57 protein-coding genes (2 of these 57 cut by a window edge) are annotated in these 56,110 nt (G+C 60.6%); 24 read left to right on the plus strand and 33 right to left on the minus strand.

What is annotated here, in order from left to right; translation table 11 throughout:
- Positions 1-142 carry the 5' portion of a 5'-nucleotidase C-terminal domain-containing protein gene (locus AADA15_RS09330; RefSeq protein ID WP_341641286.1) on the minus strand. The gene continues 1,715 nt to the left of window position 1, outside the view, so the window shows 142 of its 1,857 coding nt (coding positions 1-142); the start codon lies at positions 140-142; the stop codon falls past the left edge of the window.
- Between the two features lie 334 nt (positions 143-476).
- On the opposite strand from AADA15_RS09330, the gene nudC reads away from it, so the two are divergent.
- Entirely contained in the window at positions 477-1,460 is a 984-nt protein-coding gene (gene nudC, locus AADA15_RS09335) for an NAD(+) diphosphatase (protein ID WP_341641287.1), read from the plus strand.
- A 75-nt stretch (positions 1,461-1,535) separates the two neighbouring features.
- Complete coding sequence (locus tag AADA15_RS09340; RefSeq protein ID WP_341641288.1) at positions 1,536-2,003, plus strand: SRPBCC family protein; 468 nt, start codon at positions 1,536-1,538, stop codon at positions 2,001-2,003.
- A gap of 175 nt (positions 2,004-2,178) precedes the next feature.
- On the opposite strand, the gene AADA15_RS09345 is transcribed toward AADA15_RS09340, so the two are convergent.
- Positions 2,179-2,718, minus strand: a complete 540-nt coding sequence (locus AADA15_RS09345; RefSeq protein WP_341641289.1) for a protein-tyrosine phosphatase family protein — start codon at positions 2,716-2,718, stop codon at positions 2,179-2,181.
- Between the two features lie 138 nt (positions 2,719-2,856).
- Between AADA15_RS09345 and AADA15_RS09350 the strand changes: the two genes are divergently transcribed.
- From AADA15_RS09350 to AADA15_RS09365, 4 genes are all read left to right on the plus strand, one after another.
- A complete protein-coding gene (locus AADA15_RS09350; RefSeq protein WP_341641290.1) occupies positions 2,857-4,713 on the plus strand; it encodes a DNA polymerase III subunit gamma/tau in 1,857 nt (618 codons plus the stop codon).
- Positions 4,714-5,115: 402 nt separating this feature from the next.
- Complete coding sequence (locus AADA15_RS09355) at positions 5,116-5,460, plus strand: YbaB/EbfC family nucleoid-associated protein (protein ID WP_192964403.1); 345 nt, start codon at positions 5,116-5,118, stop codon at positions 5,458-5,460.
- A 160-nt stretch (positions 5,461-5,620) separates the two neighbouring features.
- Positions 5,621-6,223 (plus strand): recombination mediator RecR, encoded by a 603-nt coding sequence (gene recR / locus AADA15_RS09360; protein WP_341641291.1) that lies wholly within the window; start codon positions 5,621-5,623, stop codon positions 6,221-6,223.
- A gap of 12 nt (positions 6,224-6,235) precedes the next feature.
- Positions 6,236-6,667 (plus strand): hypothetical protein, encoded by a 432-nt coding sequence (locus AADA15_RS09365; RefSeq protein WP_341641292.1) that lies wholly within the window; start codon positions 6,236-6,238, stop codon positions 6,665-6,667.
- On the opposite strand, the gene ltaE is transcribed toward AADA15_RS09365, so the two are convergent.
- Positions 6,658-7,710 carry a low-specificity L-threonine aldolase gene (gene ltaE / locus AADA15_RS09370; RefSeq protein ID WP_341641293.1) on the minus strand — a complete coding sequence of 351 codons (1,053 nt, stop codon included), beginning with the start codon at positions 7,708-7,710 and terminating at the stop codon, positions 6,658-6,660. The genes AADA15_RS09365 and ltaE overlap by 10 nt on opposite strands.
- Positions 7,711-7,894: 184 nt before the next feature.
- Here ltaE and AADA15_RS09375 point away from each other — a divergent pair, with 184 nt between their 5' ends.
- Positions 7,895-9,667, plus strand: coding sequence for a carboxyl transferase domain-containing protein (locus AADA15_RS09375; RefSeq protein WP_341641294.1), 1,773 nt, complete (start codon positions 7,895-7,897; stop codon positions 9,665-9,667).
- A 68-nt stretch (positions 9,668-9,735) separates the two neighbouring features.
- Here AADA15_RS09375 and AADA15_RS09380 read toward each other — a convergent pair whose 3' ends face one another.
- A complete protein-coding gene (locus tag AADA15_RS09380) occupies positions 9,736-10,509 on the minus strand; it encodes a DUF1013 domain-containing protein (protein WP_341641295.1) in 774 nt (257 codons plus the stop codon).
- A gap of 153 nt (positions 10,510-10,662) precedes the next feature.
- Between AADA15_RS09380 and AADA15_RS09385 the strand changes: the two genes are divergently transcribed.
- Positions 10,663-11,322 (plus strand): ribonuclease T2 family protein, encoded by a 660-nt coding sequence (locus AADA15_RS09385; RefSeq protein ID WP_341641296.1) that lies wholly within the window; start codon positions 10,663-10,665, stop codon positions 11,320-11,322.
- 387 nt (positions 11,323-11,709) lie between these two features.
- Here the strand turns inward: AADA15_RS09385 and AADA15_RS09390 are convergent, their stop codons facing one another.
- Both AADA15_RS09390 and AADA15_RS09395 read right to left on the minus strand, forming a co-directional pair.
- On the minus strand, positions 11,710-12,699 hold the full coding sequence (locus AADA15_RS09390; protein ID WP_341641377.1) for an NAD(P)H-quinone oxidoreductase: 990 nt from the start codon (positions 12,697-12,699) through the stop codon (positions 11,710-11,712).
- A 131-nt stretch (positions 12,700-12,830) separates the two neighbouring features.
- A complete protein-coding gene (locus AADA15_RS09395; RefSeq protein WP_341641297.1) occupies positions 12,831-13,541 on the minus strand; it encodes a COQ9 family protein in 711 nt (236 codons plus the stop codon).
- A gap of 155 nt (positions 13,542-13,696) precedes the next feature.
- Here AADA15_RS09395 and rpsU point away from each other — a divergent pair, with 155 nt between their 5' ends.
- The gene (gene rpsU, locus AADA15_RS09400; protein WP_005614280.1) at positions 13,697-13,903 is read left to right on the plus strand and encodes a 30S ribosomal protein S21; all 207 of its coding nucleotides are present in this window, start codon (positions 13,697-13,699) and stop codon (positions 13,901-13,903) included.
- Positions 13,904-14,300: 397 nt separating this feature from the next.
- Here rpsU and AADA15_RS09405 read toward each other — a convergent pair whose 3' ends face one another.
- A complete protein-coding gene (locus AADA15_RS09405; RefSeq protein ID WP_341641298.1) occupies positions 14,301-15,470 on the minus strand; it encodes a cytochrome P450 in 1,170 nt (389 codons plus the stop codon).
- Positions 15,471-15,555: 85 nt separating this feature from the next.
- On the opposite strand from AADA15_RS09405, the gene AADA15_RS09410 reads away from it, so the two are divergent.
- Positions 15,556-16,062, plus strand: coding sequence for a MarR family winged helix-turn-helix transcriptional regulator (locus tag AADA15_RS09410; protein ID WP_341641299.1), 507 nt, complete (start codon positions 15,556-15,558; stop codon positions 16,060-16,062).
- 130 nt (positions 16,063-16,192) lie between these two features.
- On the opposite strand, the gene ppk2 is transcribed toward AADA15_RS09410, so the two are convergent.
- The 3 genes from ppk2 to AADA15_RS09425 form a co-directional block, all read right to left on the minus strand.
- Complete coding sequence (gene ppk2, locus AADA15_RS09415; RefSeq protein WP_341641300.1) at positions 16,193-17,110, minus strand: polyphosphate kinase 2; 918 nt, start codon at positions 17,108-17,110, stop codon at positions 16,193-16,195.
- Positions 17,111-17,317: 207 nt separating this feature from the next.
- A complete protein-coding gene (locus tag AADA15_RS09420) occupies positions 17,318-18,928 on the minus strand; it encodes a GMC family oxidoreductase (protein WP_341641301.1) in 1,611 nt (536 codons plus the stop codon).
- Positions 18,929-19,176: 248 nt separating this feature from the next.
- On the minus strand, positions 19,177-19,635 hold the full coding sequence (locus AADA15_RS09425) for an Lrp/AsnC family transcriptional regulator (RefSeq protein WP_341641302.1): 459 nt from the start codon (positions 19,633-19,635) through the stop codon (positions 19,177-19,179).
- 134 nt (positions 19,636-19,769) lie between these two features.
- Here AADA15_RS09425 and ald point away from each other — a divergent pair, with 134 nt between their 5' ends.
- The 3 genes from ald to AADA15_RS09440 all read left to right on the plus strand — a co-directional run bounded on the left by ald (position 19,770) and on the right by AADA15_RS09440 (position 22,512).
- On the plus strand, positions 19,770-20,888 hold the full coding sequence (gene ald / locus AADA15_RS09430) for an alanine dehydrogenase (RefSeq protein WP_341641303.1): 1,119 nt from the start codon (positions 19,770-19,772) through the stop codon (positions 20,886-20,888).
- A gap of 247 nt (positions 20,889-21,135) precedes the next feature.
- The gene (gene mscL, locus AADA15_RS09435; protein WP_341641304.1) at positions 21,136-21,576 is read left to right on the plus strand and encodes a large conductance mechanosensitive channel protein MscL; all 441 of its coding nucleotides are present in this window, start codon (positions 21,136-21,138) and stop codon (positions 21,574-21,576) included.
- Between the two features lie 129 nt (positions 21,577-21,705).
- The gene (locus AADA15_RS09440) at positions 21,706-22,512 is read left to right on the plus strand and encodes a mechanosensitive ion channel family protein (protein ID WP_341641305.1); all 807 of its coding nucleotides are present in this window, start codon (positions 21,706-21,708) and stop codon (positions 22,510-22,512) included.
- 144 nt (positions 22,513-22,656) lie between these two features.
- Here AADA15_RS09440 and AADA15_RS09445 read toward each other — a convergent pair whose 3' ends face one another.
- From AADA15_RS09445 to AADA15_RS09455, 3 genes are all read right to left on the minus strand, one after another.
- Positions 22,657-23,184 (minus strand): GNAT family N-acetyltransferase, encoded by a 528-nt coding sequence (locus tag AADA15_RS09445; protein WP_341641306.1) that lies wholly within the window; start codon positions 23,182-23,184, stop codon positions 22,657-22,659.
- 8 nt (positions 23,185-23,192) lie between these two features.
- Positions 23,193-23,642, minus strand: a complete 450-nt coding sequence (locus AADA15_RS09450; RefSeq protein ID WP_341641307.1) for a YtoQ family protein — start codon at positions 23,640-23,642, stop codon at positions 23,193-23,195.
- A 67-nt stretch (positions 23,643-23,709) separates the two neighbouring features.
- Complete coding sequence (locus tag AADA15_RS09455; RefSeq protein WP_341641308.1) at positions 23,710-24,345, minus strand: class I SAM-dependent methyltransferase; 636 nt, start codon at positions 24,343-24,345, stop codon at positions 23,710-23,712.
- Between the two features lie 86 nt (positions 24,346-24,431).
- Between AADA15_RS09455 and AADA15_RS09460 the strand changes: the two genes are divergently transcribed.
- Positions 24,432-25,322: a LysR family transcriptional regulator gene (locus AADA15_RS09460; RefSeq protein WP_341641309.1), complete on the plus strand. Its 891-nt coding sequence runs from the start codon at positions 24,432-24,434 to the stop codon at positions 25,320-25,322.
- 55 nt (positions 25,323-25,377) lie between these two features.
- On the opposite strand, the gene pheT is transcribed toward AADA15_RS09460, so the two are convergent.
- The 3 genes from pheT to pheS are packed head-to-tail and all read right to left on the minus strand — an operon-like array spanning position 25,378 to position 29,323.
- Positions 25,378-27,774, minus strand: a complete 2,397-nt coding sequence (gene pheT / locus AADA15_RS09465) for a phenylalanine--tRNA ligase subunit beta (RefSeq protein WP_341641310.1) — start codon at positions 27,772-27,774, stop codon at positions 25,378-25,380.
- A complete protein-coding gene (locus tag AADA15_RS09470) occupies positions 27,771-28,253 on the minus strand; it encodes a hypothetical protein (protein WP_341641311.1) in 483 nt (160 codons plus the stop codon). Before AADA15_RS09470 ends, pheT begins: the two co-directional genes overlap by 4 nt.
- On the minus strand, positions 28,250-29,323 hold the full coding sequence (gene pheS / locus AADA15_RS09475; protein ID WP_341641312.1) for a phenylalanine--tRNA ligase subunit alpha: 1,074 nt from the start codon (positions 29,321-29,323) through the stop codon (positions 28,250-28,252). The genes AADA15_RS09470 and pheS overlap by 4 nt, the downstream gene beginning before the upstream one ends.
- Positions 29,324-29,616: 293 nt before the next feature.
- Between pheS and AADA15_RS09480 the strand changes: the two genes are divergently transcribed.
- Positions 29,617-30,618: a hypothetical protein gene (locus AADA15_RS09480; RefSeq protein WP_341641313.1), complete on the plus strand. Its 1,002-nt coding sequence runs from the start codon at positions 29,617-29,619 to the stop codon at positions 30,616-30,618.
- A 127-nt stretch (positions 30,619-30,745) separates the two neighbouring features.
- On the opposite strand, the gene rplT is transcribed toward AADA15_RS09480, so the two are convergent.
- From rplT to pyk, 4 genes are all read right to left on the minus strand, one after another.
- Positions 30,746-31,111, minus strand: coding sequence for a 50S ribosomal protein L20 (gene rplT, locus AADA15_RS09485; RefSeq protein WP_341641314.1), 366 nt, complete (start codon positions 31,109-31,111; stop codon positions 30,746-30,748).
- Positions 31,112-31,126: 15 nt separating this feature from the next.
- The gene (gene rpmI / locus AADA15_RS09490) at positions 31,127-31,327 is read right to left on the minus strand and encodes a 50S ribosomal protein L35 (protein WP_009178285.1); all 201 of its coding nucleotides are present in this window, start codon (positions 31,325-31,327) and stop codon (positions 31,127-31,129) included.
- 115 nt (positions 31,328-31,442) lie between these two features.
- Positions 31,443-31,664: a hypothetical protein gene (locus AADA15_RS09495; RefSeq protein WP_341641315.1), complete on the minus strand. Its 222-nt coding sequence runs from the start codon at positions 31,662-31,664 to the stop codon at positions 31,443-31,445.
- Between the two features lie 41 nt (positions 31,665-31,705).
- Positions 31,706-33,151, minus strand: a complete 1,446-nt coding sequence (gene pyk, locus AADA15_RS09500) for a pyruvate kinase (RefSeq protein WP_341641316.1) — start codon at positions 33,149-33,151, stop codon at positions 31,706-31,708.
- Positions 33,152-33,281: 130 nt separating this feature from the next.
- Between pyk and AADA15_RS09505 the strand changes: the two genes are divergently transcribed.
- The 4 genes from AADA15_RS09505 to AADA15_RS09520 all read left to right on the plus strand — a co-directional run bounded on the left by AADA15_RS09505 (position 33,282) and on the right by AADA15_RS09520 (position 35,742).
- Positions 33,282-34,019: an N-formylglutamate amidohydrolase gene (locus tag AADA15_RS09505; protein ID WP_341641317.1), complete on the plus strand. Its 738-nt coding sequence runs from the start codon at positions 33,282-33,284 to the stop codon at positions 34,017-34,019.
- Between the two features lie 125 nt (positions 34,020-34,144).
- Positions 34,145-34,384 carry a DUF6868 family protein gene (locus tag AADA15_RS09510; RefSeq protein ID WP_341641318.1) on the plus strand — a complete coding sequence of 80 codons (240 nt, stop codon included), beginning with the start codon at positions 34,145-34,147 and terminating at the stop codon, positions 34,382-34,384.
- Positions 34,385-34,480: 96 nt separating this feature from the next.
- On the plus strand, positions 34,481-34,795 hold the full coding sequence (locus AADA15_RS09515; protein ID WP_341641319.1) for a DUF1244 domain-containing protein: 315 nt from the start codon (positions 34,481-34,483) through the stop codon (positions 34,793-34,795).
- 149 nt (positions 34,796-34,944) lie between these two features.
- Positions 34,945-35,742 (plus strand): DODA-type extradiol aromatic ring-opening family dioxygenase, encoded by a 798-nt coding sequence (locus tag AADA15_RS09520; protein ID WP_341641320.1) that lies wholly within the window; start codon positions 34,945-34,947, stop codon positions 35,740-35,742.
- 27 nt (positions 35,743-35,769) lie between these two features.
- Here AADA15_RS09520 and AADA15_RS09525 read toward each other — a convergent pair whose 3' ends face one another.
- The 6 genes from AADA15_RS09525 to dgcN all read right to left on the minus strand — a co-directional run bounded on the left by AADA15_RS09525 (position 35,770) and on the right by dgcN (position 47,165).
- Positions 35,770-39,054, minus strand: a complete 3,285-nt coding sequence (locus AADA15_RS09525) for a hypothetical protein (protein WP_341641321.1) — start codon at positions 39,052-39,054, stop codon at positions 35,770-35,772.
- A 79-nt stretch (positions 39,055-39,133) separates the two neighbouring features.
- Entirely contained in the window at positions 39,134-41,236 is a 2,103-nt protein-coding gene (locus tag AADA15_RS09530; RefSeq protein WP_341641322.1) for a pentapeptide repeat-containing protein, read from the minus strand.
- Positions 41,237-41,271: 35 nt separating this feature from the next.
- Entirely contained in the window at positions 41,272-43,617 is a 2,346-nt protein-coding gene (locus tag AADA15_RS09535) for a pentapeptide repeat-containing protein (protein ID WP_341641323.1), read from the minus strand.
- A gap of 620 nt (positions 43,618-44,237) precedes the next feature.
- Positions 44,238-45,101 (minus strand): D-amino-acid transaminase, encoded by an 864-nt coding sequence (locus AADA15_RS09540; RefSeq protein WP_341641324.1) that lies wholly within the window; start codon positions 45,099-45,101, stop codon positions 44,238-44,240.
- Positions 45,102-45,111: 10 nt separating this feature from the next.
- Entirely contained in the window at positions 45,112-46,077 is a 966-nt protein-coding gene (gene dgcA, locus AADA15_RS09545) for an N-acetyl-D-Glu racemase DgcA (protein WP_341641325.1), read from the minus strand.
- 86 nt (positions 46,078-46,163) lie between these two features.
- Positions 46,164-47,165 carry an N-acetyltransferase DgcN gene (gene dgcN, locus AADA15_RS09550; RefSeq protein WP_341641326.1) on the minus strand — a complete coding sequence of 334 codons (1,002 nt, stop codon included), beginning with the start codon at positions 47,163-47,165 and terminating at the stop codon, positions 46,164-46,166.
- 303 nt (positions 47,166-47,468) lie between these two features.
- On the opposite strand from dgcN, the gene AADA15_RS09555 reads away from it, so the two are divergent.
- The 3 genes from AADA15_RS09555 to AADA15_RS09565 all read left to right on the plus strand — a co-directional run bounded on the left by AADA15_RS09555 (position 47,469) and on the right by AADA15_RS09565 (position 49,692).
- A complete protein-coding gene (locus AADA15_RS09555; RefSeq protein ID WP_341641327.1) occupies positions 47,469-48,428 on the plus strand; it encodes an L-malyl-CoA/beta-methylmalyl-CoA lyase in 960 nt (319 codons plus the stop codon).
- Between the two features lie 160 nt (positions 48,429-48,588).
- Positions 48,589-49,008 (plus strand): Spy/CpxP family protein refolding chaperone, encoded by a 420-nt coding sequence (locus AADA15_RS09560; protein ID WP_341641328.1) that lies wholly within the window; start codon positions 48,589-48,591, stop codon positions 49,006-49,008.
- A 78-nt stretch (positions 49,009-49,086) separates the two neighbouring features.
- Positions 49,087-49,692, plus strand: a complete 606-nt coding sequence (locus AADA15_RS09565; RefSeq protein WP_341641329.1) for a hypothetical protein — start codon at positions 49,087-49,089, stop codon at positions 49,690-49,692.
- Here AADA15_RS09565 and AADA15_RS09570 read toward each other — a convergent pair.
- Positions 49,689-50,141: an Lrp/AsnC family transcriptional regulator gene (locus tag AADA15_RS09570; RefSeq protein WP_341641330.1), complete on the minus strand. Its 453-nt coding sequence runs from the start codon at positions 50,139-50,141 to the stop codon at positions 49,689-49,691. The two genes, AADA15_RS09565 and AADA15_RS09570, sit on opposite strands and share 4 nt — an antisense overlap.
- A gap of 73 nt (positions 50,142-50,214) precedes the next feature.
- Between AADA15_RS09570 and AADA15_RS09575 the strand changes: the two genes are divergently transcribed.
- Positions 50,215-50,811, plus strand: coding sequence for a LysE family translocator (locus tag AADA15_RS09575; RefSeq protein WP_341641331.1), 597 nt, complete (start codon positions 50,215-50,217; stop codon positions 50,809-50,811).
- 113 nt (positions 50,812-50,924) lie between these two features.
- Positions 50,925-51,887, plus strand: a complete 963-nt coding sequence (locus tag AADA15_RS09580; RefSeq protein WP_341641332.1) for an acetyl-CoA carboxylase carboxyltransferase subunit alpha — start codon at positions 50,925-50,927, stop codon at positions 51,885-51,887.
- Between the two features lie 61 nt (positions 51,888-51,948).
- Here the strand turns inward: AADA15_RS09580 and AADA15_RS09585 are convergent, their stop codons facing one another.
- The 6 genes from AADA15_RS09585 to hglS all read right to left on the minus strand — a co-directional run.
- Positions 51,949-52,380 carry a c-type cytochrome gene (locus AADA15_RS09585; protein ID WP_437343187.1) on the minus strand — a complete coding sequence of 144 codons (432 nt, stop codon included), beginning with the start codon at positions 52,378-52,380 and terminating at the stop codon, positions 51,949-51,951.
- Positions 52,381-52,429: 49 nt separating this feature from the next.
- Complete coding sequence (locus tag AADA15_RS09590; RefSeq protein ID WP_341641333.1) at positions 52,430-53,296, minus strand: CopD family protein; 867 nt, start codon at positions 53,294-53,296, stop codon at positions 52,430-52,432.
- Between the two features lie 2 nt (positions 53,297-53,298).
- Positions 53,299-53,640: a copper resistance CopC family protein gene (locus AADA15_RS09595; RefSeq protein ID WP_341641334.1), complete on the minus strand. Its 342-nt coding sequence runs from the start codon at positions 53,638-53,640 to the stop codon at positions 53,299-53,301.
- A gap of 11 nt (positions 53,641-53,651) precedes the next feature.
- On the minus strand, positions 53,652-54,083 hold the full coding sequence (locus AADA15_RS09600; RefSeq protein WP_341641335.1) for a c-type cytochrome: 432 nt from the start codon (positions 54,081-54,083) through the stop codon (positions 53,652-53,654).
- A 552-nt stretch (positions 54,084-54,635) separates the two neighbouring features.
- Entirely contained in the window at positions 54,636-55,997 is a 1,362-nt protein-coding gene (locus AADA15_RS09605) for an FAD-binding oxidoreductase (protein ID WP_341641336.1), read from the minus strand.
- Positions 55,994-56,110: the end of a 2-oxoadipate dioxygenase/decarboxylase HglS gene (hglS, locus tag AADA15_RS09610; protein WP_341641337.1), read on the minus strand. Its footprint extends 1,245 nt past the window's final position; only the last 117 of its 1,362 coding nucleotides appear in the window; the start codon falls outside the window, past its right edge — the gene reads right to left on this strand; it ends in the stop codon at positions 55,994-55,996. The genes AADA15_RS09605 and hglS overlap by 4 nt, the downstream gene beginning before the upstream one ends.

Consider the following 56,110-nt stretch of genomic DNA (forward strand, 5'->3'; position numbering starts at 1 on the left):
TGGCCGCGCGAGAAAGTCCGACGCTGGGGTCCGAGCGATCCGCGTAATAGTCATGACTTCGCAGGTTGCAATGAAGATCGGTCGTCGCCAGCAGGCGCAACACCCCATTTCTCCGGACCGAGGATCGTTCCGTTTCGGTCATTTAACTTCACCTGCAACTTGCACGGCCTGCTCCGTTCGTACCTTTGCCCCGCCCTGTCCGGGCGCGTTAACCCTTTTGAATCAGCCTTTCACCGATTTGCAAAGTCACCATTTATGAGGATGTTAACGATCGTGGCGCGGATGCCGAGAATTATGACGAAATCTCGCCAGATTCCAGCGCCCAACCGGTCGGCTACCGACAAATCTCCGTCTATTATCGTAAAAGCCATTCATCGCCCCGCTCACAACGGGGTGGCCATTGACCGCGATTGTCGCCATCAATGGCAAAAACGTCCGAGAGACAGCCCGTTGCACCCGCAGCACAAGGAAGTGACATGAAACGCGCAGAACAGGTTACATTTGGGGGCGGAGGCCTGGAACGCCAGGCGCATCTGCGCTCTGACGAAAATGCGATCAAATCCGCCTGGACTGCCAAAGAGACAAAAACTCTTCTGATCTGGCGCGGTAAGCCCCTGTGCTTTCGCACAAAGGATGCTCGGGGACCCGAAAGCCTGGCGTGGCTTTCCCCGGATCATCCGGTGGTGAGGCAACATGGAGACACAACCCTCTTCCTCGGGAAAATGCCGGATGGCGCTGCAGTTTTTGCCTGCGACATCAGCAGCTGGCAACCCGATGCTTTGGACGAGATGGCCCTGGCCAGTTTTGCCGATACAAGCGAGCAGCAGCACCCCGATTTGCCAGACGGCCATGTCTTCGCCGAATTGCGCCGGGTAATGACGCGGCTTTCCCCGCTGGAGGCCGAAATGGCAGCCACGGCCCGAGCGTTGTTGTCCTGGCACGAGTCGCATCAGTTCTGTGCCCGCTGCGGCCATCCCAGCGACATCACTCAGGCCGGCTGGCAGCGCGTCTGCCCGAAATGCAAGGCCGGACATTTTCCCCGCACCGATCCGGTGGTGATCATGCTGATCACCCACGGTGACGAGGTCCTGATGGGCCGCTCCCCCGGCTGGCCCGAAGGGATGTACTCGCTGCTGGCCGGTTTCGTCGAGCCCGGAGAGACGCTGGAGGCCGCGGTGCGACGTGAAGTCCTCGAGGAAGTCGGCGTCACCGTCGGCGAGGTCTCCTATCTGTCCAGCCAGCCCTGGCCGTTCCCCATGTCCCTGATGTTTGGCTGCAGCGGCACCGCCCTTTCTCGCGATCTGAAACTTGACCCTGTTGAAATCGAAGACGCGATGTGGGTGAGCCGCCAGGAAATGATGACTGCATTTGCAGGAGAACACCCGGTATTGAAGCCCGCCCGAAAAGGAGCAATTGCGCATTTTCTTTTGCACAACTGGCTTGCAGACACTCTGGACTAAAGAGCCTATCCAAAGCATTCTCAAAGCCTGACAGGGAACCGGATAAGAACACTCCCGGGAGAAGGTGGCACGGCAATGGACTTGAGCAGCAAAAAAGACATTGAGGCTCCGATCGCGGAGGTTTTCGAAGCGCTTTGTGATTTTGAGAGTTTTGAACGCTCGGCGTTTCGCCGTGGCGTTGAGGTGCAGCGGATGGGAGACATAAACGCGCCGCAGAAAGGGCTGGCCTGGGACGCAAAGTTCACGCTGCGCGGCAAGCCCCGAGAGCTGCACGTGGTGCTCACATCTTACGAGCCCGTCACGCGGATCGTTCTGACCGGTGAAAGCGGCGCTCTGAAAGGAGAGACCGAGATTGAACTGGTCGCGCTGTCTCCAAGTCGCACACGCCTTTGCATCAAGCTTGGGGTTTCTGCCAAGACGCTTTCAGGCAGGCTGCTGCTGCAGTCCATGAAACTGGCGCGCGGCAGCATTGAGCGGAAGTTCAACGCCCGGATTTCAGACTTTGCGGCAGTCACTGAAGAAAAACTGCGCCGACAGGCCTGACCCCCCGACGCGCCAGCACTGTGGCAGCTGGCCTGCCGCCAGAGAGCGTGGGCTTTTTTGGCAGCCCTTTTCGCAAAGCAGCCCCTTCGCAGGATAGGATACCCGCCATTTCGAGCAAGGACGGACGGGAGCCCTGCGCCCGCGGCACCGCTGTGAATTGCCCGTGCTTCCATTGCTAGTGCGAACCATCAGCCAGACCCGCACGCGCCCAGACCAGTTGGTCATCCGTCTCCACCGCGCAGGGACGTGCCAGGCGCAAGCGTTTCAACGCCCGTTCCGGCGTCTCACCGCACTCGATCATGAGGCGCAGGGCAGCCATCCCGGACCGGCCACAGCCACCGCGGCAATGCACAAGCACACGCCCACCGCCCTCCAATGCCTGTCGTGCCGAGGCGCTGACCCTGCGCCAGGCAGCGTCCGTGCTGCCCCCGGGGACCCCGAAATCCGCAACCGGCAAATGCGCCCAGCGGCTCCCCATGCTCTGGAAGTCGACCCCCAGCGTCGCTGCCCCGACAGCCACGTGCTCGGCCTCGGTTGTCATTGAAATCACCAGCCCCGGCTGCCAATCATGAATCAGCCCCATGTCGCCCGCGTAGTCTCCGGATGCCCCCGGCAAAGGACAGATTGCGAGGATTCCGTTTGCGACCGATACGGCAAAAATGGTGAACGGCTGACCGGCTATGCCCGCTGACGGGCTGGCTTGCACCTCTTCCATGACACACTCTCCACCACATTCTGAAAAAACTGTGCCACCGCGGCCTGCGCCCGGTCAACAGCGGTGGACGAACGCCGCCCGCTTCCCTACCCTGTAGCCTGCCCCGAAACTGCGCAGCCGCAACCAGCAAGAGACAGCATGAGCGACACTCCCACCCTCGATCCCGCGGCCGCACCCGGCGCGGTTCAGCCCGACAGCCAAGACGCAAACCAGGGGCAGTATCAGGTTCTCGCCCGCAAGTACCGCCCCGAGACCTTTGCAGATCTCGTTGGTCAGGACGCGATGGTGCGCACGCTGAAGAACGCCTTTGCCGCCAATCGCATCGCGCAGGCCTTCATCATGACCGGGATCCGGGGCACCGGTAAGACCACCACTGCGCGGATCATCGCCAAGGGCATGAACTGCGTCGGCCCCGATGGTACCGGTGGGCCGACGACCGAACCCTGCGGCACCTGCGAACATTGTACCGCGATCATGGAAGGGCGCCACGTCGACGTCATGGAGATGGACGCCGCCAGCCGTACCGGCGTCGGCGACATCCGCGAGATCATCGATTCGGTCCAGTACCGCGCCGCATCGGCCCGCTACAAGATCTACATCATCGACGAGGTTCACATGCTCTCCACCAGCGCCTTCAACGCGCTGCTGAAGACGCTTGAGGAACCCCCGGCCCATGTGAAGTTCATCTTCGCCACCACCGAGATCCGCAAGGTGCCGGTGACGGTCCTGTCGCGCTGCCAGCGGTTCGACCTGCGCCGTATCGAACCGGAGGTGATGATCGCCCTTCTGCGCAAGATCGCCAGCGCCGAGGGCGCCCAAATTGCCGAGGACGCGCTGGCGCTGATCACCCGTGCCGCCGAAGGCTCGGCCCGGGATGCAACCTCGCTGCTGGATCAGGCGATTTCCCACGGCGCCGGAGAGACCACAGCCGATCAGGTCCGCGCCATGCTGGGCCTTGCCGACAGGGGCCGGGTGCTGGATCTGATGGACATGATCCTGCGCGGCGATGCAGCCGCCGCCCTCACGGAACTCAGCGGGCAATATGCCGAAGGCGCCGATCCCCTGGCCGTTCTGCGCGATCTGGCCGAAATCACCCATTGGGTCTCAGTGGTGAAAATCACCCCCGATGCCGCCGAAGACCCCACCATCAGCCCCGATGAGCGCGCCCGCGGGCAGCAGATGGCAGCGGCTCTGCCGATGCGCGTTTTGACCCGCATGTGGCAGATGCTGCTGAAAGCGCTCGAAGAGGTCGCCGCCGCACCCAATGCGATGATGGCCGCCGAAATGGCCGTGATCCGCCTGACCCATGTAGCAGACCTGCCCAGCCCCGAAGAGCTGATCCGCAAGCTGCAGGACATGCCACCCCCGCCGCCCGGTGGAGGTGGAGGGATGCCCATGCACGGCATGGGCGCGCCTGCGGCGAGCGGGGGAGGCGGGGCCTCGACTATCGCCTCGGCCCCGCCGCAAGGCGCACCGGCAGGAGGCCCAACCGGCGGCATGACCATGTCGCATGGTCAGGGACAGGTCACCGCGCTGGCCCCCGCCGCGCAAAGCGCTCTCGCCCGCTACCCGAGTTTCGAACATGTGGTTGAGCTGATCCGCACAAACCGGGACGTGAAACTGCTGGTCGAAGTGGAAACCGGCGTGCGGCTCGTCTCTTATCAGCCCGGCCGGATCGAGTTCACCCCGCACGCGAGCGCCCCCCGCGACCTGGCCGCCCGCCTTGGCACCGCCCTGCAGAACTGGACTGGTAATCGCTGGGTCGTCACCATCGCCCCGGATGGTGAAGCACCGACGATTGCAGAAGTGCGCGATGCTGCCGAAAACGCCCTGCGCGAAAAGGCGACTGAACACCCGATGGTTCAGGCGGTTCTGGAAAGCTTCCCCAAGGCCAAGATCACCCGTATCCGCACCGCCGAGGAACTGGCTGCAGAAGTGCAGGCGGACGCCCTGCCCGAGGTGGAGGACGAATGGGATCCCTTCGAGGAAGAGTAACCTCCGTTTTCATCGGCGTTTCTGCGTTTTGCCCTACGGGTGCTTGGGCAGAAGTTTGCGACAAAGAACGTCCCTCCTGGGATCCCGCATCTGGGCCTGCCACGGCTCTGGACGAACTGATAGAATTATCCTCTCTTCCAGTTCCCGTAGCCCTCTTTGCTCTGGTCATTGTAGCCTTGGTCTCGCGATCACGGTTTCTGTACGCCTTGGCTGGTTTCTTGTGGGGCAGCTTAGTCTTGATCGTCTCGTTGGACGCCTATGGCCCCATTGTTGACGATCTGCGGTTTTACGCCATCAAAGAAGGCTGCATCGGCCCGCCGGGCTTGTTCATTGCGCTCGCAATTGCGATATGTGCTCTGATGACTTACGGCGCCCTGCGCCCCCGCACTTAGGAGAATACAGATGCTCAAAGGCCTCGGCGGTCTTGGTGATATGGCCAAGATGATGAAATCGGCTCAGGAACTGCAAACCAAGATGGCGCAGATGCAGGAAGACCTGCACAACGTCATGGTCACCGGCGAGGCCGGCGCGGGCTTGGTCAAGGCCACCGCCTCGGCCAAGGGCGACCTCAAGGCGCTGGATATCGACCCCTCGATCTTCAATGGCGATGACAAGGAAATGGTCGAGGACCTGATCCTAGCCGCCATCAAGGACGCCCAGTCCAAGGCGGCTGAAAAGGCGCAGGAAGAAATGACCAAGCTTACCGAAAGCATGGGTCTGCCCAAGGACATCAAGCTGCCGTTCTAAGGCCCTTTGCGCTCTGGCCATGAAAGAAGAAGGCGGCTTCGGTCGCCTTTTTTGTGTCTGTGGCCATAGTGCAAACAAAACCTGAACATCTGCTCTGGCGCCCCTTGCCTTTGCCTCGCGCGGTGCGACTATAGGACCAGAAACCTCAAAGGCTCCCGCAATGCACGACCGCTCCACAAGCGATATCGAGACCCTGATCGACCTGATGGCAAAACTGCCCGGCATGGGGCCGCGCTCGGCCCGCCGTGCGGTGCTGCATCTGGTGCGCAAGCGGGGGCTGTTGCTCACCCCCCTGTCGGACGCGATGAGCCGGGTTGCCACCACCGCCCGCGAATGCCTGAACTGCGGCAATGTGGGAACCAGTGATATATGCGGCATCTGTGAGGACGAGGGCCGCGCGAACGGCGAGCTATGCGTGGTCGAAAGCGTTTCCGACCTTTGGGCTATGGAGCGCGCTGGCGTTTTCAAGGGACGCTATCACGTACTGGGCGGCACCCTATCCGCACTTGACGCCATCGGCCCCGAAGACCTGCGCATTCCGCGCCTCGTGGACCGGGTCGGCAGCGAAGCGGTCAGCGAGGTCATCCTCGCGCTCAACGCCACCATCGACGGGCAGACCACGGCCCATTACATTGCCGATCAGCTGGGCAACCAGGTGAAACTCACCTCGCTGGCGCAGGGCGTGCCCATCGGCGGTGAGCTGGATTATCTCGACGATGGCACCATCAGCGCCGCACTCAAGGCCCGCAAGGAACTCTCGTAAAGGCAAAGAGCCATGCCCAAGGCCCTGACACGCCCTGTCCTGATTGCCGCCACCCTTTATTTCACGGGTGTCTTCGCCTGCGGCTTCATTCTGGGAACCATCCGGATCCTTGTCCTGCTGCCGCGCATGGAAGAGATCTGGGCGCTGCTTCTCGAACTGCCGGTGATCCTGACGCTCAGCTGGCTGATCGCCGGGTGGATCATCAAGGGCCGCAGCGCTCTGGGCGCCCTGCCCGCCCGCCTTGGAATGGGAGGCTGGGCCTTTCTGCTGCTGATGCTGGCAGAGTATCTGCTGGCCACTACGGCTATGGGCCTGTCTGGCGCTGAAGTCTTTGCCCGCTGGACAACCCTTGAAGGCGCGTTGGGTCTTGCAGGGCAAATCCTCTTTGCCCTGCTCCCGGCGCTCCGCCTGCTGACAGAGCCGCGTGGCTCAAGTCAGCTATAGTAGCTTTCGAAGGCCTTTGTCGCGGCTGAAAGCCCCTCGTCGCTGACATCCTTGTGCAGGACCAGCCGGATCGGCCCGCTGTCCCCTGCCCCGATGACAACACCCGCCTTGGCCAGATGCGCTTGCAGGGCCGTATTGCTCCCTTCGGCCGGGGTGAAGAACACCATATTTGTGGACTGGACGACCTCTCCGACGTCAAGGGCGCGCAAGGTCTGGGCAAGCGCTTCGGCGCGGGCGTGATCCTCGGTCAGGCGCTCCACGTTGTGCTCCAGCGCCCAAAGGCCAGCCGCAGCCAATACGCCCGACTGCCGCATGCCGCCCCCCAGCATCTTGCGCCATCGCCGCGCGCGGGCGATGAGGTCAGAGGGGCCAACCAGAACCGAGCCGACCGGGGTGCCAAGCCCCTTGGACAGACAGATCGACAGCGTATCGAACATCACCGCAAGGTGAGTTGCAGAACATCCCAGCGCCCCGATGGCATTGAAAAACCGCGCGCCGTCGAGATGCAGCGACAGACCGGCCTCTCGCCCCGCATCGGTCATTGCGCGCATCTCGGCCAAAGGAATGGCCTGCCCGTTGTGGGTGTTCTCCAGTGACAGAAGGCGGCTGACTGGCATGTGGGAATCGTCGGGTTTGACCGCTGATGAGATGCCGTCGGGGCTCAGCGCTCCGCCGGGCTGCACTGGCAGTGGATCAAAGGCGATGCCGCCAAGCACTGACGCACCAGCCGCCTCGTATTTGAAGACATGATAATCCCGCCCGGTGATGATCTCTTCACCGCGCCCGCAATGAGACAGAAGCGCCGCAAGGTTGCTTTGGGTGCCGGTGGGCAGGAACAGACCGGCCTCCTTGCCAAGGCGCTCGGCAAGGGTCGCCTCCAGGCGGTTGACCTGCGGATCCTCGCCATAGACGTCATCGCCCACTTCGGCCGAGGCCATTGCCTGACGCATGCCCTCATCTGGCCGGGTCACCGTATCGCTGCGCAAATCGCAGATCACACTGACATCGGCACGGTCTTGGCTCATCCCTGCATATTGGTTCATTGCATTTGCTCCCTCGGGGTTTGCGGCCACGCTAGCGACAAGAGGCATGGTAGAAAACCCCGAAGTCCATCGGCGCATGGTCCTGTCATGAAAGGCCGCTTTCGCAAATGACCCAACGGCCGAATTGACAGCATCCCTGCACCGGCGATTGACTGATCACCGGGGAGAAAAGGGAGGACGGCTGGTGACAGTCATCAAGGCAGAAAGCGCCGCAATAGTGGCAGAAGTGCATGTCGAAACCGGACAAAAGGTGCCCGAGGGCGCGGTTCTTCTCGCCACCGAATTGATGAAGATGCGCCACGAAATCCGCGCACCGCATTCGGGTCTCATCAGCGCTGTTCATATCAAACCCGGCGACGAGCTGCAGGGCGGCCTGCCCTTGATCACCCTTGAGCCTGCCGAAGTTTCCGTTGCAACGACGACATCCGAAGAGGCCGAGCGCCCGGATATTGCGGAATATGCCGCGCGGATGGCCCTGCTAGACGACACCGCCCGCGCAGACGCCGTCGCAAAACGGCACGCTCAGGGCTATCGCACGGCGCGCGAGAATATCGAGGATCTGTTCGATCCGGGCAGTTTCACAGAATACGGCGGGCTTGCCGTCGCCGCCCAGCGCGGCACACGCAGCCTTGATGACCTGCAGGCCCGCACCCAGGGCGACGGTATCATCTGTGGCATAGGCACCGTGGAGGGGCGCACAGTCGCGGCCATGGCGGTGGATTATATGGTTCTGGCAGGCACTCAAGGCTTCAACCATCACCGCAAGATGGATCGCCTGATTGAGGTCGCGGGCCGCGACCAGCTGCCCATCGTCCTTTTTGCCGAAGGTGGCGGCGGGCGCCCCAATGATGGCGATGCGGCGCTGATCATGGCGGCCTGGCTCAATGTGACCTCGTTTCGCCATTTTGCCGCCTACAAGGGTCCGAAGATCGGCATCGTTGCGGGCTATTGCTTTGCCGGGAATGCGGCCCTCTTTGGCGTTTGCGATCTGCGCATTGCAACCAAAAGCAGCTGGATCGGCATGGGCGGCCCCGCGATGATCGAAGGCGGAGGCCTTGGCAAGGTCGCCCCCAGGGAGATCGGTCCAAGCGAAGTCCAGGTCGAAACCGGGCTGATCGACCTGCTGACCGAAGATGAAGCAGAGGCGGTTGCGGCAGCCAAACGGCTTTTGACCCTGTCGCAGGACCTCCCCCCACCTGACGAGCAGACACAACAGGAGCTGCGCAGCGTGGTGCCCGTGGACCGGACCCGCGCCTATGACATGCGACACGCAATCGATGCCATCGTCGATTCAGGCAGTTTTCAGGAACTGCGGCGCGGCTTTGGGACAGGCATGATCACCGGCTTTGCCCGCCTTCAGGGCCGTTCCATCGGTCTCCTGGCCAACAACCCGCTGCACCTTGGCGGGGCAATCGATGCCAGTGCCGGGGACAAGGGCGCACGGTTCCTGCAGCTTTGTGATGCCTGGGGACTGCCGGTGGTGACCTTATGCGATACGCCGGGTTTCATGGTTGGCCCCGAGGTCGAGAAAACCGGTCAGGTCGCACATGTCTCGCGACTGTTTCTGGCAGGGGCGCATTTCAGTCAACCGCTGGTGACGCTGATCCTGCGCAAGGCCTATGGGCTGGGCGCCATGGCCATGGCAGGCGGCGGCCTGGACCGTCCGCATTTCTGCTGTGCCTGGCCCACCGGAGAGGTCGGCGCCATGGGTCTGGAAGGCGCGGTCAAGCTGGGTCACCGGGACCATCTGGCCGCGCTCAGCGACCCCGCCGAGCGTGAGGCCGAGTATCAAAGGCTGGTCGATGAGCTCTATGAGCGCGGCAAGGCCCTGAATGCGGCCAGCCTTCTGGAGTTCGATGCAGTGATCGACCCAGCCGATACGCGGGACGTGCTGCACAGGGCACTGGCCAGCGCCGGCCCTGCATCGCCGGGCTCCCGCTATGCGGACGCCTGGTAGGGGCGCCAAATGAAAAGAGCCATGCCGCAAAGGCATGGCTCCTGAAGCATCAGAGAAGAAGCACGGTATCAGTACCGTGGATCGACCCCGTCTTCATCTTCGTCATCATCATCATTGCCGGAAGGCAGGTTGAAGAAGCTGTCCGCATCGCGGATCGGCTCATCGTCCTCGCGGCTGTCGCCAGAGCCACCACCCAGGGTGAAGGTTTCAAGCCCTTCGATTGCGGTCGGAATCTTCGGCTCCTGATCCATCTCCAGCGATTGCTCGGTCGAAACCAGCTTGCGGCGCTCGTCGTCGCTCATCACGCCGCCCTCGGCTGCCTTCTTGGCAGCGGCCTTTTGCACGGCGGCGTCCAGTTCGGACTGCTTGCACAGACCCAGCGCCACCGGATCGATCGGCTGCATGTTGGCGATGTTCCAGTGGGTGCGCTCGCGGATCGACTGGATGGTCGGCTTGGTGGTGCCCACCAGCTTGGCGATCTGACCATCCGACAGTTCCGGATGGAATTTCACTAGCCACAGGATCGAGTTCGGACGGTCCTGACGCTTGGACAGCGGAGTATAGCGCGGGCCACGGCGCTTTTCTTCTCCGGCGGCAGCCGGGTTAAACTTAAGCTTCAGCTTGTGCAGCGGATTGGCTTCGGCCTTGTCGATCTCGTCCTGCGTCAGCTGGTTGTTCGCGACCGGGTCAAACCCTTTCACACCCGCAGCCACATCGCCATCAGCGATGCCCTGGATCTCCAGCTCGTGCATGCCGACGAAATCGGCGATCTGCTTGAAGCTGATCGTGGTATTGTCCACCAGCCACACGGCGGTCGCCTTGGTCATCAACGGTTTTGCCATGCGCGTATCTCCTTAAAACACGTTTGCCCCACGGACACCCAGGTACATCTTTCCCGTCGCCTGAAATAGGCTGCCCCGAGGTCTGGGGCGGGTTTCCGTTGTCGGGGAACTTCACTTCTATATAGTCGCCTTGTTTTCATAAGGAAAGAGGCGATGCGCAGGTTCTTGCTGGCAATTGCAACCGTGGTTTTCGGGCTGATTTCGATCCCCGCCCTGGCCGAAAGCAACCGGGACAGAGAGATTCCGGGAGAGTTCGACTACTATGTCCTGAGCCTCAGCTGGTCCCCCAACTGGTGCGCGATCGAGGGCGATGCCAAGGGATCAGACCAATGCGACAGCCGCCACGATCACGGCTGGACGCTGCACGGGCTCTGGCCGCAGTACCACCGGGGCTGGCCTGATTTCTGCCGCACGGTTGAGACGCCCCCCACCCGCCGCCAGACCACCGAAATGGCCGATATCATGGGCAGCCCTGGACTTGCCTGGCATCAGTGGAAGAAACATGGCAGCTGTTCGGGCCTAAACCCCGCGCAGTATTTCGCGCTCTCGCGTGAGGCCTACGCGCAGATCACGCGCCCCGCGGTTTTCCGCAAACTTGACAAGGTTGTGAAACTACCCGCCTCTCTGGTGGAAGAGGCCTTTCTGAAAGAGAATCCGGCCCTCAGCAAGGACAGCCTGACCATCACCTGCCGCGATGGCCACATTCAGGAGGCCCGCATCTGCCTGTCGCGCGCCCTTGATCCCGTGCCCTGCGGCCGAGACGTGATCCGCGACTGCACCTTGAAGGATGCGCTCTTTGCCCCGGTTCGGTAGACTATTGTCCGCCCCAATGGCTTGGCTGCTCATTTTGAACGTAGGTTTGCCGTGGCTGGGGTCAGCGATGATCGTGTCGGCGTTTCAACACGGCAGCCAGCGTCAGGTCTTTTACTGGCTCTTTGTAATCCTATTGTTCACGTTCAACCAAATCGCCGCCCGCAAATGGCAGGCATTTCGCTGGGCCTTTTGGAGCATTTCCGCGCTCAACCTGTTGGCTATCCTTATGGGAGGGCTCGCATTCTCCACCATCGCACACTCAATCCCATCGGCAGTGCGGTTCCTACTGAGATATTGAAGATGCAGCTTCCAAATCGCCAACGACGCACGGCGCCCAGCGCAGCCTGTGCAAAAATAATCGCACAGGCCAACAGTCAAGCGTAGCTGTCAGAGGTCGGCGACCTTCAGGACGATCTTGCCGATGTGGCCTGAGCTTTCCATGCGGGCGTGGGCCTCTGCGGCTTCCTCCAATGCAAAAACGCTATCCATTACAGGTGCCATCCTGCCCGCTTCCACCAGCGGCCACACCGCCTCGGCCAGATCCTGGGCAATACGGGCCTTGGCAAGATCGCTTTGCGGGCGCAGGGTCGATCCCGTCACAGTCAGGCGGCGCGCCATGATCTGGGCAAAGTTCAGCTCTGCCTTGGGGCCGGACAGAAACGCGATGTGCACCAGACGGCCATCATCGGCAAGGGCCCTGATGTTGCGAGGGATATAATCGCCCCCCACCATATCCAGGATCAGATCGGCGCCACCCTCGGCACGCAGAATCTTCACGAAATCCTCGTTGCGGTAGTTGATCGCGCGCTCTGCCCCAAGCTCGAGACAGGCCTTACATTTCTCGTCAGATCCGGCGGTAGTGAAGACCCGCGCACCCAGCGCCGAGGCCAGCTGGATCGCCGTCGTTCCGATCCCGGAAGAGCCGCCATGCACAAGGAAGCGTTCGCCGGCTTTCAGCCCGCCACGCGTGAACACATTCGACCAGACCGTAAAACAGGTTTCCGGCAGACAAGCCGCCCGTTTCATTGACTGGCCCTTGGGGATCGGCAGGCAATGGGCCGCCGGTGTCACCACGTATTCCGCATACCCCCCACCGGGCAACAAACCGCACACCTTGTCGCCAACGGCGTATTCCGTGACACCTGCTCCGATGGCGACCACTTCCCCCGAGGCTTCAAGCCCCGGCAGATCACTGGCACCGGGGGGCGGATCATAGGCCCCTGCCCGCTGCAGCGCGTCGGGGCGATTGACCCCCGCATATGCCACCTTGAGCAGCAGTTGCCCGTGCCCCGGCGTGGGAACCGGCCGCTGGGTGAGGGTCAGAACCTCGGGGCCTCCCGGCTGTGAGATCTCGATCGCGCGCATCGTATCGGGCAAACCATCCGGCATGCTAAGGTCCTTTCACTGGGTTATTTTCTACGTGCATATCACCGGCATCGACGCGCTCAAACTCTGCGTGTGTTCCCTGCCCGAATTCGCTGGGTCACATGCCCAGGCCAGACCGAAACCTATTGGCGTTCGCGCCGCCCCGGCATGTCCCCGGCCATTTTCGGTTTGCGGATCTGGCCAGCCAGCCAGGCAGGCCCCGCAAGAAAAGGCTTCAAAAGGGGGTTCTTCTGTACATCGGCCTTCAGTTTCTCGAACTGCATCACATTATCGATGCGGCGGTCCAGAAACTCCCAGGTTGCGTGATGGCCGGGCGTCTCATCCCCGAGCCAGAACAGGACCGTGGACGAATAGACGCCAGACAGGGTCGCGCGCTTGCTGTACCAGTTGATGTCCTCGGAGGTGTCCCCCAGCGCCGTCCATATCGCGTCAGCCGTACCCCAGATCGCCTTTGCACCATCGGCGGCATGAGTGGGCAAGGCAAAGAGCGTGACACCGCGGCGCACGGCTTCCTTGTCCTCAACCGCCTCAAGGCGGAATCGCACGGCGGCGGCGATCTTGTCGCGGAACCGGAGGCCCGTGAGATCTTCTGCGGCCAGACGTTCCAGCATCAGACGATCCCCGCGCCGGTGATAGGCCAACGCCAGATCCACCGCCCCGCGCGGGCACAGCACCCGCGCCAGAACCGGGTCCATTTCGCAATCGGCGATGGCCGCTGCAAAGGTCGCCTCGGTCCAGCCATCAAAGGCCACATGCATCAAGGCTGCATCCAAAAGCGCTTCGATATTCGCAGGACCGCCGCTGTGGGTATTCTCGGTAGACTGCTCTGTCATGCTGCTTCTCCGTAACGATTGAATGCAGGGTTTGCGCTCCTGCGCCGACCGGAAAGGGCCGTCCAGCACAGTACTAGACATGTTAGATCGGTTTTGCTATACGGCCACCTCCTGCAAATCCTTGCAACTCAAATTAGAAAGGTGGTGAAAACCACATGCAGGTTAGTGTTCGTGACAACAATGTCGATCAGGCGCTTCGTGCCCTGAAGAAAAAGCTGCAGCGCGAAGGTGTGTTCCGCGAGATGAAGCTCAAGCAACATTTCGAGAAACCCTCCGAGAAGAAAGCGCGCGAGAAAGCTGAAGCGATTCGTCGTGCCCGTAAACTGGCACGTAAGAAAGCACAGCGCGAAGGTCTCCTCTAAGATCTTCCTCCGGTTTTTTCTGGATGCTTTTGACGACCCCCGCGGCCCTGCCCGGGGGTTTGTCGTTTTTTGGGACGTTTTTTATGTACATCTATTGATAGTCAGGCCAAATCGCTAAACTTATACGTGTACAACGGGGTACATTTTGCTATTCATAGGTGAGGGTTCTCAAACCTTGTTTTTTCAAGGCCAGGAAACCTCATGCCGAAGCTGGAACAATCGGCACATTCCCCGGAGGCGGCTCCGCCCTCCCCCAAACTGGCGTTAGCCTTGCTTCCTGCACCCAAGGCTTGTAGCTCCTTCGGGGTATTCCTCCCTGCCTTCAAGCATTTGTGCGCTTTGCGACGTGGCAGAGATGTTTAAAAAGTGCTTGCGAGCGAGCCGATGAGCCGGACCTTCAGCCGATGGGATCCCAGGTGACAGGCACGGCCAGAGGACCCCGGAATGCCCATCCTCCAAACCTCGTCTCTCCCTCCAAGGCCAGCCGCGGCAGGCGTTCGAACAACATTGGCAGCGCCACCTCAGCGATCAGCGCACGAGAAATCCAGGCCCCTGCACAGAAATGAGGACCTGCGCCAAAAGAGATTGCAGCCCGGCTGTCTTGATGGATGTCGTAGACATCCGGCCTCACAAAAACCCGCTCGTCCCGGTTGCCGGATCCGAACATCAGGAACACGCGATCTTCTGGCATCAGTTCAACCCCATGCAGAGTGTAGGGCTGAGCGACCCGGCGCGGTGACATGCCAATGGGAGAAATCCAGCGCGCGTATTCCTCAAAGGCCTGCAGCCATGTGGCTTGTCCGGTTCTGACCGCTTCCAGCTGTTCGGGGTGCTGCAGCAAAGCCCAGGCGGCTCCCGCGATTGCATCACGTGGCTCGTTCTGTCCGCCCGAAATGGCCAGTTTGATATTTGCCCTTATCTGATCCTCCGGCAATCCGGCCGCCTGCTGGACCCGCAACAGAGAATACACACCTGCGTCTGCGGGCTGCTCCCACATCTCACTGATATGCGCGTCAATCATCCGGGTGCTCTCATTGCACCGCGCCTCGACCGCTGGATCACCAGCGTAATTCGCGCAGCCGTCGATCATGCCCTGGCTCACCGCGTCCATTTCCTCGGCCTGCATGCGGGTCAGCCCGGTCACGGCCTTCAGGGCTTCGGCGGACACCGGCATGGCAAAATCGCGCACCAGATCGCAGCGCCCCTTTGGCGCCAGATCGTCCAGGATCCGCATCGTCGCCTTTCGGAACAGGGACAGCCAATGCTGTTTCACTGTCTTGGGTGAAACAGCCGGAAAGATCGCCTTGCGCTCCCGCATGTGCGCAGCGCCATCCTTTCGCATCATGTTCTGCCCCATCAGCCGGGTCATCAGCCCGCCGGGCTGATCCGACAAGAACACCTCGATCCGTTTTTCCTCGCGGAATATGTCATCGCGCCGCGTGATCAAGACCGCATCAAGCTGGGGCACATAGGCAACCGGCCCCTCTGCCCTCAGCCGGGCCAAGTCGGGATAGGGGTCGCGCCAAAAGGCCTGCGGATCGATTTCGTAGACAGGTCTGTGCGCCATCCTATGCTCTCTCCCGGGTGCTCCACATCAGCAAGACTGCGCACCTGCTGTTGTGGTGTCAACACACATCCCTTAGACTGCCACCATGAATGATCTGACCGATGACATGTTCCTGGTCCTGCCGGATGGCCGTGACGGCAGCCCGGCGGCGCCCACGCTGGACTTCAATCGAAGCCCGGTTGTAACGGTGACATTTGCGGGCAACCGCCTGACCCGAAATGCTGCCCGTGCCTATCAGCAGGAATTCGGCGTCGGTGTGATGGAGTGGCGCATGCTTGTGATGCTGACACGCGATCCCGGCTGTTCGGTCGGGCATGCCGCCCGCACCACAGGCATCGACAAAGCCGCCGTCAGCCGCGCTCTCCAGCGGATGGAACAGGCCGGTCTAGCACGGGCCGAGGTTCTCGGCGGAGATGAGCGCCGCAAGTCCTGGTTTCTGACCGGGGAAGGCCATGCGCTCCATTCCAGAATGCTTCCGCGCGCACTTGATCGGCAACGCAGCCTGCTCAAGGGGTTTTCGCCCGAGGAACTGGCTGCCTTCGCCGGATATCTCCAGCGCTTTCTGAATAACATGGCGGATGATGCAGACTAGTCGGGCGAAAGGCCGCAACGCTTGCGGCGCGCGTACGCCGCGCATCGCGCGGCGCCGGGCCCAACGGAGAGGGTGCAGCCCATAGGCTGTACCAGAACCGGCGGGAGCGCCACACTGCGCCCCAAGAGCCTCAGTAGACCTTTGGCACGTATAGCTCGTCCGGCAGAACCCTGCGCTCGTAATCCGGGTTGTACTCCCGGTCCGGCAGCGTGACCTTCTCATGCGGCACTTCCTTATAGGGCACCTTCGTCAAGAGATGCTCGATGCAGTTGAGCCGCTCGCGTTTCTTGTCATTGCCCTCGACGATGTACCAGGGCGCCTCGGGAATGTTCGTGCGCTCGAACATGTCCTCCTTGGCCTTGGTGTACTGCTCCCAGCGGATGCGACTTTCCAGATCCATGGGCGATAATTTCCATTGTTTCATAGGGTCGTGGATCCGCATCATGAACCGCAGCTGCTGCTCTTCATCGGTGATGGAAAACCAGTATTTCAACAGGATGATCCCAGAGCGCACAAGCATGCGCTCAAATTCCGGAACGTCCTGGAAGAACTGCTCGACCTGATCATCACTGGCAAAGCCCATGACCCGCTCCACCCCGGCGCGGTTGTACCAGGAGCGATCGAACAGCACGATTTCCCCGGCCGCCGGCAGATACGGCACATAGCGCTGGAAATACCACTGGCTCTGTTCACGCCGCGAGGGCGCAGGCAGGGCAACAACCCGGGCCACCCGCGGGTTCAGACGTTGGGTGATGCGCTTGATCACCCCCCCCTTGCCGGCACTGTCACGACCTTCAAACAGAATGCAGATCTTTGCGCCGCTGTGCTGGACCCAGTCCTGCAGCTTGATCAGTTCAGCCTGCAGGCGCAGAAGGTTGCGGAAATAGACTTTCCGGTCCAGCATCTCGGGATGCTGCGACCGGTAGATCTTGCGCAATTCCATCGACAGCATGGGCTCGGCGAATTCGATTTCGAAGTCCTCGTCCAGCGTGTCCTGAAGTTCGGCATCCAGCCAATCAAACGAATCAGGTTCCTTGTCGCTGGTCACGGTACTGCTCCTTCCAATTCACTGGTCTGCGTGTCTGCACTAGCCACTGGATGTGATTGTTTGATGTCACACCGGAGCCCAGGTACAAATCAGCCGAAAAACCGACGCGCGCGGGCTATGCGTGGTCAGGGAGTGACCCGCACAGCCCCTCCGCCGCGCAACCAAGGGAATCGAAAATTGTCAGCGCCTGCAAGCGCAAAAGCAATTTCAGACAGTTTTGTCGCTTGATCCGGTCCGGGCCGCCGCCAAAATCATGTCGGAAGCCTTTTCAGCGATCATGATTGTCGGGGCATTGGTGTTGCCGCTTGTGATCGTCGGCATGACGCTGGCATCCACAACCCGCAAGCCCGCCACGCCACGCACACGCAATTCGGGATCCAGTGGCGCCGTTTCGTCCGTTCCCATATGCACAGTGCAGGTCGGGTGGAAGATCGTTGTGCCAATATCCCCAGCCGCGCGCATCAGGTCCTGCTCATCATCCGACACAATGCCCGGCTTCATTTCTTCGGGCGCATAGGACCGCATCGGCGCCTGGGCCATGATGGCCCGCGCCTGACGAATTGCGGCGACAGCGACTTGCCGGTCGCCCTCGGTCGAAAGGTAATTCGGCTGAATGCTGGGCGCGGCCAGAGGATCGGCAGAGGTGATTTCCACCTTCCCCCGGCTTTCGGGGCGCAGGTTGCAGACGCTCGCCGTCAGTCCCGGGAAATCATGCAAGGGCTGACCAAACGCCTCAAGCGTCAGGGGCTGTACGTGATATTCAAGGTCCGGCGTTTCAAGATCGGGCCTCGAGCGGGAAAAGGCCCCCAGCTGGCTTGGCGCCATGGACATCGGACCAGAGCGTTTCAGCGCATATTCGAGGCCGATCTTGGCTTTTCCCAACAGAGAATTTGCAAGCGTATTGAGCGTATGGGCCCCCTTCAGGCGCCAGGCACAGCGCAGTTGCAAATGGTCCTGCAGATTGGCCCCGACTTGCGGCATATCCCGCAACACTTCGATCCCGTGCTCCTGCAACAGCGCACCGGGGCCAAGGCCCGACAGCTGCAGGATCTGAGGGCTGTTGATGGCGCCCGCCGACAAGATGACTTCGCCGCTGGCACGAGCGGTGAGCACCTCGCCGCCTTTCTGATATTCGACCCCGACAGCACGCCCCTCTTCAATGAGGATCCGACGGGTATGGGCCTGGGTTTCAACCTTCAAATCCTGCCCCGTGGCAGTTCGAAGGAAAGCCTTGGCCGTATTCATCCGCCAACCCGACCGCTGATTGACGCGGAAATAGCCGACACCTTCGTTGTTTCCGGTGTTGAAATCCGTGACCTTGGGCAGACCCCAGGAGGAAGCCGCCTCCATCCAGTCGTCCAGCACATCCCAATGCAGGCGCTGGTTCTCGACCCGCCATTCTCCGCCCGCGCCGTGCATGTCGGACGGACCTTCGACGTAGTCCTCGGACTTTTTGAAATAGGGCAGAACATCGTCCCAGCCCCAGCCCGCAAGGCCCCGCTGGCGCCAGCCGTCATAGTCTGCAGCCTGTCCTCGCAGGTAGAGCATCCCGTTGATCGAGGAACAGCCCCCCAGAACCTTGCCGCGCGGATAGATCAAAGCGCGCCCGTTCAGCCCCGGATCCGCCTCGGTACGATACATCCAGTCGGTGCGCGGGTTGTTGATGCAATAGAGATACCCCATCGGGATATGCACCCAGTGGTAGTTGTCACGCCCCCCCGCTTCAAGCAGCAGCACCCGGTACCCACCTTCGCTCAACCGCTTGGCCAGAACACACCCCGCGCTTCCTGCGCCCACAATGATGTAGTCAAACTGCATGGCCCGCTCCCCCGTCTTTCAATCGCCCCCCTTCTTGAAGCAGAAGCCGCGGAGAAATGTAAGACAAATAAAGCAGCGGCTCTTTTCCAAAGAACCAAGCCCTCCCGCGCCCTCAGATGCGCCGACTGCGTCGCCCCCTCTTGGCGGCCTTGGGCGCGGCAGCGCGCATAGCGCGCTGCCACGCCCAACGGGAGGTGGTCTTTTCCAAAAAAGGCCGCCGACGGGCGTGAGGGCATGATGCGTCCGGGTCAGACTGGCAAAGCTGTCGTCTTGAACACCGTACGCAGCGCAAAGCTCGATTGCATCTGAGCCACTCCCGGCAGGCGCGTCAGGTGCTGGCGGTGAATGCGGGCGAAGTCTTCGGTGTTCTCGGCCACCACCTTCAGAATGTAATCCGCGGTGCCTGCCATCAGGTGACATTCCAGCACATCAGGGATCCGCGACACGGCTTTCTCGAAAGCGTCAAGCAACTCATCCGCCTGTCCCTGTAGCGTGATTTCCACAAAAACGGTCGTGGGAACATTCAGCTTGCGCGCATCCAGCAAGGCTACATAGTTCTTGATAAAGCCGTCAGCCTCAAGCCGTTGCACGCGGCGATGGCAAGCCGAAGCAGAGAGGTTCACCTGCTCGCTCAGCTCAGCGTTTGAAATCCGGCCCTGCCGTTGCAGCACCTGGAGAATGCGACGATCCGTCGAATCAAGTGACATTTCTTCGAAGCCTTTTGCACATCTGTCTCAGATAGTCGAATATTCTTCGAAACACACCTTTTTATTTCGCCCAAAAAAGCAGCACATTCCGCAAGGGCAGACATATCCTCGTGAGGCATCAGGGAGGATACAGCATGAAAATCGGATGCCCCACTGAAATCAAACCTCAGGAGTTTCGCGTCGGCATGACACCGGATGCCGCTCACGAAGCGATCGTTCATGGCCATCAGGTGCTGATCCAACGCGGCGCTGGCACCGGAGCCGGCTACAGCGATGCGGATTACGAAGCTGTTGGCGCTGTCCTGATCGATACCGCCGAAGAAATTTTTGCCACCGCCGACATGATCGTCAAGGTCAAAGAACCTCAGGCGGCCGAGCGCAAGATGCTGCGTGAAGGGCAGTTGCTCTTTACCTATCTGCACCTCGCACCGGATCCTGAACAGACCCGCGATCTTCTGGCATCGGGCTGCACTGCAATCGCATACGAAACGGTAACTGACAAAAGCGGCGGCCTGCCACTGCTGGCACCAATGTCCGAAGTGGCCGGGCGGCTTGCGCCGCAGGTCGGTTCCTGGACCCTGCAAAAGGCCAATGGAGGTCGCGGCGTACTGATGGGCGGTGTGCCCGGCGTTGCTCCGGCCAAAGTCGTGGTGATCGGCGGCGGCGTCGTCGGCACCCATGCCGCCCGGATCGCAGCAGGCATGGGAAGTGACGTGACCGTTCTGGACCGTTCCCTGCAGCGGCTCAGATACCTTGACGATGTCTTTGGCGGTGTCTTTCGGACGCGCTATTCGACGGCGGCCGCGACGGCTGAACTTGTGCGCGAGGCCGATCTGGTGGTTGGCGCTGTTCTGGTGCCCGGTGCTGCCGCACCCAAGCTGGTGTCCCGTGCGCAGCTGAGCGAGATGAAACCCGGTGCCGCGCTGGTCGATGTGGCAATCGATCAGGGTGGCTGTTTCGAAACCTCAAAAGCGACCACCCACGCAGACCCGATTTACGAGGTTGACGGGATCATGCACTATTGCGTGGCCAATATGCCAGGGGCCGTAGCGCGCACATCCACCCAGGCCCTCGGCAACGCAACCCTGCCCTTCCTCCTCGCCCTTGCCGACAAGGGGTGGAAACAGGCCTGCCAGGACGATCCGCACCTTCTGGATGGTCTCAATGTGCATGCCGGCCAGCTGACCTACTACGCTGTCGGCAAGGCCCTTGGGATCGATGTCGTCTCTCCCACACTGGCGCTGAGATCCTGATCCCCCCGACGACGCCACAACCAATGTGACACGCGCCGCCTCATAATCTTTGGGGCGGCGCTTTTCCTTTTTGGTCTTGGTCCCCATTTCGCCACATGCCTGTCCGACGGTGCGTCAGAGACCGCAGAATTCCCCCCTGACATTTAAGAAAATTAAATACAAGACGCCGCTTCACCGCGTAAAATGCAACTCCAGACCTCATAGACATACCTTCATGGGGCTAAGCGCGAAACAAGGGGCATCCGTCATGCTGAAAGAATTCAAGGACTTCATCTCCAGGGGCAATGTCATGGACATGGCCGTCGGTATTATCGTCGGCGCGGCTTTCACGGCCATTGTCAAAAGCATGGTCGGTGATCTGATCAATCCGATCATCGGCCTGTTTCTGGGCGGTGTCGACTTCACCAACAGCTACGTGGTGCTCTCGGGAGAGGTTCCCGCAGGTGCCAGCCTCGAAGCGGCACGGGAAGCTGGCGCAGCCGTCTTCGCCCATGGCGCCTTTATCATGGCCGTCATCAACTTCCTGATCATCGCCTTTGTCGTTTTCATGTTGGTCCGTTTTGTCAACAAGACCAAGGAAGCCGCGATCCGGCAGGAAGCGGAAGCAGCCCCTGCGGAAGAGGCTCCTGCAGGTCCGAGCGAGCTGGATGTTCTCCTTGAAATCCGCGACGCTCTGAAAAAGCAATAGATCACGTCCCGGAACGTCAGCTCCATGCCGCCCTCCCCATTTGACCAGAGCCGTCCGCATCCGCTGACGCTCCTCGGGCATTGGACGCCAAAGAGCATGCAAAATCCCCCGAAGAGAGGAAAACAATAAATGGAAGACATAATCGAACAGGCTGGTGCCCTTTGGCCGCTGGTCGTCAGCTCCGCAAAGGCGCTGACGGTTCTGGCGCTCGGCTGGCTGGCCACCGGAATGATCAGCGCAGCCGTCCGCCGTCGCATCAACAAGACACCGCAGATAGATCCGACCCTGGGCAACTTTGCTGCCAGCATCATTCGCTGGGCGCTGCTGGCGGTCGTGCTGGTCGCGGTTCTCGGCATCTTCGGCATCCAGGCCACCAGCCTCGTGGCCATGCTGGGCGCCGCCACCCTGGCGATCGGCCTGGCTTTACAGGGCACCCTCAGCGATCTGGCAGCAGGTTTCATGCTGGTGCTGTTCCGACCCTATAAGCTGGGCCAATTTGTCGATATCGGCGGCACGGCGGGCACGGTCAAGGATCTGAACCTCTTCATGACCGAACTGGCGACAGCGGACAATGTTCAGATCATCATTCCAAATGGCAAGGCCTGGGGGTCGATCATCACCAACTACTCGGCGCACGATACGCGCCGTGTCGATCTGGTGTTCGGGATCGATTACGGCGACAGTGCCGACAAGGCCAAGGGCATCATCCTCCAGCAAGCGGCTGCGGATACCCGCGTCATGAAGGACCCCGCTCCGTGGGTTCGGGTCACCAACCTAGGCGACAGTTCGGTGGATCTTACCGCGCGGATCTGGTGCAAGGCCTCGGACTATTGGGAGGTGAAATTCGCCATGACACAAGCCGTGAAGGAGGCTTTTGACGCCGAAGGCATTTCAATCCCCTATCCCCACAGCGTTGAGATCAAAAAGGACGGCTAGCACTCCCGCCCGTCTTCGGGGCTTGCGCCACTTATCCCGTTGGGCCCGGCGCTTTCAAAGCACCCGTTTCCGCCTGTTGCAACGACGCAGCGCGCCTGCGCGGCGCCCGGCCCAACGCTGTATTCTGTCGCCGAAGGCACAGACTCAGGGGCGGGAGCGCTCCGTGGTCCTGCTCATCACAAGGGTGGGCTTACCCTGATAGCTGGCTGGCTCTTGCCGTACCCGGTACCCTAATTTCAGAGCCACCTTCTGAGACACGTCATGCGCGGGATCAAACAGACAGACTGTTTCGCTCCAGTCTTTGCTTTCATCGGCCCAGCGGTGCATCGCGCTTACCGCCTCACTTGCGAGTCCGCGGCCATGGGCCTTGGGCGCCAAAACCCATCCCGCCTCGGGAAGATGATTCAGCGTCGGCTCTATATCGCGTTTGAAATCAGAAAACCCGACCTCGCCAAGAAACCCGCCACTATCGCGATCCTTCACCGCCCAGTAACCATATCCCATCGCCTGCCAATGCCCCATATTCCGCAAGAGGCGTGCCCAAGAGGCCTCGGGCGTGGACGGAACACCGCTGATGTAGCGCACGACCACCGGATCCGCCCAGAGCGCCGCGACGTCCGGGAAGTCCTCTGCCCGGTGCGGCCGCAGGATCAGCCGGTCGGTCTCCAGCACGACATCCCTCACGTCGGCAGCTGCCCCGTCAGCACATAGGTCAGGATCTCCACGACCTGTCGCGGCTCCTCAGCCGCCGCCAGGGCCGCTGCATGCACTTCTTTCAAAGCGTGCTGATGCTCCGGCAGGCTCAGAACGATAATGGATTTGCCCAATGCCGCCGCATAGCCTGCATCAAAAGCCGCATTCCACTGGCGGTACTTTTCGCCGAAACGCACGACGACCACATCGGCCCCCTCGATCCCCTTGCGGGTCCGGATCGCGTTGACCATGGCGCCCTTGTGATCATGCCAGTATTTGTTTTCTTCGGCGCCGAGAATTGCCACGCCGCAGTCATCACTGGCGGCGTGATCAGTTACGGGACTGTTGAAGGTCACATCCAGACCTGATGCCCCCGCAATGATCTGTTCCCGCCAGTCGGTGTGGATTTCGCCCGAGAGATATACGTTCAAAGTCATGTTGTCCTCCGTTCGCTGTCCTGCCCTGCTTAGACCGGATCGCTGCGGCGGACCAGACCGGCCAGTCTTACGTGCGCCGCGCCACCAGGAACCGGTTTGGCGGATTGGCCGGGTAGTTCCCCGTCTCCACGATCTCGAAACCGGCAGCCTCAATGCGCGCCTGCCAATCTGCGATCGACATGAAGTGCACCACGCTTGGCGCCTTCCCGAACAACTGCATGACCGGAATCATCACCCGCATCATCAGACGTAGAAACACACTCTTGCTGTCCTTCAGGCAGGGGGTCTTCGAGATGAACAGGCCTGCGGGGCGGATCCTGCTGTGGACTTGGCCCAGCGCAGAGTCCAGATCTCCGACCAGATGGAACAGATTGAAGCCCATCACGGCGTCAAAGGCTTCCTGCGGTGCGTCTGCGACATCCGAGACGACAAAGCGCAGGTTGTTTTCCCCCGCCTCCTCTTTCTTGCGCTGCGCAATGGAAATCATTGCCGGCGCAATATCCGTGGCCGTGTAGCAGGCAACCGCATCCCGAAGGCGCAAAGCCGTGGTACCTGTGCCGCACCCAAGCTCCAACACGCGATCCTCGGGCCCCAGATAGCTGCGAACTCTCTCAAGCGTATAATCGTAGGCGGCAGGATCTCCGACCGGGCTGCGGGCGTATTTTTCTGCGATCCTGTCCCAGAACTGAACGGATGATGACATGGCTCTGATCTCCTTTGCCGACAGAATAGCGGCCGAGCCCTCATGCAGGAATTGCTCAAAATCGCAGTCTGTATATACATCAATGTATGAGCAGCCCGCCCAACAGGTTTGACTGGAACCATATCCGCGCCTTTCTGGCTACGGCCGAGGAAGGCTCGCTGTCCGCGGCAGCCCGCCGTCTGCACCTCACGCAACCCACACTCAGCCGTCAGGTGGCCGCGCTGGAGGAGGAACTGGGCCTCATGCTGTTCGAGCGGATCGGCAAATCCCTGCACCTGACCCAGGCCGGAGTGGAGTTGCTGGAACACACACGCCCCATGGGTCTTGCCGCCGACAGGATTGCCCTGGCCGCCATGGGGCAATCCCAGTCGATCACGGGAACGGTGCGGATCACCGCCAGCGACATCTACTCGGCCTATGTGCTGCCGCAGATGCTGCACCGCCTTTCGAAACTGGCGCCAGAGCTGAACGTGGAGATCATCGCGGCCAATGACATTCGCGACCTGATGCGCCGCGAAGCGGATATCGCCATCCGCCATGTCCGGCCCGAGCAGCCTGAGCTGATCACACGCCTCGTGCACGAGGATACCGCCCATTTCTATGCCGCCCCCACCTATCTGGAGCGCTTCGGAAGACCGGAGGTCTTCGAAGACCTGTCCCGCCACGAGTTCATCAGCTTCGGCAGCGTCAAGGAGACGATCGACTATCTGCGACCGCTGGGCATCACATTGACGGCGCGCAACTTTCGCCATAGCTCGCACAATGGTCTTGTCGCATGGGAACTGGTCAGGAAGGGCTTTGGCCTTGCCCCCATGGCCGACCGTGTCGGCACCCTGACACCGGAAGTCGAACGTCTCTTCCCCGGGATGGAGCCGATCCGCTTTCCGGTCTGGCTGACGACGCACCGCGAGTTGCACACCAGCCGCAAGATCCGCATCGTCTTCGACCTGCTTGCAGATATGCTCTCCGCAAAATGAAACCGCGCCCCGAAGCGGAGCGCGGTCTATCCGGCAAAAATACAATCAGGGCGGGTTACCCGCGCAAGGAACCGCCTGTGGCCTTGGTCACCTTGGCGATGATCTTCTCACTCACCGCTTCGATGTCCTTTTCTTTTAGCGTCTTGTCGCTGGGCTGAAGGCGCACGGTGATGGCCAGGGACTTCTTGCCCTCGCCAAGGCTGCCGCCAATGAACTCATCGAAGACGCGCACGTCCTCAATCAGCGCCTTGTCGGCACCGGCTGCGGCATTGACCAGGGTCAGCGCCTCGACGCTTTCGTCCACCACAAAGGCAAAATCACGCTCCACGGCCTGCAGGTCGCTGATCGCAAGAGCTGCACGGGTTGCGCCCGAGTTGCGCGGCAGTGGCACTTCGTCCGGCCAGATGGTGAAGGCCACGGCAGGTCCCTTGACGCCCATCTCGCTCAGCACCTTGGGGTGCACTTCGCCAAAGACCGCCAGGACCTTCTTGGGTCCGAGACAAATCTTGCCATGACGCCCCGGATGCCACCAAGCGTCACCGTCCCGCAGGATCTGCACTTTGCTCGGCGCGCCGATGGCGGCCAGAACGGCCTCGACATCGGCCTTGGCATCGAAGGCATCCACGGGGCGAGCCGCGCCATGCACATCCTTGGGACCGGTACGTCCCACCAGAAGGCCCGCGATCTGATCTCGCTGCTCGCCCGGCTCACCGCCATGAAAGACGGGACCGGCCTCGAACAGGGCCAGATCCGCAAACCCCCGCGCCTGGTTGCGCGCGGCGGCCAGCAGAAGGCCCGCCAGAAGATCCGGACGCATGTGCGACATCTCGGACGAAATAGGGTTCGCCAGCATGGTCGTATCGGCACCACCGCCAAAGAGCGTCGCCGAGTCCTTGTCGATGAAGGTATAGCTGACGATCTCGTTGTAGCCGAGGCTGGCTGCCGTGCGCCGCGCCATCTGCTGGCGGCGCTGCTGCGGGGTCATCACCGGTTTCGGAATGCCCGGCGTCAGGCGCGCCAGCGGCTTGCCCTGAAGTTTGGTCAGCGAGGCGATCCGCGCCACCTCTTCGACCAGATCGGCCTCTCCCTGCACATCGGGGCGCCAACTTGGCACATGGGCCATGTTGCCCTCAAGCCGGAAGCCAAGTCGGGTCAGCGTCTGGCGTTGATCGCTTTCGGGGATATCCATGCCGACCAGAGACTGCACCCGGCTTGCGTCCAGTTTATAGGCGCGTGAATGATCCGGCACATCGCCCGCGATCACCACTTCGGAGGGCTCGCCGCCGCAGAGATCGAGGATCATCTGCGTCGCGCGGTGCAGCCCTTCGAGGGTGTATTCCGGATCCACGCCGCGTTCGAACCGGTAGCGCGCATCCGAGTTGATCTTCAGCGCGCGGCCCGTGGTTGCGATCTGCACGTGATCCCAGAAGGCGCTTTCGAGGAAGACATCGACGGTCTCCTCGGTGCAGCCGGTTTCCTCGCCGCCCATGATGCCGGCGATGCTTTCGGGGCCGTTGGCGTCGGAAATCACCATCTGGCCCGCGCCAAGGGTGTATTCCTTCTCATCCAGCGCCAGCAGGGTCTCGCCGCCCTTGGCGCGATGAACCCGCAGATCGCCCTGAACCTTTGCCGCGTCAAAGACGTGCAGCGGACGGTTCTGATCGAAGGTAAAGAAGTTGGTGATATCCACCAGCGCCGAAATCGGACGCAGACCGATGGCCGTCAGCCGGTCTTGCAGCCACTGCGGGCTGGGGCCGTTCTTGACGCCCTTGATCAGACGCCCGGTAAAGAGCGGGCAACCGTCCAGGGTATCTTCGTCGATCGTGACCTTGATCGGGCTTTCGAAATGGCCGGGGATGGTGTCAAAATCCGGTGTTTTCAGCGTCCCAAGACCCCGCGCGGCCAAATCGCGCGCAATCCCGTAAACACCCAGCGCATCAGGGCGGTTCGGGGTGATGGCGATCTCGATCATCGGATCGACCTTGGAAGGGTCGTTTTCCGCCAGCCAGTCGATCAGCCGGTCGCCCACCTCGCCCGAGGGGAGTTCAACGATCCCGTCGTGATCCTCGCCCAGCTCCAGCTCGCGCCAGGAGGCCATCATGCCGTGGCTTTCGACGCCACGGATCTTGCCCACCGAGAGGGTGATATCAAGGCCGGGCACATAGTCGCCGGGCTTACACAGCACCACGGTGATCCCTTCGCGTGCATTGGGCGCGCCGCAGACGATCTGCTTCTCGCCCTCGTCGGTCATCACGTTACATACGCGCAAACGGTCGGCATCGGGGTGCTGCTCGGCGCCCACGACCTTGGCCAGGGTAAAGCCTTTCAGCGCATCGGCCGGGTTCACGATCTCTTCGACCTCAAGGCCCAGATCGGTGAGGGTTTCGGCGATCTCCTCGACCGAGGCATCGGTGTCGAGGTGGTCTTTCAGCCAGGAGAGGGTGAATTTCATGTTCTTAGTTCCTTCACAGCGGCATCAAGAAGGTCATGATGTGCGTTTAAGAATTCCGGGGACAACCGAGATTGGTCAGCCAAAGTCTCACCGACTGTTAAGCTAGAGATTTCGGTGTTGAGTTCGCCGAGGTAGCGACGGACGGCATCACGCATTGGTTCTTCACAAAACAGCTGTACTAACGAAGCAGAAGCCCACAATCTGTCGAATTCGTTGGCCTCACGTACATCAGTCTTTCTTACGTAAAGAGCCGACTGGCGCAGAGCGAGCAGGTCTTTCAACGCTGACCTTTTTTCGGTCAATAGCTCTTTCTCTCGATCAGCTCTTTTCTCCACGACATAGCTTTGCTTCGCAACGATCCAAGCCCCAACGGCGGCAACAATTGCCGCAAAAACGGGAGACCAATCCGCAAAGGCCGCCAACCACGAGAAATCGTGACAGACGTTTTCACAAGCTGAAATCGTCGCAGTGTCCGTCACCGGCTCAAACCACCATGCAACGTCGGCACGTCTAGGCAGCTGAACCCATAATGACGCAGCCAGCGCAGGTCGCTGTCGAAAAAGGCGCGCAGGTCGGGGATGCCGTATTTCAGCATCGCAAGGCGGTCGATACCGATGCCGAATGCAAAGCCCTGATAAACGTCGGGATCGATGCCGCCGGCGGCAATCACCTTGGGGTGCACCATGCCGGAGCCGAGGATCTCCATCCAGTCGTCGCCCTCACCGATCTTCAGCTGGCCATTGTCCCAGGAACAGCGGATGTCCACCTCGGCCGAAGGTTCGGTGAAGGGGAAGTGCGAGGCGCGGAAGCGCAGCTCCACGTCGTCCACCTCGAAGAAGGATTTGACAAATTCTTCCAGCACCCATTTGAGGTTCGCCATCGAGATGTCCTTGTCCAGCGCCAGGCCTTCGACCTGGTGGAACATCGGCGTATGGGTCTGATCGTAGTCGGCACGGTAGACACCGCCGGGGCAGATCACGCGCAGGGGCGCGCCCATCTTCTCCATCGACTGGATCTGCACCGGGCTGGTATGCGTGCGCAGCACATGCGGCGGGCGATCATCGCCCTCGGCGCGGTGCATGTAGAAGGTGTCCATCTCGGCGCGGGCGGGATGGTGGCCGGGAATGTTCAGCGCATCGAAGTTGTACCAGTCGGTTTCGATCCGAGCCCCTTCTGCGACGGAAAAGCCGAGTTCTGCAAAGATCGCGGTCAACTCTTCGCTGGCCTGGCTGATCGGGTGCAGACTGCCCTGGCGCTGGGGCCGCGTCGGCAGGGTCACATCGAGCCACTCGGTGCGCAGGCGCTCGTCCAGCGCGGCATCGGCCAGCGCGGCCTTTTTCGCGGCCAGCGCCGAGTTGATCTCATCCTTCAGCGCATTGAGCGCCGGACCAACGGTCTGGCGTTCCTCGGGCGTCATCTTGCCCAATTCGCGCATCTTCAGGGCCACTTCACCCTTCTTGCCGACAGCGGCCAGGCGGATCGCCTCCAGCGCGTCCTCATCACGGGCATCGGCAATCTGCCCCAGATATTTTGCCTTAAGATCGTCCATGACGGTCCCCTGAATTTTGCTTGGCTCGTGCTACCACAGCAGCGGCTGAAAGCAAGACCCATCACGTCGCGCTGCCCCCTTGGATCGCCGTGCCCGCTGCTCCGCTGGGATCCGTGAACCAGGCCGAATTGGGATCCTCGCAGGCTGAACCTGTGACGCCCAGCGGCAGATGTAGACCGAAACAACGACAAACCATCAACAACTTTTACACACATGGAATTTGCAGAATCGCCTTTTGCGTGTGTGACTAAAGGCGTTCAGTTCACAGTTAATCGGAGGTTGGAAGAGCTCTCATGGATGGATCACGGATCAGCATGGACACGGTCTTCACAAGCGAACAGATTGAAGCGTTCAAGGCAGCAAGCGGATACATTACGTCCCACAAGATCGGCGGCGGCGGCGGCGGGCCGTTCGCGTCGGGATCAATACGCGAGCTGCGCTTCAGAAGCGGCACGAAGATCGACGCGATCCTAATCAACGGAGTGCAACATGGTGGCAATGGCGGAGGATTGTCGGATTCCGTACGCCTGACCCTCGACAAGCAGCTTCAGGACATCGGCTATGCAATGCAAGATGGGGTTCTGGGGTCGCTGACCTTCTACTTCACCGACGGATCCAAGGTATCGATCGGAGAGAACCGATCCGAAACCCGCGTGTCGACTGAACTGGGCTGCGACCCGGCAGACCTGCTCATCATTGCGCTTGGCGGTTGGAGTGGCGATTACCTGGATGCGCTGGATCCTGTCTGCGTCGTCGGGTTTTCCCAATCTTCGGTTCTGGATCAAAACGCCACTGCAGTGATCGGAGCCGTGCCCAAGGGCATCACACGCACCGAATACGTGGAAAATATCGCCAAACAGGCCGAATCCTACGAGCACGCCCTGACCCAGACCCACAGTGTCACCACAAGCGCCTCGGTCAGCGGCACCTACTATGTCACAGCCTCGTTGGAAACCGAATACAGCTACACCTGGACCTCTCAGACCAAGATCGGCAAGTCGATCGAGGACCAGCTGACCAACGCAACGACAGAAAAGATCACGCCGCCGGACGATGCCTATGCAATGTTTGAGATATGCCACGGCCAGATCATCGCACCGGGGGGCGACACCTCCAGAAGCATCTTCCTTCCTGTCGGCAATGTGACGTCAACCTATATCCCCGTCACCGATGCAACGATCGACAATGTGGTGGGAATGTATGACCTTGGCGGCTATTGCAACATGCTGCCGCCCTCCAAGGTCAAAGACACGCTGGATGCGGCCACGGGTCTCAACAAGATCGCAACGGCATAGCACTGATTTGGACATCTCGCCGCCTCGTGCGACAGTGCAAACAAAAAAGCCGCCTCGTTGAGGCGGCTTTTCCAATTTTGCTAACCGCTGCAAGACCGTCAAAGACGATCGGGCGGCCAGTGCGGGATCAGGCAGCCAGAGCGGACTGAGCCTGGCGAACGATCGCACCGAATGCCTCGGGCTCGTGCACGGCGAGATCCGCCAGAACCTTACGGTCGACTTCGATACCGGCCAGGTTCAGGCCGTTGATGAAGCGCGAATATGTCAGCGACTCGTCGTGGCTGCGGACAGCAGCGTTGATACGCTGGATCCACAGGGCGCGGAAATTACGCTTGCGCGCCTTACGGTCGCGGGTTGCGTACTGGTTCGCCTTGTCGACGGCCTGACGGGCGACCTTGAAGGTGTTCTTGCGGCGGCCGTAGTAACCTTTGGCGGCCTTGATGACCTTCTTGTGACGGGCGTGAGTTGTGGTACCACCTTTAACGCGGGACATGTGTCAAATCTCCTCTTAGCGGTCGTAGGGCATGAAGCCCTTGACGATCTTGGCGTCGGGGGCGGACAGGGTCGTGGTGCCGCGGGCATCACGGATGAATTTCTTGTGACGTTTGATCATGCCGTGGCGCTTGCCGGCCTGACCTGCCATCACCTTACCGGTGGCAGTCACCTTGAAGCGCTTTTTGGCGCTCGATTTCGTCTTCATTTTGGGCATTTCCGTCTCCTTCAATTCGGGTTCGGTCGATACGCGACTCGGCATGCCACTCTGGCCGGCCACGTGAACAGGGTCGCCGTGTACGAAAACAGGATGACAAGAGCAAGCGGTTTCTTCAGAAAAGACGGCCAATCACGCCGAAGAACACATCTGGCAACTCCTCAAGCCTGTATCCCTTCTGTCGCAACCAAACGGAATAGAGGATCAAGCCCGCGCTCAGGAAAAGCAGACCAGCCGCCAGAACAGGACGTCTCCCGTCGCTGAATGCGGATATCAAGGACACCAGCCCCAGGCCAGCCAAGAAAACCCCCAAGACAACCGCAAGATCACTGTCCACTTTGCGCCCCCTACCCGCAGGCATGCGGGCTCGGGGTCAGCCTATTCCGGGTCGGTGCTATAAATCAAACGCTCATCGCACGGCGCGACTCGTAGGATGTTGGTGGTTCCGGGGACGTTGAACGGCACACCTGCTGTCACCACGATCTGATCTGTCTCGGTTGCAAACCCGCCAGCGCGGGCGGCCCGCGCCGCGTTCACCACCGCTCCCTTGAATCGCTCCTGACTGCCGGTTACCACACAGTGGCAGCCCCAGCTGAGCGCAAGCCGCCGCGCGGTGCCTTCCAGCGGGGTCATTGCGATGATCGGCACACCGGGCCGCTCGCGCGCGGTCAACAGCGCGGTGGTCCCGCTTTGGGTGAAGCAGCAGATCGCCTTGATATCGGTCTTTTCCGCAATCTCACGCGCAGCGGAAACAATGGCATCGGCAATGGTCGTCCCCTTGGAGGAGCGCGACGCGGCGATGATCTGCGCGTAGGTTGGATCCGTTTCCACCTCGGCGGCGACATTGTCCATCGTCCGAACCGCCTCCACCGGGTACTGCCCTGCGGCGGATTCGGCGCTCAGCATAATCGCATCGGTTCCCTCGTAGATCGCGGTGGCCACGTCAGAGACTTCGGCCCGCGTGGGCATCGGGCTTTCGATCATGCTTTCCAGCATCTGGGTGGCAACGATCACCGGCTTGGCGGCGGCACGGCATTTGCGCACCAGACGTTTCTGGATCGGCGGCACGGCAGACACCGGCAGCTCGACCCCCAGATCACCACGCGCAACCATGATCCCGTCGGACGCATCGAGGATCTCCTCGAACTGCTCCACCGCCGAAGGTTTTTCGATCTTCGACAGAACCGCCGCACGGCCATCGACCAGCCCCTTGGCCTCGAACACATCCTTCGCCCGTTGCACGAAGGACAGCGCGATCCAGTCCACACCCAAGGCACAGGCGAATTCCAGATCGTCCCGATCCTTTTCGGAAAGGGCCGCCAGAGGCAGCACCACATCGGGCACGTTCACGCCCTTGCGGTTCGAAATGGTCCCGCCCGTCACCACGATGCAATCGGCAAAATCTGCGCCGCAGCGCTCCACCCGCAGACGAATCTTGCCATCGTTGACCAGAAGATGCGCGCCAGGTTCCAGCGCCTGGAAAATCTCGGGGTGCGGCAGGCAGACTCGCGCAACGTCCCCTTCGGAGGGGTCCAGGTCCAGGCGGAAGGACGCGCCCTCCACAAGCTCCTCGGCCCCGTTTGCGAAAACACCCACGCGCAGCTTTGGCCCCTGAAGGTCGGCGAGAATGCCGATCGAACTGTCAAGGTCCTGCTCCACCTGACGGATGATGCGGTGTTTCTCGGTGATCTCGGCATGGGTCCCGTGGGACATGTTGAGGCGAAAGACATCGGCGCCAGCCTCATGCAGGGCGCGGATCATGTCATAGGTTTCGGACGCAGGCCCCAGTGTGGCAACAATCTTCACGCTGCGAGAACGTTTCATCGGCAGGATCCTTCTGGTATCAGGTCTGTAGCGGGCGGCGTTACCGCAAACATGGTTGAGGTGCTTATGGCGCAATTCCCATTTTGCCGCAACTGCCCTAAAGGGAACGTCAACAAACGATGACAGAGTTATGACCTACGTACCCTACTATGTGCACGGGGCTGACCGCCCTGCCCGCTGGTTGATCACCTGCGATCATGCAAGCAATCATGTCCCCCCTTTCGTGAACGGCGGAGATCTTGGCCTTCCCCATGAGGACATGGAACGCCACATTGCCTATGACATCGGAGCCTATGCGGTTGCCCGCCACCTGGGCGAAATGCTGGACGCGCCGGTGGTGGCGTCCAATTTCTCGCGCCTTGTGATCGACCCCAATCGCGGCGAGGACGACCCGACCCTTCTGATGAAGCTCTATGACGGCACGATCATTCCCGCCAATCGCCATGCCGATGAGGCCGAGCGCGACGCGCGGCTGAACGCCTGCTATCGCCCCTACCACGCCGAAGTGGCCCGGCTGGCCGCGCGACCGGGCACTGTGATCCTCTCGATGCACTCCTTTACCCGCCAATTGCGCGGCCGCCCGCCGCGGCCGTGGGAAATCGGAATCCTCTATCCCGAGGGTGAAAGGTTTTCTCCGGCACTGATCGACTTGCTCAAGGCCGAGGGCGATCTTTGCGTCGGGATCAATCAGCCCTACACGGGCTATCTGCCGGGGGATGCAATCGACACCCATGGCACCGCGCACGGACGCCCGAATACCCTGATCGAGCTGCGCAGCGACCTGATCGCCGATGCAGCCGGTCAGCGCCGTTGGGCCAAGCGCCTGGCAAAGGTGCTGCCCCAGGCGCTTGTGGCCGCGCAAATCTAGGCTCCCCGGGCTTCAAGTCTTACGTGCCCGAACACCAAGGTTGCCTCATACGGGTGTGACGCGCAGAATGAATGACAAGCGCGAAACAGCGCCTCCCCCTCTTTGCCACATGCAGAGGACCTATGATGTCTCAAGATACCCTCGTTTCCCTTTTTGGCTGGCTCACTGCGCTCAACTTGGCGTTCCTGATGATTACGTCCGTTCTGCTTGTCAGTTTGCGTGACCGCTTTGCGGCCTTGCATGCCAGTCTCTTCGATCTCGATTTGAAAACGGTCAAGGCAGCCTATTTTTCATATCTCGCGACCTACAAGATCCTGACTTTTATATTCTGCCTGATGCCCTACCTTGCTCTCAGGCTGATCTGAACAGGTGGGGCGGCATTGCCCGCCAAGTAGTCCGCTGGTAGGCAAGTCCGCCAAGCCGCAATCATAAAACTCGAGCGCAAACCGGGAGAAAACCGCATGGACCAACAGACCGAGATCGAGCTGCAAGCCGCAGCATTCCGCCGCTTGCAGAAACACCTGATGGAAGACCGCACCGACGTGCAGAACATCGACCTGATGAACATGGCAGGCTTTTGCCGCAACTGCCTCAGCCGCTGGTACCAGGAAGCCGCCAATGAACGCGGCATCGAAATGGGCAAGACCGAAGCGCGTGAAATCTTCTACGGCATGACCATGGACGAATGGAAATCCAACTACCAGACCGAGGCCAGCCCGAAAAAACAGGCCGAGTTCGAGGTCGCCTTCAAGGAAAACGTGACCGACAAGTCGTGACCAGACAGATCCGCGTGATCACTCACGGATCGGCGCACATCCCCTGTTCCCTCCTGCGCCTAAAACAGGGCGGACCTCGTTGTTAGTGTGAGCGCAGGCGGCCCGCCCCTTGCCCGGCAGCCTGCGATACGCGCTGTTTGGAGGTCGTCATGACATCAGGGTTGCCCAGCTACTTCATCTCCCACGGCGGCGGGCCCTGGCCGTGGATCCCCGACATGAATGCTGCGCTTGCCCCACTCGCAGAGTCTTTGGCGCGCATGCCCGCCGAAATCGGGCAGCTTCCCAAGGCGGTTCTCATGATCTCGGGCCATTGGGAGGCAGAACGCTTTACCGTCATGACCTCGCCCCGCCCGCCGATGGTCTATGACTATTTCAACTTCCCGCCCGAGACCTACGAAATCCGGTATCCCGCCCCCGGTGCCCCTGATGTGGCAAAACGCGCTGCGGATCTGATCGCAGGCGCAGGTCTGCCAGTCGCCACGGACGCCCAGCAAGGCTTTGACCACGGCACTTTTGTTCCGATGGCGGTGATGTTCCCGGATGCGGATGTGCCGCTGTTCCAGATCTCCATGCGCCGCGGCTACAGCCCGGCCGAGCATTTCGCCCTTGGCCGCGCCCTTGCCCCATTGCGCGATGAAGGCGTACTGATCGTGGGCTCCGGCCTCAGCTATCACAACCTTTCAGAATTCGGACCGCGCGCCAAGGCCGCCTCCGAAGCTTTTGATGCCTGGCTGAACGAGGTGATGAGCCTGCCAGGCACAGAACGTACAGAGGCGCTATTGAACTGGGAAAGCGCCCCTTGTGCCCGCGCCTGCCACGCGCAGGAAGACCACCTTGTTCCCCTCTTTGCCGCGCTCGGCGCTGCCGAAGAGGAGGTGTCCAGCAGGGTCTATCACCAGAAAGACATCTTTGGCGGCGTAACCGCTTCCAGCTTTCGGTTCGGCTGACCCTCGGGCCAACAGGCAAGGGGCAGGTCAGCCCTGACCCGGCACAGGCAGGAGCCATTCGCTGATGGACAGCACCGTGCGCCCGTCAGGTCCGGTGTGGGACGTGGCTGGCCCTGAGGCCTTGCCTGCCGTGTTGGCAACCATCTGATAGTTCAGGGTATAAAGCGTGTGCCACATATCCACTGCGATGCGCGCGGCGGGGACACCGTTAGTGGTGACGATGGGCTTCATCTCAGAGCTTTTGGCTTTTTCCCCAAACCCATAGATGGCCACATTGTAGTCAGAAGGCGATTTGCCGGTGCCGGTGTAATAGAGAATGAAGATATAGGTCATGGATTTGTTACCCACCACGCACATGTCCAGATAGACCTCTCCATCATTCGGGATCGGCAGAATGGATGTGGCCGCGCCCTGGTCATCCAGAAAGCAGGATACAGGTCGCCCGAGCAGATCGAAAGCCTGCACACGACTTGCGGAGGTTTCCTGGCTGAAGACCTGGTCGAGGATCAGGAGCGTGCCATCATACGAACAGCCCAGCGCGACGGGGCGGAAGAGCAAACCTTCGCGGTTATCGATCAGGGCTTTGCCGGCATTTGTGCTGGCCACGGGGATGTCTGCGTCTGCCTTGCCCGCCTGATCAATATTCAGAATCATGACCTTGGCCGCTTTTTGATTCACCCCGATGAGATGGCCCGACGGATGCATCGCCGTATGGTCCGGGAAATACGGGAAACGGCCATGAGATTTGAGGCTTGGATCCGGCAGGGTTCCGGGGTCAAAATCGCCGGTGCTGGTCACGTCCACCTTACGCAGGTGGAACCCGCCGCCCTGGTCCAGTGAGGTGTCCTGCAGCCGCGGGTCCACGTAGTAGCAGCCCAGATCCACGTCCGTGGGGTCGGGTACAGGCCGGTCATTTTGCAGCACCCATTGGCCGTCCTTCATGAGGAACTTGGGAGGGAAAGGGTCGTAGATCAGCTCGGACTGATAGGTGAAACCCGCTGTCATCCATTTGACATCGGACATGGGGCGTCCGGGGATGTTCTGGCTTTGGAAGGCAAAGAGCTGGGTGTCGAACCCGCCCCCCGTGGCCGGAGCAAGCCCGGTACCCGCCGCCTTGAAGGATTGGCCGAGAACCGCATAGCGCTGGGACAGGGCCAGGGCCACGCATTCGGAAATCTCGTTTGCGTTCGAAGAGGTCGACAGGTTCGCCAGTGTTGCGGTGGGCGCGGTGGCTGTGTCGTTCCAGCTGTAGGCATCGTTTTCGTAAGTGAGAATGGCGCTGTGCTTGAAGGTCGAGCTTGCCGTGATGGGGATCGGCAGCTGCACAAGGTAGAGTGTCATGTCTGCCGTGACGTCTTCTTCGTTGTTCAGCCAGCCGGACTGGGCTTTGCCCGCCAGCCAGTTGTCGATGTAGAAATCCGCTTCGATCTTGACCTCACCGCCCAGCGTGTTGCCGTCAAATGCAAACTGGATCTGGGCATCGGTGAAATTGGCCGGGATGTCGAAGGTTTGCGACACCGTGGGACGCCCCTGGTTCTTGAAGATCATCTTGGCTTCGCAGCGGCTCGTGGTGCCCGCCTGACCCTGGGGCCAGGCTTGGTGGCGCGGATCGGGATGAACCGTGATGGTCGAAGTGATCTGTTCGGTCACCGTATTGGTGATGAACCAGGGCGAGGTGGCGACCTCGACAATTGTCTCGGCAAGCTGTGCCGTGCCCGTCGCGATGTTGAGCGCCACCACAAGCCACCCAGAGAAAGGGATTTCATCCTCGATCTCACCCTCGACAATCGTCGCCTCGCACCAGGCCAGCGCCTTGGTGAGCCCCTGATCGAAAAGGATCGAGCAAAGCGAAGTCAGCGCGCTCCAGTTCATCTTGTGATGGGCCGCCGAGGTGCCGAATTGCGCGCCGAAAAAGACAGTGCCCGCAGCAATAGCTGCGGCGATGACCTTTTTGTCCTGCATGATCTTGTAAAGCGGCATATAGCTCTGCGCGGCCACGGCAAAACCCATCAGAAAGGCCGGGATCGCGAGGTTCACAAGGCCGGTCATCACCCCGCCCGGCACGACGGCCGTGCCATAGGGAATGTCACCGGTTCCAAGGCCAACGCCAAAGATCCTGGCAGAGGTGGCCTTGGCCGAGGGGAAGGTGATATCTACCCCGTCACCATAGTTCAGCTGACCCGGGTTTGCGATAATCGGGATCGCCATGAAATTGTTGACTGGCGAGATCAGTCCCAGGCAGCGGTAGTTGTTGTTTTCAAAGCCGCTGATCCCGGGAATGCCGCAATCAAAGTTCCAGCCGCTCAGATCGATCAGGTTATCATTGGCATCATAAAAGGCGATATAGGCGCCAAGATAGCGGATATAGGTGTTGTCCATCTTGACGTTGATGGTGCGGGTACTGGCATCCTTGACGGAAAGACCGGTTTGCAACCCGTGCTGTTCACCGCTGACGGTCAGGGCTGCGGTCCAGTTGTCACCAGAGCCGCCCGCGCGAAGGGTCATCAACTCGCGCACCACCGGTTGCGCAGCTTCGGTCAGGTTGGCGCCCTCGCCGCCCGAGCTGCTTTGCACGCTGTCGCCGGTCTGCTGCTGCCACTTCTTGCCCTTCAGGTTGGGGTCGTTTTTCGTGGCGATCATCATGGCGGTCATGACGTCACCGGCCGCATCGATAATGGGCTGGGTGGGGACCTGCTGATAATGCGTGGAGGTCCCGTTGGAGGTCGTGACCTGCATCGGCTTGAGCACCGCCCAGCCTTCTGGGGTCACGCCTTCGGGTGTTGGCGGGCCAGCCTGGGCCATGGCGGTGGCCAGTTCGCTGACCATGCCAACGATCTTTTTCGAGTTTTGCTGATCGGTCATGAAGTCCATGACGATTGCCGCCACCTCGGGGTCATGGGTGATCAGATCGGGGTGGTGAAAGATCAGCGCAGCGGCGGTGGAGGTCCAGTTGATATGGTGATGGACCGGAGGCGCAGGATCGCCGCCAGCGGGTGGCTGCACAATGCCGGAATGGGTTGAGCCATGCGTGGCGTCATCGGCCACGTCAAATGTGTTCAGAGAATGCTTGATATGAACCCGCACCACCTGGTTGCGCGGCAACATCACCGGCTCGGGCGTAAAATGCGTCAGCTGGTGATCGGGCACTGCACCGAGGTGAGGTGCGGCTTTGCGCGCCTCTGCGCGGCTGGCATCATCATGTGGTACAAGCTCGTAACCGCGGCCCGCAGCGTGCAGCCAATGCTCTTCGCCCTCATGGGCTTGGGACAGGTCTGCATGAATGACGTGGTGCTGGTGATCAATGGTGGACATGTTCCGACTCCGCCAGAATTGGTGATTTAAACCGAGTGTGATGGCCCTGGACCCGACTGGGCCCAGAGCCGAGGGGACCTCAATTCGCCTGGTAGGAGGCTTGCGCAAGACCGCTTTGGCCCGGTGCGCCAGTGGGAGTCGTGCCATAGCCCGCCCCGCCTGTCCCCGCAGCGCCCGATGCGCCGGGGTAGATCGAGGTCGGAGCCTGAGTGTATTTGGACGTGCCGACCAGCACGATGCCAACCGACGGGCCGCCATTGCCGCCCGCGCCCCCACCTGACGCGCCGCCATCGCCGCCTTTGCCACCCGGGCCGCCGTTGGCTCCGCCGCTCGACCCCGTGCCGCCTGCGCCGCCTGTACCGCCCTTGGCTCCAGCGCCGCCATCGCCGCCACTGCCGCCCTGGGCACCGGTCACCTTGAGCTTGGAGGTGACGGTCAGATCCGTGTTGATCAGCACAATGGCAAAGGTTCCACCGCCCATCGGACCGCCTACGCCGCCATCCGCGCCACAGCCCCCAGAACCCCCACCGCCACCGGTGCCACCGCTCCCACTGCCAACGCCGCAAGAGCTGAGGAACTTGCAATGCTCCGAAATGTTGGGGCTCGAGGCTTCGCCGCCACCACCACCGCCGCCATCATTGCCGCGCTGGCCACCTGCACCGGGCGAAGGTGTCCATGCGCCCGTTGCGACGTCAAAAGAGCCGACACGATTGCTCGAGGCCGCAGCCTGCTGCGAGGCGCTGGCGCCTGTTACACCATTGCCGCCGCTGCCTGCCGTGCCATGCGAGCCGCCAAAATAACAGGCCAGCTTGGAATTACCCTGCGGGGCACCGCCACCAGCCTGACCGTAGGAGCCGCCGTTACCCCAGTTACCCGGTCCGTTTTGAGAACAATGGTAGCTGCACCCGGAGGCCCAGTTGCCACTGCAGCTGGTGTTGAGCGCATAGCCCGGCGCCCCCGCGCCACCCGCCGCGTCAGAGGCCGTGCATTTATTGGCTCCGGCGGTTACGCCGGACCCCGCTGCGCCATCCGTGCCCGCCCCCGCGCCCGTCTGGTTCGCCGCATCGGTGCCGGTACCGGCCTGAACGTTGACATTCGCCATGGTGAGACCGGTCATGCTGATGAACTGCATGGTGACAGAGGCGTCATTGGCGCTGGTCGATGGTGTGCCGATCACGATCAGGTTCGAAAGGTTCGACGTGATCCCGGACCCGCCCGAGATGGCCGGGGCGCCACCCGTCGGTGCAATGATGGTAGACTGGTAGGACGACGAGGGCTGACCCTGAACATATCCGCCAACAAGGTTCACTTTGTCAGCCAAGGCGAGCGTCGCGCTGAGCGTGTACTTGCCATAATCGATCAGCACATCGCAGGTCCCGCCCGAAGCCGCGCACCGGGCAATCCCCTCGCCAACAGTCAGACAGGCGCTTGCATAAGTCGCGCCGCATGTCGCGCTGTCGGTACCTTGCGGCGAAACATAGATCGCGCTCGCGGCGGTCGAGGCAGACCCCACCCGCCCTGCCGCTAGACGCGCCCGCGCCATTGGCGAGGCAAAGGCGAAATTGTCCGCTCCGGCTGCTTGATCCCCTACAGGCGTATTGGTCTCCTGCGGAGCCAGAGGCGATAACCGCTGAAGTTCAGCCGGATCGATCGCGGCACCCAGGTTTTCGCAATCGGGCACCTCTGCGTTCTGCAGGTCGAGATACTGGAACAGCCAGGGAAACTCGCAATCCATCCGCATGTCGCTGAAGATCGGCCCCGAGACCGACGCATCATAGTCCAGGGTCGGGCCGAAATCCGCCTTTGTCTTGTCGATTCCACTGAAATTCGCACCGGTCAGGGTGGCATATTGAAAGGACACCAGCGTGGTGAGCCTGGCGTCTGTGAAGTTCGCATCTGTAAGATTGGCCAGATCAAAACTGGTCGCGCCCAGATCGCTGGCGCTGATCGTGCTATTGTCAAAGGTCGCGTCGGTCAGGTTGGCCTGATCAAAGACCACCCCTGCCAAAGTCGCGCCGGTGAAATCGGCACCGCTCAGATCCTGGCCCAAAAAATTGATATCCGTGAGTGTCTGGCCGGAATAATCGCTCTGGGCCGAAGCTGCCGATCCGAAAGCAAGAAACACCGTGCCGACCATCAGCCTGCCCGCCCCCTTCACGGGTTTGAAACAAAGAAGACTCATGCAATTTCCCCTTACTTTTGAGTATCAGTTTCTAATTATTTGCAATCCCCACATGTATTTGGATCACAGGAGCACCCAAATTGATCGGAAACACTTTTCTCCACCTCAAGAGTGCCGCATTGAAAACATGCATTTCCATTGAGCTTAAGGTAAAAAAGACTGCCACTTCCATTACTCCAAAGCGACGAAACGGAACCGATTGTCGTGAGGCGATTGGACTGCAGGTAAATGGTATTCGCATCTGTCAGCAAATCTGCATCCCCGATGCTGGTGATGCTGTTGAAGGACAGATCGAGAAAGGACAGGTTGTTTTCCCGCGTCGCAAAGAAATCGACCGTACCGCCCAGCTGGTTATGGGCGAGATCCAGATAGGTCAGATAGCTGTTGGGCGAGACGGTGACCGCCGTCAGCTGATTGTTCGACGCGGCCAGGTAGTTGAGCTCGGTCTGATCATTTGAAAAGGTGAGGCTTGTATAGTTATTGTAACCAAGCTTGACCTCTTCGAGCTGGTCGGAAAATCCCGTAAAATCCCCGGCCCCTGCCAGCTGGTTGCCGGTCAGATCCAGGGTCACGAGGTTTGGGAAATTCTTCTTTTCAAGCCCCGCCAGATCGCTGATCTGGCGCTCGCCGCAGCTGAGATTTTGCAGCGCCTTTGCCGCCGTGACTGTGATGGGCCTGTTGGCCCCGTTATAGATCGTGTCTTGCAGACATTTCTTGAGGTTCGCATCCGGGATTATCACGGTCTTGGGCTGTTTGCCGCAGGTGGGCTTGGTCCACAGCACCTCGGAGCGCCCATTGGGGTTACACAGGTTCGAAGTCCAGTTCGGAACCAACCAGTCGGATCCGGTGCACGAAAGCGTATCGCCATTTGGGCATGTTACCGAGGCCCCGTCAGGCACGGTTGGCAGTACGGTGTGACCATAGGCAATGCCATCCTTGTCATATCCGCAAAAATACGTCTGGTCCGCCTGTGGGCAACACTGGCTGTCTGGCGGCATCACGGCGGCCTGAAAATTGGCCTTGGACAAGACCGCACTGCTGAACGTGGTCCCACCTAACTGGGCACACAGGAAATTCACCCCCTCGCCGGTCTTGGCTGCCGTCAAGTTGGTCGAGGCAAAAGAGGCGGAGTTCAGGGCGGCGTTGGTAAAATCCACATCCTGCAAGGTGGCGCCGTCAAACACGGCCGAGGTCAGGTCCGAAAAGGAAAAGCTGGTCCCGCTCAGCGTTGTGTTGCGAAAGCTCGAACCGCTCAGGTCGGTATTATTGGTAAAGCTGACATTGTTCAGCGCGGCACTCTCGAAATCGGCCTTGATGAAACTTGCCCCAATGATCGAGGCGCCCTTGTTGTTGGCATCAGGCTGGAAGTTCGCGTTTTTGAACGACGTGCTGGTACCGACCGAGTTATGGAACTGCGCGGTTTGCAGGGAGCTGTGATCAAACACCGTGTTGTTCAGGTTTGCGTTGTTGAACTTGGCCAATTTCAGGTTCGATGCGGTCTGGGAATAGAACGAGGCTTCGGTGAAATTCGCGCCACTCGCGTCTGCGCCAACCATTGTGACGCCGTCCAGCTTCACCAGGCTCAGATCTGAAGATCGCAGGCTGCTGCCGCTGAGATCTGCGCCGTTCAGGATAGAGCCGACCTTTCTGCCCGCGTCGTAGAAACTGAAACCGTCAAATACCATCCCCTTGAGCACAGCATCGGACATGTCATGCCCCGCCGGAGCAAAGTTGGATGGGGCAAGGCCGATGAGTTTTGTGCATTCAAAAGCGGTGTTTTGCCAGAAACTGGGATTGGGGGTCATGTTGTTGAGCGGGAAGAGAAAGCTGCTGGCGTCTTCGGCAATGCCCAGCTTGGCATAGGCGAAATTGGTTCGCCCGGATGCCCCCCCGCTCACGGACAACACGGGGCCAAACTTGGCGTTTATGGCATTTGCGCAGGTGAAGTCAGTGCCTTCAAAAGTCGCAAATTGCAGATCGGCACCAGACAGGTCCGCGCCGGTAAAGCATGTTCCTTTGAGGGTCGAATTGCTCAGGTCCGTACGCGTGCCGTCGCTGTTTGCCTTGAACACAGCCCCCTTGAACGTGGCGCCGGTCAGATCCTGATTGCCGAAATTCACGCCGATCAAGGTCGTCCCGCTGAAATCCGCTCCGAGCAGGTATCCCGGCCCCTTGTCGCCGAAATTCACGTTTTGGATGGTCTGGCCTGCAAAATCGACACCACCGCCAACATTCGGGCAGACCGGCGCAGCCGAACAATAGGTAGCCGTATCCTCGCAATAATTGGTTGCTGCCTGCGCGCGGCCAAATATCAGGGCGACACAAAAGAACACTGCAACGCAAATTGCATTCAGGCGCAGATTCAGAGTAACAGAATACATCTCACCCCCAAATATTTTCACAAAAAAAGCTATAGCTTTGGACTGCCCACAGGATCGGATTTCAAACTGAAAAACCGCACAACGCATGGGTCAGAAGCGATATTCAGAGCAGGACACTTTGGGCAAGTCGACACATGCGGCCCGCGATCAATCTAGAGTAGAAAACATCAACTCGCAAGGTTAATACTACCATAGCGATTATTTAAATTTGCATTATTAATAAACCACAAAAACTTCTATTCACTCATACTCTTCAATACTTCGGTGCGTCCTCATGCGGAAGCGTGGACAGCACGCCCTTTGAACGGAGGCCCCCCTCCATGGAGTCGGGTTGCATTGAGTTTCAAGGCAATGTGGGAGGCACGGCCGGGGGTCATTGCGCGACACAGGGATGATGCCGCAATTGCAGACACGGCGATTGCCGAAGCAGAACGCAAGATCGGTATCGTGCAGCAAGCGCCGCTCGGGCGGCGGAAGCTTTTCTGGCGTGGCTCCGATTTGGACCAAATGGCGGTATTTGGAACAGCCGACCGCAAGCGACCGGAGCTGCTGCGGCAGACGAAAAAAGGCCACCATCACTGGCGGCCTTTTTCACTGATACAGGTGATTTTCAGATACGATCAGACTGCGGCCTTGACGGACTCTTCCAGGTAGATCTCACGCAGGCGTTTGGCGATCGGGCCCGGCGTTCCATCTCCAAGCGAAACGCCGTCGATCTCCACCACCGGCATCACAAATGCGCTGGCCGAGGTGGTAAAGGCTTCATCGGCCTCTTTCGCCTCATCAATTGTGAACAGACGTTCTTCGACCTTCAGCTGGGCTTCCTCCGCCATGCGCAGAACTGCCTTGCGGGTGATCCCGTGCAGGATATCGTTGGACAGCGGGCGCGTCACGATCACACCGTCCTTGACGAAATAGGCGTTGTTCGAGGTGCCCTCGGTCACATAGCCATCCTCGATCATCCAGGCATCATCGGCACCGGCCTTCTTGGCCATCATCTTGCCCATGGAGGGGTAAAGGAGCTGCACCGTCTTGATGTCACGGCGGCCCCAGCGGATATCCTCGATCGAGATGATCTTGGCGCCTTTCTTGGCGGCGGGGCTATCGGCCAGACCCGGTTTGTTCTGGGTGAACAGCACGATCGACGGCTTGGTGGTCTCCGGGTCCGGGAAGACGAAATCGCGGTCGCCATCGGAACCACGTGTGACCTGCAGGTAGACCAGCCCTTCGTCGATGCCGTTCAGTTCCACCAGCTTGCGGTGGATCTCCAGCAGTTCGTCCTTGCTGCAAGGCTCCTGCATATCCAGCTCATCCAGCGAGCGTTTCAGGCGCACGGCGTGGCCTTCAAAATCAATGAGCTTGCCGCCCAGGACCGAGGTCACCTCATAAACCGCATCCGCCATCAGGAAACCACGGTCGAAGATCGAGATCTTCGCTTCGTCTTCCGGCAGGTATTCGCCATTCACATAAACAGTACGGGTCATTGTCGTCTCCTCAGCCCCAGAGTTCTGCCTTGGGCGGATGCACACCGGCAGCGTCATATTCCATTGTGACTTCGCGGTCTTCGGACAGAAGCAGCGGCCCGTCAAGGTCCGTCACCATCGCGCCCTGCGCCAAAAGCACCGCAGGCGCCATTGCCAGAGACGAGCCCATCATGCAGCCGACCATCACCTCGTAACCTTCGGCCAAAGCCGCTTCACGCAGCTTAAGCGCCTCGGTCAATCCGCCGGTCTTGTCCAGCTTGATGTTGACCACATCGTATTTGCCTTTCAACTTTGGCAGGCTGGCGCGGTCATGGCAGCTTTCATCAGCGCAGACAGGCACCGGGCGCTCCATTCCGATCAGGGCATCGTCATCACCCGCGGGCAGGGGCTGCTCCACCAGCGAGACGCCAAGACGCACAAGATGCGGCGCGAGATCTGCGTAGACTTCCGCGCTCCAGCCTTCGTTGGCGTCGATGATGATCTTGGCATCGGGAGCACCGGCGCGCACGGCCTCAAGCCGGGGCATGTCGTCGGCGGTGCCGAGCTTGATCTTCAAAAGCGGGCGATGGGCATTCTCGGCGGCCTGCTCCTGCATCACCTCGGGCGTGTCGAGCGACAGGGTGTAGGCGGTGATCTCAGGCCCCGGCTTTTGCAGGCCCGCCAGCTCCCAGACGCGCTTGCCGGCCTGTTTCGCCTCCAGATCCCACAGAGCACAATCCACGGCGTTGCGGGCAGCACCTGCGGGCAGAAGGGACTGCAGTTCTGCCCGGGTAAAGCTCTCGGGCAGGCCCATGATCTCGGCGGTCACACTTTCCAGGGTTTCGTCATAACGGGCGTAAGGCACGCATTCGCCCCACCCTGTCACCCCGTCCTGTTCGACCCGGACGGTCAGCACCTTGGCCTCGGTCCGCGAGCCGCGGGAGATGGTGAAGGCCCGCGCCAGTTTGAACACATCCGGCGTCACGGTGACTTTCATGATTGATCCTTTCGAGGTCTTGATCGGAGTTCTTGGCGGATTGGACATGAAAAGGGCGCCTGTTGCCAGACGCCCCCTCATAGAAATCAGATTGCGGCCAGCGCGTCCACCAGGCGGCCAGCGCCGTGGCGATAGGGATCAACCGCAGGCAGGCCCATACGCTTTTCGACTTCTTCCAGATAGGCCACGGCCTCTTCTTCGTTCAGATGCTGGGTGTTCACCGAGATACCGACAACCTGGCAGGCCGGGTTGGATTTCCGGGCCAGCGGCAGCGCGGTGTCGCGCAGCTCTTCCAGGGTTGGCAGGCTGTAGCCCGGTAGACCGCGCATATGTTCGCGGGTGGGTTCGTGGCACAGGATCAGCGCGTCGGGCTGACCGCCATGAACCAGGGCCATGGTCACACCGGAATAGGAGATGTGGAACAAGGAGCCCTGCCCTTCGATCAGATCCCAGTGATCCTCGTCGTTGTCCGGGGTCAGGTACTCGATGGAACCGGCCATGAAGTCGGCAATCACCGCGTCCAGCGGTACACCATGGCCGGTGATCAGGATGCCGGTCTGGCCGGTGGCGCGGAAGGAGGACTTCATGCCACGTTTCTGCATCTCGGCGTCCATCGCCAGTGCCGTGTACATCTTGCCAACCGAACAATCGGTGCCAACGGCCAGGCAACGCTTGCCTTTGCGTTTGACGCCATTGGCGATCGGGTAGCCGACCGACGGCACGCGGACGTCATGCAATGTGCCGCCATGGGTCTGGGCCGCCGCCACAAGGTCGCCCTCGTCACGCAGCAGGTTGTGCAGGCCAGAGGCGATGTCATAGCCCATTTCCAGCGCCTTGATCAGCACCTCTTTCCACGCGGGGGAGATAATTCCGCCACGGTTGGCAACGCCGATGACCAGGGTCTTTGCACCGGCGGCCTTGGCTTCTTCCAGGGTCATCTCGGTCAAGCCAAGGTCTGCACCGCAGCCCGGCAAAGATATCTGACCGACCGCGTGATCCGGGCGCCAGTCGCGGATGCCAATGGCAACCTTGGCCGCAAGCATGTCGGGCGCATCGCCAAGGAACAGCAGATAGGGTGTCTCGATCATCTCGGGCCTCCGTTAATCATGATTCAGACGGACATTAAAGTTAGAGCGCCGCGAAGCGGTCCCATTTTTGCATTTGCAGGAAAGCCCTATTCGAAGATTCTTCGAAGAATGGTGAAAGCTGCCGAAGAAAATACCCCGTAGGCGCCTCTTCCCGCTCACTCTTACGCGGCGGCAAGACATTTTTCCGCCACGCGCCCCGGCAATGCTGCGACTGCAAACTTCCCCTTGCAAGCCTTTGCGCAATTTCATACCACGATGGCGATCAAAATCGTAATTTCATTACCCTATCAGGGAGCGCCATCCATGAGCTTTCGCATCCAGCCCGCCGCCCCGGCACGCCCCAACCGCTGCCAGCTGTTCGGCCCCGGCTCCAACACCAAACTCTTTGCAAAAATGGCCGCTTCGGCTGCGGATGTGATCAACCTTGATCTGGAAGACTCGGTTGCGCCCACCGACAAGGACGTGGCCCGCGCCAATGTGATCGAAGCGCTGAACACCGTCGATTGGGGCAAGAAATACATGTCGGTCCGCATCAACGGGCTGGACACGCCCTATTGGTACCGTGACGTTGTGGATCTCTTGGAGCAGGCAGGCGACCGTCTGGACCAGATCATGATCCCAAAGGTCGGCTGCGCGGCGGATGTCTACGCCGTCGATGCGCTGGTCACCGCCATCGAGCGCGCCAAGGGCCGCACCAAGCCGATTTCCTTTGAGGTGATCATCGAATCCGCCGCTGGCATCGCCCATGTGGAAGAGATCGCCGCCTCCTCTCCTCGCCTGCAGGCGATGAGCCTTGGCGCAGCCGATTTTGCCGCCTCCATGGGCATGCAGACCACCGGCATCGGCGGCACGCAGGAAAACTACTACATGCTGCGCGAAGGCGTGAAACACTGGTCCGACCCTTGGCACTGGGCGCAGGCCGCCATCGTCGCCGCCTGCCGCACCCATGGCGTGCTGCCCGTGGACGGCCCCTTTGGCGATTTCTCGGACGACGAAGGCTACATCGCACAGGCAAAACGCTCGGCAACGCTGGGCATGGTCGGCAAATGGGCGATCCACCCCAAGCAGATCGCCCTGGCCAACGAGGTCTTCACTCCCTCGGAAGAAGCCGTGGCCGAGGCGCGCGAGATCCTCGCCGCGATGGAACAGGCCAAGGCCAATGGCGAAGGCGCCACGGTCTACAAAGGCCGCCTGGTTGATATCGCCTCGATCAAACAGGCCGAGGTCATCGTCGCCCAGGCAGAGTTGATCGCAGCAAGCTGATCCTTCCAAATGCCATACAAAAGGGCGTCCGCCATCCGGGCGCCTTTTTTTTGCATCCGACCGCCAAAAACACATTCCATTTTATTGATGTAAATCAAGGCCGATGGCATGCGGTTCGGGAATGGTGCCAGCAACCCAACTGGCAACCACTGGAAACGACATGAAAAAGATCCTTCTTTCCGCCGCTCTTGTTCTGGCAACCGCGACCGCCCTTCCCGCCCAGCAGGGAAAAAACCGGAGCGAGTTGTCCGCGCCCATCGTGCGCCTGACGCCGCTGGTCAAACAGAACGCCGATGCGCTTGGCCTGACTGCAGAGCAACGCGCCAATCTGCAGAACTGGCTGGCAACCAGCCCCGCCAAGCGCAAGGCGCTGGAAGCCGAGGCAATTGCAGCACGTGCCGCCCTGCGCGCGGCCATCCTGGATGGCGCCCCTACAGAAGAGCGCGCCGCGCTAGCTGCCAAGATCGGTGAGTATGAAGTCAAGCTGGTGACCATGCGCTCCAACTGCGCGGACCACTGGCGCGCGGTTCTGACCCCTGAACAATTCGCCCAATTGGTGGCTCTGGCGCAGCAGAAGTAGACTCATTTCGCTTTTCAGGCCGGCCCCGTTGCTATTCGCGGTACATTCCGCAACTGATGGGAAAACAGCGGGGCCGACATGACAGATCTGACATTGTTCCACACGGCCGACATCCATGTGGAGACATTCCAAGCCCTGGCCCCTGAGGCAAACCTGGTCCATGTGGTCCGCCCCGACTGGTTGGAGCGCGCCCAAGGCGGCATTGATTCAGCTCTCAGGCAGGAGATCACTCAGACCATCAAGGCCGCGCAGGGGCCACGTCTATGCACCTGCACCTCTCTCGGCGCAGTGGCTGAAGAGGCCGGCGCCACGCGCCTCGATTGGCCGATGATGCAGAGAGCAGCCGAGATCGGCGGCCCTGTGATGCTCGCCTATTGCCTTGAAAGCACCCGCGCGCCCTCCACTGCCCTTCTGGAGCGCGCATTTGGCGAACAGGGAAAAGGCGCAGAGATCCGCAGCCTGCCCTTGGCCGGGCTGTGGCACCATTTCACCGATGGCGACACCGAAGAGTTTCACCGTCAAATTGCCGCCTGGGTGGGGACATCCCTTGCCATGGTCGCAGACACGTCTTGCGTGGTTTTGGCGCAGGCTTCCATGGCAGGGGCCGCGCGGTTCATCGACAGTGACGTGCCTGTGCTGACCTCGCCCGAAATCGCGATCCGTGCCCTTTTGGCAGACGCCTAAGCGCGCATGTCCTTGGGCGAACCCATGACGACATAGGTAGTGATCGCGGTGACATAGGGCGAGGTGCCCAGAATATCCGTGTGAAACCGCTTGTAGCTCGGCAGGTCCGCGCATTCGACGCGCAAGAGGTATTCGATGGTCCCGGTAATATTGTGGCATTCCACCACCTCCGGCGCGGCCTGCATGGCGCGCTCAAAAGCCTGTTGAGCCTCCTTCGTGTGTTCGCCAAGCCCCACCCCGATGTAGGTGACAAAGCCGACGCCCATCGCCTCGCGGTTAAGAACTGCCTTGTAGCCGGTGATAACCCCGACACGCTCCAATTCCTGCACTCGGCGCAGGCACGCCGAAGGTGACAGGCCAACACGATCGGCGAGTTCCAGATTGCTGATGCGCCCATCGCGGGACAGCTCCAGCAATATTTTTTGGTTCATCTTGTCATTTTTCGCCATGTATTGTGAAAATAGGCATCAGACGCCCTAAAACGCAATTTCATTCTGCCACCTACGCGTCAGATTCTCCTCCATGACTCACGATCTGATCCTTGCGCTTGCGCTTTTCGCCTTCGTTTCCTCGATCACACCGGGACCCAACAACCTGATGCTGATGGCCTCGGGCGCCAATTTCGGGTTTCGCCGCACGATTCCACATATGCTGGGCGTGGCGCTGGGGTTTGTTTTCATGGTGATTCTGGTTGGTGCGGGGCTGATCCAGGTGTTTGACGCCTTTCCGGTCAGTTACACCGTGCTGAAAGCCGCCTCTGTCATCTACCTGCTCTATTTGGCCTGGAAGATCGCCAATGCCGGACCGGCGGAAACGGGAGACGCAAAGGGACGCCCTATGACGTTCGTGCAGGCAGCGGCCTTTCAATGGGTCAACCCAAAGGCATGGGCAATGGCCCTGACGGCCATCAGCGCCTATGCCCCGGATCAGTCGCTTTGGGCGATATTCGTGGTTGCGGCGCTTTTTGGTGCGGTCAACCTGCCGTCCGTCAGTTCATGGACAGTTCTGGGGCAGCAGATGGCCCGTCTTCTGACCAACCCGCGTCGGCTGACGGTCTTCAACTGGACAATGGCCCTGCTGCTGGTCGCGTCGCTTTACCCGGTGATCTGGCCCAACTGACCAAACTGAACTTGTCCTATACCAGCCCGGTCCAATCTGCCGAGTTGCATCCGCCGTCCGACAAGGCCATATATCGCTGAAACCGCGTATCCTAGGGCGCAGAGCGAGGCGACATGACTCAGTATCTGGAATTCGAAAAACCGCTGGCCGAAATCGAAGGCAAGGCAGAAGAGCTGCGCGCCCTGGCCCGTACCAATGAGGAGATGGACGTGGCCAGCGAGGCCGCCGCCCTCGATGCCAAGGCCGAGCAGCTTTTGAAGGATCTCTACAAGAACCTGACACCCTGGCGCAAATGCCAGGTGGCCCGCCACCCAGAGCGCCCGCACTGCAAGGACTACATCGAAGCCCTGTTTACCGAATACACGCCCTTGGCGGGGGACCGGAACTTTGCAGACGATCTGGCCGTGATGGGCGGTCTTGCCCGTTTCAACGACCAGCCGGTCATGGTGATCGGCCATGAAAAAGGCGCCGACACCAAGTCGCGCATCGCCCATAACTTTGGCATGGCCCGCCCCGAAGGATACCGCAAGGCCGTGCGCCTGATGGAGATGGCCGGGCGCTTTGGCCTGCCTGTGATCACCCTTGTGGACACCACAGGCGCCTACCCTGGAAAGGGTGCCGAGGAACGTGGCCAGTCCGAAGCCATTGCGCGCTCGACCGAGATGAGCCTCAAGATCGGTGTTCCAGTTGTATCGGTCATTATCGGCGAAGGCGGATCCGGTGGCGCTGTCGCCTTTGCCACCGCCAACAGGGTCGCCATGTTGGAGCACGCGGTCTACTCGGTGATCAGCCCCGAAGGCTGCGCTTCGATCCTGTGGAAGGACTCCGAAAAGATGCGCGAAGCGGCCGAGGCGCTGCGCCTCACCGCGCAGAACCTTTTGGAACTGGCTGTCATCGACCGCATCATAGCCGAACCTCTTGGCGGGGCCCATCGGGACGCCAAGGCAACGATTGCCTCGGTTGGTACAGCAATCACAGCGATGCTGGACGAACTGAAGGCCAAGGACGGTGCCGAGTTGATCAAGGACCGCCGCCAGAAATTCCTCGACATCGGATCAAAAGGCCTCGCGGCCTGATCCGCAAGACCGCACACGTCAGGATCGACCGGGTCAGGACCCGTCGGGCAAAGCCGCGTAGCTAGTCATGCGGCAGGTTGCGGCTTGCCTGCGCGGCTTGGATGCGCTGCGGCCAGGTGGACCGGATATAGGCCAGAACCTCCCAGATCCCTTCATCCCCGAGCAACTCGCCAAACCCCGGCATTCCGCTGGCAAAGCCGGTAACGCCCCGCATAGAAAGCGCTTTTTCGCCGCCAAGCTTGGTGTAATCAAACAAAAGCTGGTTGTCATGGTGCCATGTGTGACCGGTTTCATCATGCGGGGGCGCAGGCAGAATTCCGTCCGCGCCGGGACTGCGCCAATTGGGCTGGCCTTCAAGGTTCGCGCCATGGCATGAGGCGCAGTGTTCCGCGTAAAGCCTCTCGCCGCGTGCAAGATCACGGTTCTCGAGTTCATGACCTGCAACGGCCATCGAGGCGCAGGCGCAGGTGGCTGCGATCAGGATATATTTCATGGGCACTCCCGGTGTTCTTTTCTGGTTCATCCGATTGTCGGGCCACGTTTCAATTCGGAAGCGTCAAGACACTGGTCAGTACCGCTGTCACCAGAAGCGCTGCCAGTATCAATGCTGCCTCAAACTCAATGGAGCGCACCAAATGGCCCGCCGCCCTGTGATCTCCGGTCTGCATCGCAGGTACGAAACGCAGCTTGTTTGCAGTTGCCAGCATCAGCACCGCAGCAACCAGCGCGAGCTTGACCAACAGCGTCTGCCCATAGCCGGTTGTGACCAGGGCCCGAGGATCTCCCAGCAGCAACCAGGCCATCGCCACACCAGCAAGAAGCACTGCAGGAACGCTCACCATCGCGATTTGTCCAAAGCCATGCCCAAGCCGCGCTGCCCTGTCCAGATGCTCAGGCTGGCGTGACAGGTCTCGCAGCGGACCAAGAACACCGATCCAGAACGAAATCCCCACAAGGTGCAGGAACAGCAACGCCTGCACTCCCATCACCGGCGCCTCTAGAATATGGCCGATCTGCGCAAAGGACCAGAGCGCCACAAGCCCCCCGCACAAAGCGATCCAATTCCCAAAGCGGTCGACCCACAGGCCAAGGATGATCATCCCCGCCCCCAGCAATCGAAGGATCAGGACATCACCGGCAGGCGTCTGCCACAAAAGGCCCAGGATTTCGGGGTCACTCATGCCGTCAGCCCCGCCGGTCAACGCGGCACCGCGCAGCATGAAACCGAACGCCGAGGCCATAATGCTCAGCCCCGCTAAACCGGTGGCCTGTCGCCGCATCCGCCCGACCACCGGGGACACCAGATCCGCAAACGCCATTCGGATGATGACCAGCCCCGTCGCCCCAAGGATCCCGATAAAGAGCAGGAGTTTGGCAAGAATTGCAGCGGTTTCCCAGATGTCGGGCATGTTCAATCCACCATGAACATGAAGTCACCCTGCATGGCGTGCCCGTCTGCGCCAAGGCCCCGCCATTCGATACGATAGGTGCCCGCGCCCATGTTCTCCAGCGGCAGCGTAAAGGCGCGATCAAAGGTTTTCTGATCTCCAAGATCAAGCCTGACGGGCGCCGCCTCATCAAAGGTCATTTCGACCCGCGTCAGGCGGATCTTCTTGACGAAGGTGACGCTGATTTCTGCGGGCGCTTCGGCAACGGTCGCTCCGTTTTCCGGCTTTGTGGTCTCGATACTCGAATGGGCAAACGCGCCAGTCGCAAAGGCCCAAACAAGCATGGCGGAAGCAAGGTTTTTCATGGGGTTCCCCTTCAATTGATCCCGTTGGCAAGCTGGACGTCACGGATATATGCAATGATCATCGCAACATCGCCGCGCTTCAAACCCTCGATCGGCGACATGTCTCCAAACCCCCAGTGATGACTTTTGACCCCTAAAGCGACGGCACGCTGAAAGGATTCGTCGCCGTGGTGGCCGGGTTCATAGATGATATGGATCAGCGGCGGCCCTGCGCCTTCAATGCCGCCGCCAGCCAGGCCATGACAAGTGGCGCAGGTTTTCTCAAAGATGCGCTGCCCGATTGCAGCATTCCCTTCGATAACAGGCATTTTGACCGCCACCATGGAGCCGCCCTGCGATTGGGTCGATGAGGCCCCGTCCTCTGTCGGCGTGATGGGCTTGAAAAGATAGGCGAAGACGCCCGCCAGGACGCAAGCGCCCAGCACCAGAGATGTTCGTTTCATGAATAGGTCCTAATCTCGAAACACAGAATTCCAGCCGCAGGGCACAGCGGCGAAAAAGGGCGATCACGAGAGGTGATCCCCGATGAAAATCGGGTTCAGAGGATAGGTGGTCTGTCCGGGCTTTCCGGCTCTTCGAGCGCGCTCAGTCGAAGGGCATGCCAGATGCGCGTAGGTTCCGGCCGCGAAAAGTCTGCGCCTGTCCGATGATAGGCCAGGACCAGCACGCCGCATAGACCTGATGTACAACTATCCGGCACTTTGCCTGCCGGATCCTCGGACGTCCCTCCGGGCCAAGAGCTGCCTACATGGCCGACATCCGCCGCCATGTGCATGTGATCCTCGCAACACGAATTCATGCAATCTGCGGACAGTGCATGTGCACTGCCCCCATGGCCCAAGAGCAGGGCTAGAACGACAGCCAGAAGCCTCGTCTGCATGTGCCACAAGATGTTCACAGCGGGACGCTAGCCGATGTCCCGCTGCTCGACAAGGTGCGAAGCGATGCCCCGCCCCCCCCTGCAGCTCGGCCACAGTGCTGCTGGTCTCGCACATTCAGCGCCTTGAGTGCCCTTTGCTGCGAAACAGGTTCAACTGAAACTCAAGAAGGTCATCCGAGATCGACGGGTATGCCTCATAGTACCGCAGGTTCTTTGGGCCGATCCCATGCTCGGCGCTGAAGGAGCCGCCATAGGCCTCCACCACATGTGCCACAACATCGTCACGCAAGGCCCGCTCGAATCCAGGCGTAATCGGGCCATCCGTCTTGACGAGATTGAAGTGCAAGCCTCCATCCCCAAGGTGACCAAAGTCGCAGACCTCGATCATCGGGAAGTCCTGCGCCAGCCTTTGGGTCATATCCGCCCGAAAGGCGATGACCTTGTCGCGGGTAAAGCCAAGGTCGAAGGCAATGAGCGGGCCTGCCGCCTTGACCCCTTCGGACAGGGCATGACGCAGCGCCCAGATTTCCTGGGGCCGCCCGAAGAGAGCATCTGCAATCGGAGCCTCGGGCAGTTCCCAGGCCTCCGCCAGAACAGCCTCAAGAACCTCATCGAGCGGGGTATCCCAGGGCGCTTTGGTGGGGCGGGACAGCTCGATCAGCAGGGCCGTTGCAGGAATCCCGCCTCGCGCGAACGGGTTCTTCAGGGCGCTGGCATGGTCAAAGGTATGTACCATCGCTGCTCGCGACATAAATTCAAACGCCGACAGCAGCGGCCCGACACGCGTTTCGAGGTGGCGCAACAGGGTCAGCATCGCATCGTCATTTGTCGGCACCACGATCGCGGTTGCCTGTTCTGTCACCACGGGTTCCAGATTCAGGATTGCTTCGGTGATGGTGCCAAACCAGCCCGAGGTGCCGATGTGCATCTGCTTCCAGTCCGGTCCGGTGTTGTTCTTGCGCACGGGCGAGCCAAGCTCAAGCACCTCCCCGCTCTCCAGCACGACGATCAGGCCTAGGACGTTGCGCCGCACATCGCCGTAGCGCAGGTAGCGACCTCCCCCGGTGTTGGTGGCGACCATACCGCCAATCATGGGATCCGAACCCAGGTCGATCGGGAAGAACAGCCCATGTTCCGCCAGCCTGTCGTTGACCTCGGACAGCCTGAAGCCCGCGCTGACCCGCAACGAGCGATTGGCCAGATCCAGATCAAAGGTTTCCCGCAGCCGCGACAGGCTGAGAACCGCCGTGGCGCCGCTGTCATCGGGCACAGAGGCCCCCACCAGACCGGTGTTTCCGGACTGGGGCACGTAGGGCAGCTTTTGTTGTGCGCAATACCGCAGGCAGTCAGCGACCTGGGTAGTTGTTTCAGGCAAGAACACCACCGGGCTTTTGCCTGTCTCACCGCGCACACCCTGCAGGTACCCCGCCATCTCCCTCGGGTCGGAGAGGGTTTTGATCCCGGCAGTCAGGGTCATGCGGCGCTCGCGTTCAATTGCTCAAGACAGGCCTCAAGCGAGGCGGCCTGCATCGCCTCATAGAGGGCGAATTCATCTGCAACGGCTTTCCCCAAGGCGGCCTCGAATGCGGC

It is taken from the genome of Phycobacter sedimenti (assembly GCF_038148855.1).
In the GTDB taxonomy this organism is placed as follows: domain Bacteria; phylum Pseudomonadota; class Alphaproteobacteria; order Rhodobacterales; family Rhodobacteraceae; genus Phycobacter; species Phycobacter sedimenti.

Bases quoted from the DNA above. Each gene is read 5' to 3' on its own strand.
- AADA15_RS09340 (WP_341641288.1), top strand. From the start codon at position 1,536: ATGGACTTGAGCAGCAAAAAAGACATTGAGGCTCCGATCGCGGAGGTT.
- AADA15_RS09460 (WP_341641309.1), top strand. From the start codon at position 24,432: ATGAGCAGCCCGCCCAACAGGTTTGACTGGAACCATATCCGCGCCTTT.
- AADA15_RS09455 (WP_341641308.1), bottom strand. From the start codon at position 24,345: ATGTCATCATCCGTTCAGTTCTGGGACAGGATCGCAGAAAAATACGCC.
- AADA15_RS09515 (WP_341641319.1), top strand. From the start codon at position 34,481: ATGGACCAACAGACCGAGATCGAGCTGCAAGCCGCAGCATTCCGCCGC.
- AADA15_RS09450 (WP_341641307.1), bottom strand. From the start codon at position 23,642: ATGACTTTGAACGTATATCTCTCGGGCGAAATCCACACCGACTGGCGG.
- AADA15_RS09525 (WP_341641321.1), bottom strand. From the start codon at position 39,054: ATGTCCACCATTGATCACCAGCACCACGTCATTCATGCAGACCTGTCC.
- AADA15_RS09365 (WP_341641292.1), top strand. From the start codon at position 6,236: ATGCCCAAGGCCCTGACACGCCCTGTCCTGATTGCCGCCACCCTTTAT.
- AADA15_RS09570 (WP_341641330.1), bottom strand. From the start codon at position 50,141: ATGGCGAAAAATGACAAGATGAACCAAAAAATATTGCTGGAGCTGTCC.
- nudC (WP_341641287.1), top strand. From the start codon at position 477: ATGAAACGCGCAGAACAGGTTACATTTGGGGGCGGAGGCCTGGAACGC.
- AADA15_RS09440 (WP_341641305.1), top strand. From the start codon at position 21,706: ATGGAAGACATAATCGAACAGGCTGGTGCCCTTTGGCCGCTGGTCGTC.
- pyk (WP_341641316.1), bottom strand. From the start codon at position 33,151: ATGAAACGTTCTCGCAGCGTGAAGATTGTTGCCACACTGGGGCCTGCG.
- AADA15_RS09535 (WP_341641323.1), bottom strand. From the start codon at position 43,617: ATGTATTCTGTTACTCTGAATCTGCGCCTGAATGCAATTTGCGTTGCA.
- rpmI (WP_009178285.1), bottom strand. From the start codon at position 31,327: ATGCCCAAAATGAAGACGAAATCGAGCGCCAAAAAGCGCTTCAAGGTG.
- AADA15_RS09520 (WP_341641320.1), top strand. From the start codon at position 34,945: ATGACATCAGGGTTGCCCAGCTACTTCATCTCCCACGGCGGCGGGCCC.
- AADA15_RS09540 (WP_341641324.1), bottom strand. From the start codon at position 45,101: ATGACCCGTACTGTTTATGTGAATGGCGAATACCTGCCGGAAGACGAA.
- pheS (WP_341641312.1), bottom strand. From the start codon at position 29,323: ATGGACGATCTTAAGGCAAAATATCTGGGGCAGATTGCCGATGCCCGT.
- ald (WP_341641303.1), top strand. From the start codon at position 19,770: ATGAAAATCGGATGCCCCACTGAAATCAAACCTCAGGAGTTTCGCGTC.
- AADA15_RS09380 (WP_341641295.1), bottom strand. From the start codon at position 10,509: ATGGCAAAACCGTTGATGACCAAGGCGACCGCCGTGTGGCTGGTGGAC.
- recR (WP_341641291.1), top strand. From the start codon at position 5,621: ATGCACGACCGCTCCACAAGCGATATCGAGACCCTGATCGACCTGATG.
- AADA15_RS09600 (WP_341641335.1), bottom strand. From the start codon at position 54,083: ATGAAACGAACATCTCTGGTGCTGGGCGCTTGCGTCCTGGCGGGCGTC.
- AADA15_RS09410 (WP_341641299.1), top strand. From the start codon at position 15,556: ATGAATGATCTGACCGATGACATGTTCCTGGTCCTGCCGGATGGCCGT.
- AADA15_RS09420 (WP_341641301.1), bottom strand. From the start codon at position 18,928: ATGCAGTTTGACTACATCATTGTGGGCGCAGGAAGCGCGGGGTGTGTT.
- AADA15_RS09505 (WP_341641317.1), top strand. From the start codon at position 33,282: ATGACCTACGTACCCTACTATGTGCACGGGGCTGACCGCCCTGCCCGC.
- AADA15_RS09350 (WP_341641290.1), top strand. From the start codon at position 2,857: ATGAGCGACACTCCCACCCTCGATCCCGCGGCCGCACCCGGCGCGGTT.
- AADA15_RS09560 (WP_341641328.1), top strand. From the start codon at position 48,589: ATGAAAAAGATCCTTCTTTCCGCCGCTCTTGTTCTGGCAACCGCGACC.
- rplT (WP_341641314.1), bottom strand. From the start codon at position 31,111: ATGTCCCGCGTTAAAGGTGGTACCACAACTCACGCCCGTCACAAGAAG.
- AADA15_RS09385 (WP_341641296.1), top strand. From the start codon at position 10,663: ATGCGCAGGTTCTTGCTGGCAATTGCAACCGTGGTTTTCGGGCTGATT.
- dgcA (WP_341641325.1), bottom strand. From the start codon at position 46,077: ATGAAAGTCACCGTGACGCCGGATGTGTTCAAACTGGCGCGGGCCTTC.
- AADA15_RS09555 (WP_341641327.1), top strand. From the start codon at position 47,469: ATGAGCTTTCGCATCCAGCCCGCCGCCCCGGCACGCCCCAACCGCTGC.
- AADA15_RS09585 (WP_437343187.1), bottom strand. From the start codon at position 52,380: ATGAAATATATCCTGATCGCAGCCACCTGCGCCTGCGCCTCGATGGCC.
- AADA15_RS09345 (WP_341641289.1), bottom strand. From the start codon at position 2,718: ATGGAAGAGGTGCAAGCCAGCCCGTCAGCGGGCATAGCCGGTCAGCCG.
- rpsU (WP_005614280.1), top strand. From the start codon at position 13,697: ATGCAGGTTAGTGTTCGTGACAACAATGTCGATCAGGCGCTTCGTGCC.
- AADA15_RS09480 (WP_341641313.1), top strand. From the start codon at position 29,617: ATGGATGGATCACGGATCAGCATGGACACGGTCTTCACAAGCGAACAG.
- AADA15_RS09595 (WP_341641334.1), bottom strand. From the start codon at position 53,640: ATGAAAAACCTTGCTTCCGCCATGCTTGTTTGGGCCTTTGCGACTGGC.
- mscL (WP_341641304.1), top strand. From the start codon at position 21,136: ATGCTGAAAGAATTCAAGGACTTCATCTCCAGGGGCAATGTCATGGAC.
- AADA15_RS09355 (WP_192964403.1), top strand. From the start codon at position 5,116: ATGCTCAAAGGCCTCGGCGGTCTTGGTGATATGGCCAAGATGATGAAA.
- AADA15_RS09425 (WP_341641302.1), bottom strand. From the start codon at position 19,635: ATGTCACTTGATTCGACGGATCGTCGCATTCTCCAGGTGCTGCAACGG.
- AADA15_RS09580 (WP_341641332.1), top strand. From the start codon at position 50,925: ATGACTCAGTATCTGGAATTCGAAAAACCGCTGGCCGAAATCGAAGGC.
- AADA15_RS09590 (WP_341641333.1), bottom strand. From the start codon at position 53,296: ATGCCCGACATCTGGGAAACCGCTGCAATTCTTGCCAAACTCCTGCTC.
- AADA15_RS09405 (WP_341641298.1), bottom strand. From the start codon at position 15,470: ATGGCGCACAGACCTGTCTACGAAATCGATCCGCAGGCCTTTTGGCGC.
- AADA15_RS09605 (WP_341641336.1), bottom strand. From the start codon at position 55,997: ATGACCCTGACTGCCGGGATCAAAACCCTCTCCGACCCGAGGGAGATG.
- AADA15_RS09395 (WP_341641297.1), bottom strand. From the start codon at position 13,541: ATGACAGAGCAGTCTACCGAGAATACCCACAGCGGCGGTCCTGCGAAT.
- AADA15_RS09530 (WP_341641322.1), bottom strand. From the start codon at position 41,236: ATGAGTCTTCTTTGTTTCAAACCCGTGAAGGGGGCGGGCAGGCTGATG.
- pheT (WP_341641310.1), bottom strand. From the start codon at position 27,774: ATGAAATTCACCCTCTCCTGGCTGAAAGACCACCTCGACACCGATGCC.
- AADA15_RS09575 (WP_341641331.1), top strand. From the start codon at position 50,215: ATGACTCACGATCTGATCCTTGCGCTTGCGCTTTTCGCCTTCGTTTCC.
- AADA15_RS09510 (WP_341641318.1), top strand. From the start codon at position 34,145: ATGTCTCAAGATACCCTCGTTTCCCTTTTTGGCTGGCTCACTGCGCTC.
- dgcN (WP_341641326.1), bottom strand. From the start codon at position 47,165: ATGATCGAGACACCCTATCTGCTGTTCCTTGGCGATGCGCCCGACATG.
- AADA15_RS09565 (WP_341641329.1), top strand. From the start codon at position 49,087: ATGACAGATCTGACATTGTTCCACACGGCCGACATCCATGTGGAGACA.
- ltaE (WP_341641293.1), bottom strand. From the start codon at position 7,710: ATGAACCAATATGCAGGGATGAGCCAAGACCGTGCCGATGTCAGTGTG.